Annotated in this window: 53 protein-coding genes (2 of these 53 running past the window's edge); 22 read left to right on the top strand and 31 right to left on the bottom strand. The window is 35.7% G+C overall.

Annotation, left to right across the window (positions count from 1 at the left end; all coding sequences use genetic code 11):
* A protein-coding gene (locus AC57AW_RS13565) for a porin family protein (RefSeq protein WP_496352304.1) crosses the window boundary here: on the top strand, positions 1-427 show its 3' portion. It extends 281 nt beyond the left edge of the window; 427 of the gene's 708 nt are visible here — the last part of the coding sequence; its start codon lies off the left edge, out of view; the stop codon is at positions 425-427.
* A gap of 106 nt (positions 428-533) precedes the next feature.
* Here AC57AW_RS13565 and AC57AW_RS13560 read toward each other — a convergent pair whose 3' ends face one another.
* From AC57AW_RS13560 to AC57AW_RS13535, 6 genes are all read right to left on the bottom strand, one after another.
* Positions 534-1,481 (bottom strand): glycerophosphodiester phosphodiesterase family protein, encoded by a 948-nt coding sequence (locus tag AC57AW_RS13560; RefSeq protein WP_496352303.1) that lies wholly within the window; start codon positions 1,479-1,481, stop codon positions 534-536.
* A 141-nt stretch (positions 1,482-1,622) separates the two neighbouring features.
* Positions 1,623-3,122: an amidophosphoribosyltransferase gene (gene purF / locus AC57AW_RS13555; protein ID WP_318845899.1), complete on the bottom strand. Its 1,500-nt coding sequence runs from the start codon at positions 3,120-3,122 to the stop codon at positions 1,623-1,625.
* A 141-nt stretch (positions 3,123-3,263) separates the two neighbouring features.
* Positions 3,264-3,986, bottom strand: a complete 723-nt coding sequence (gene purC / locus AC57AW_RS13550; protein WP_027372243.1) for a phosphoribosylaminoimidazolesuccinocarboxamide synthase — start codon at positions 3,984-3,986, stop codon at positions 3,264-3,266.
* 36 nt (positions 3,987-4,022) lie between these two features.
* On the bottom strand, positions 4,023-4,718 hold the full coding sequence (locus AC57AW_RS13545) for a DUF3307 domain-containing protein (RefSeq protein WP_496352302.1): 696 nt from the start codon (positions 4,716-4,718) through the stop codon (positions 4,023-4,025).
* Between the two features lie 2 nt (positions 4,719-4,720).
* On the bottom strand, positions 4,721-5,326 hold the full coding sequence (locus tag AC57AW_RS13540) for a SatD family protein (protein ID WP_318845901.1): 606 nt from the start codon (positions 5,324-5,326) through the stop codon (positions 4,721-4,723).
* 434 nt (positions 5,327-5,760) lie between these two features.
* Positions 5,761-7,674 carry an endonuclease gene (locus tag AC57AW_RS13535; protein WP_496352301.1) on the bottom strand — a complete coding sequence of 638 codons (1,914 nt, stop codon included), beginning with the start codon at positions 7,672-7,674 and terminating at the stop codon, positions 5,761-5,763.
* Between the two features lie 191 nt (positions 7,675-7,865).
* Between AC57AW_RS13535 and AC57AW_RS13530 the strand changes: the two genes are divergently transcribed.
* The 9 genes from AC57AW_RS13530 (at position 7,866) to AC57AW_RS13490 (ending at position 16,597) form a co-directional block, all read left to right on the top strand.
* Positions 7,866-9,005: an acyl-CoA dehydrogenase family protein gene (locus AC57AW_RS13530; RefSeq protein ID WP_318845903.1), complete on the top strand. Its 1,140-nt coding sequence runs from the start codon at positions 7,866-7,868 to the stop codon at positions 9,003-9,005.
* Positions 9,006-9,025: 20 nt separating this feature from the next.
* Positions 9,026-9,523 carry a DinB family protein gene (locus tag AC57AW_RS13525; protein WP_318845904.1) on the top strand — a complete coding sequence of 166 codons (498 nt, stop codon included), beginning with the start codon at positions 9,026-9,028 and terminating at the stop codon, positions 9,521-9,523.
* A 369-nt stretch (positions 9,524-9,892) separates the two neighbouring features.
* Complete coding sequence (locus AC57AW_RS13520; protein ID WP_496352300.1) at positions 9,893-12,823, top strand: reprolysin-like metallopeptidase; 2,931 nt, start codon at positions 9,893-9,895, stop codon at positions 12,821-12,823.
* A 475-nt stretch (positions 12,824-13,298) separates the two neighbouring features.
* Positions 13,299-14,015, top strand: a complete 717-nt coding sequence (locus AC57AW_RS13515) for a hypothetical protein (RefSeq protein ID WP_496352299.1) — start codon at positions 13,299-13,301, stop codon at positions 14,013-14,015.
* Positions 14,016-14,025: 10 nt separating this feature from the next.
* Positions 14,026-14,445 (top strand): hypothetical protein, encoded by a 420-nt coding sequence (locus AC57AW_RS13510; RefSeq protein WP_496352298.1) that lies wholly within the window; start codon positions 14,026-14,028, stop codon positions 14,443-14,445.
* Between the two features lie 254 nt (positions 14,446-14,699).
* On the top strand, positions 14,700-15,167 hold the full coding sequence (locus AC57AW_RS13505; RefSeq protein WP_496352297.1) for a pyrophosphohydrolase domain-containing protein: 468 nt from the start codon (positions 14,700-14,702) through the stop codon (positions 15,165-15,167).
* A gap of 2 nt (positions 15,168-15,169) precedes the next feature.
* A complete protein-coding gene (locus AC57AW_RS13500; RefSeq protein ID WP_318845909.1) occupies positions 15,170-15,733 on the top strand; it encodes a TlpA family protein disulfide reductase in 564 nt (187 codons plus the stop codon).
* Positions 15,734-15,736: 3 nt separating this feature from the next.
* Positions 15,737-16,342: a DUF4230 domain-containing protein gene (locus AC57AW_RS13495; RefSeq protein WP_047422912.1), complete on the top strand. Its 606-nt coding sequence runs from the start codon at positions 15,737-15,739 to the stop codon at positions 16,340-16,342.
* A 72-nt stretch (positions 16,343-16,414) separates the two neighbouring features.
* A complete protein-coding gene (locus tag AC57AW_RS13490) occupies positions 16,415-16,597 on the top strand; it encodes a hypothetical protein (RefSeq protein ID WP_496352296.1) in 183 nt (60 codons plus the stop codon).
* Between the two features lie 101 nt (positions 16,598-16,698).
* On the opposite strand, the gene leuB is transcribed toward AC57AW_RS13490, so the two are convergent.
* The 4 genes from leuB to AC57AW_RS13470 all read right to left on the bottom strand — a co-directional run bounded on the left by leuB (position 16,699) and on the right by AC57AW_RS13470 (position 21,220).
* Positions 16,699-17,823: a 3-isopropylmalate dehydrogenase gene (leuB, locus tag AC57AW_RS13485; protein ID WP_496352295.1), complete on the bottom strand. Its 1,125-nt coding sequence runs from the start codon at positions 17,821-17,823 to the stop codon at positions 16,699-16,701.
* Entirely contained in the window at positions 17,804-18,412 is a 609-nt protein-coding gene (gene leuD, locus AC57AW_RS13480) for a 3-isopropylmalate dehydratase small subunit (RefSeq protein ID WP_142716870.1), read from the bottom strand. Before leuD ends, leuB begins: the two co-directional genes overlap by 20 nt.
* Before the next feature lie 226 nt (positions 18,413-18,638).
* Positions 18,639-20,027, bottom strand: a complete 1,389-nt coding sequence (gene leuC / locus AC57AW_RS13475) for a 3-isopropylmalate dehydratase large subunit (protein ID WP_496353886.1) — start codon at positions 20,025-20,027, stop codon at positions 18,639-18,641.
* Positions 20,028-20,056: 29 nt separating this feature from the next.
* Positions 20,057-21,220: a 2-isopropylmalate synthase gene (locus tag AC57AW_RS13470; protein ID WP_496352294.1), complete on the bottom strand. Its 1,164-nt coding sequence runs from the start codon at positions 21,218-21,220 to the stop codon at positions 20,057-20,059.
* Between the two features lie 148 nt (positions 21,221-21,368).
* Between AC57AW_RS13470 and AC57AW_RS13465 the strand changes: the two genes are divergently transcribed.
* A complete protein-coding gene (locus AC57AW_RS13465; protein ID WP_496352293.1) occupies positions 21,369-22,913 on the top strand; it encodes a hypothetical protein in 1,545 nt (514 codons plus the stop codon).
* A 299-nt stretch (positions 22,914-23,212) separates the two neighbouring features.
* Here the strand turns inward: AC57AW_RS13465 and AC57AW_RS13460 are convergent, their stop codons facing one another.
* The gene (locus AC57AW_RS13460; protein ID WP_496352292.1) at positions 23,213-24,187 is read right to left on the bottom strand and encodes a dipeptidase; all 975 of its coding nucleotides are present in this window, start codon (positions 24,185-24,187) and stop codon (positions 23,213-23,215) included.
* A gap of 453 nt (positions 24,188-24,640) precedes the next feature.
* Between AC57AW_RS13460 and thrS the strand changes: the two genes are divergently transcribed.
* The 3 genes from thrS to AC57AW_RS13445 all read left to right on the top strand — a co-directional run bounded on the left by thrS (position 24,641) and on the right by AC57AW_RS13445 (position 29,071).
* Positions 24,641-26,560, top strand: coding sequence for a threonine--tRNA ligase (gene thrS / locus AC57AW_RS13455; RefSeq protein ID WP_496352291.1), 1,920 nt, complete (start codon positions 24,641-24,643; stop codon positions 26,558-26,560).
* A 172-nt stretch (positions 26,561-26,732) separates the two neighbouring features.
* Entirely contained in the window at positions 26,733-27,233 is a 501-nt protein-coding gene (gene infC / locus AC57AW_RS13450) for a translation initiation factor IF-3 (protein ID WP_185097810.1), read from the top strand.
* 266 nt (positions 27,234-27,499) lie between these two features.
* Positions 27,500-29,071 carry a T9SS type A sorting domain-containing protein gene (locus AC57AW_RS13445; protein WP_496352290.1) on the top strand — a complete coding sequence of 524 codons (1,572 nt, stop codon included), beginning with the start codon at positions 27,500-27,502 and terminating at the stop codon, positions 29,069-29,071.
* 204 nt (positions 29,072-29,275) lie between these two features.
* Here AC57AW_RS13445 and AC57AW_RS13440 read toward each other — a convergent pair whose 3' ends face one another.
* Entirely contained in the window at positions 29,276-29,839 is a 564-nt protein-coding gene (locus tag AC57AW_RS13440; RefSeq protein ID WP_496352289.1) for a hypothetical protein, read from the bottom strand.
* Between the two features lie 160 nt (positions 29,840-29,999).
* On the opposite strand from AC57AW_RS13440, the gene AC57AW_RS13435 reads away from it, so the two are divergent.
* Both AC57AW_RS13435 and AC57AW_RS13430 read left to right on the top strand, forming a co-directional pair.
* Complete coding sequence (locus tag AC57AW_RS13435; protein ID WP_496352288.1) at positions 30,000-31,073, top strand: resolvase; 1,074 nt, start codon at positions 30,000-30,002, stop codon at positions 31,071-31,073.
* A 96-nt stretch (positions 31,074-31,169) separates the two neighbouring features.
* Positions 31,170-31,736, top strand: a complete 567-nt coding sequence (locus AC57AW_RS13430; RefSeq protein ID WP_496352287.1) for a hypothetical protein — start codon at positions 31,170-31,172, stop codon at positions 31,734-31,736.
* An 82-nt stretch (positions 31,737-31,818) separates the two neighbouring features.
* Here AC57AW_RS13430 and AC57AW_RS13425 read toward each other — a convergent pair whose 3' ends face one another.
* The 6 genes from AC57AW_RS13425 to AC57AW_RS13400 all read right to left on the bottom strand — a co-directional run bounded on the left by AC57AW_RS13425 (position 31,819) and on the right by AC57AW_RS13400 (position 40,542).
* Positions 31,819-32,448: a response regulator gene (locus AC57AW_RS13425; protein WP_496352286.1), complete on the bottom strand. Its 630-nt coding sequence runs from the start codon at positions 32,446-32,448 to the stop codon at positions 31,819-31,821.
* 2 nt (positions 32,449-32,450) lie between these two features.
* The gene (locus AC57AW_RS13420) at positions 32,451-34,658 is read right to left on the bottom strand and encodes an ATP-binding protein (RefSeq protein WP_496352285.1); all 2,208 of its coding nucleotides are present in this window, start codon (positions 34,656-34,658) and stop codon (positions 32,451-32,453) included.
* A 61-nt stretch (positions 34,659-34,719) separates the two neighbouring features.
* Entirely contained in the window at positions 34,720-37,188 is a 2,469-nt protein-coding gene (locus tag AC57AW_RS13415) for a tetratricopeptide repeat protein (protein ID WP_496352284.1), read from the bottom strand.
* A 91-nt stretch (positions 37,189-37,279) separates the two neighbouring features.
* A complete protein-coding gene (locus tag AC57AW_RS13410) occupies positions 37,280-38,044 on the bottom strand; it encodes a hypothetical protein (RefSeq protein WP_496352283.1) in 765 nt (254 codons plus the stop codon).
* 2 nt (positions 38,045-38,046) lie between these two features.
* Positions 38,047-38,532, bottom strand: coding sequence for a hypothetical protein (locus AC57AW_RS13405; protein WP_496352282.1), 486 nt, complete (start codon positions 38,530-38,532; stop codon positions 38,047-38,049).
* Between the two features lie 525 nt (positions 38,533-39,057).
* Positions 39,058-40,542, bottom strand: a complete 1,485-nt coding sequence (locus AC57AW_RS13400) for a hypothetical protein (protein ID WP_496352281.1) — start codon at positions 40,540-40,542, stop codon at positions 39,058-39,060.
* Between the two features lie 404 nt (positions 40,543-40,946).
* Between AC57AW_RS13400 and AC57AW_RS13395 the strand changes: the two genes are divergently transcribed.
* The 6 genes from AC57AW_RS13395 (at position 40,947) to AC57AW_RS13370 (ending at position 46,537) form a co-directional block, all read left to right on the top strand.
* Positions 40,947-41,507 (top strand): hypothetical protein, encoded by a 561-nt coding sequence (locus AC57AW_RS13395; protein ID WP_496352280.1) that lies wholly within the window; start codon positions 40,947-40,949, stop codon positions 41,505-41,507.
* Between the two features lie 181 nt (positions 41,508-41,688).
* Entirely contained in the window at positions 41,689-41,886 is a 198-nt protein-coding gene (rpmI, locus tag AC57AW_RS13390; protein WP_002979658.1) for a 50S ribosomal protein L35, read from the top strand.
* Between the two features lie 119 nt (positions 41,887-42,005).
* Positions 42,006-42,350 (top strand): 50S ribosomal protein L20, encoded by a 345-nt coding sequence (gene rplT / locus AC57AW_RS13385; RefSeq protein WP_034694451.1) that lies wholly within the window; start codon positions 42,006-42,008, stop codon positions 42,348-42,350.
* A gap of 381 nt (positions 42,351-42,731) precedes the next feature.
* A complete protein-coding gene (locus AC57AW_RS13380) occupies positions 42,732-43,913 on the top strand; it encodes a M28 family peptidase (protein ID WP_496352279.1) in 1,182 nt (393 codons plus the stop codon).
* A 63-nt stretch (positions 43,914-43,976) separates the two neighbouring features.
* Positions 43,977-45,152 carry a M28 family peptidase gene (locus tag AC57AW_RS13375; protein ID WP_496352278.1) on the top strand — a complete coding sequence of 392 codons (1,176 nt, stop codon included), beginning with the start codon at positions 43,977-43,979 and terminating at the stop codon, positions 45,150-45,152.
* Positions 45,153-45,367: 215 nt separating this feature from the next.
* Entirely contained in the window at positions 45,368-46,537 is a 1,170-nt protein-coding gene (locus AC57AW_RS13370; RefSeq protein ID WP_496352277.1) for a M28 family peptidase, read from the top strand.
* A 73-nt stretch (positions 46,538-46,610) separates the two neighbouring features.
* Here the strand turns inward: AC57AW_RS13370 and AC57AW_RS13365 are convergent, their stop codons facing one another.
* The 13 genes from AC57AW_RS13365 to AC57AW_RS13305 form a co-directional block, all read right to left on the bottom strand.
* Positions 46,611-47,033 (bottom strand): hypothetical protein, encoded by a 423-nt coding sequence (locus AC57AW_RS13365; protein WP_496352276.1) that lies wholly within the window; start codon positions 47,031-47,033, stop codon positions 46,611-46,613.
* Between the two features lie 54 nt (positions 47,034-47,087).
* Positions 47,088-47,675 (bottom strand): bifunctional phosphoribosyl-AMP cyclohydrolase/phosphoribosyl-ATP diphosphatase HisIE, encoded by a 588-nt coding sequence (hisIE, locus tag AC57AW_RS13360; RefSeq protein ID WP_496352275.1) that lies wholly within the window; start codon positions 47,673-47,675, stop codon positions 47,088-47,090.
* Complete coding sequence (gene hisF / locus AC57AW_RS13355) at positions 47,672-48,424, bottom strand: imidazole glycerol phosphate synthase subunit HisF (RefSeq protein WP_496352274.1); 753 nt, start codon at positions 48,422-48,424, stop codon at positions 47,672-47,674. The genes hisIE and hisF overlap by 4 nt, the downstream gene beginning before the upstream one ends.
* Positions 48,417-49,139, bottom strand: coding sequence for a 1-(5-phosphoribosyl)-5-[(5-phosphoribosylamino)methylideneamino]imidazole-4-carboxamide isomerase (hisA, locus tag AC57AW_RS13350; RefSeq protein WP_496352273.1), 723 nt, complete (start codon positions 49,137-49,139; stop codon positions 48,417-48,419). The genes hisF and hisA overlap by 8 nt, the downstream gene beginning before the upstream one ends.
* Positions 49,140-49,141: 2 nt before the next feature.
* Positions 49,142-49,720, bottom strand: a complete 579-nt coding sequence (gene hisH / locus AC57AW_RS13345; protein ID WP_496352272.1) for an imidazole glycerol phosphate synthase subunit HisH — start codon at positions 49,718-49,720, stop codon at positions 49,142-49,144.
* Between the two features lie 2 nt (positions 49,721-49,722).
* Complete coding sequence (gene hisB / locus AC57AW_RS13340; RefSeq protein ID WP_496352270.1) at positions 49,723-50,817, bottom strand: bifunctional histidinol-phosphatase/imidazoleglycerol-phosphate dehydratase HisB; 1,095 nt, start codon at positions 50,815-50,817, stop codon at positions 49,723-49,725.
* A gap of 2 nt (positions 50,818-50,819) precedes the next feature.
* Positions 50,820-51,860: a histidinol-phosphate transaminase gene (hisC, locus tag AC57AW_RS13335; RefSeq protein WP_496352269.1), complete on the bottom strand. Its 1,041-nt coding sequence runs from the start codon at positions 51,858-51,860 to the stop codon at positions 50,820-50,822.
* A 353-nt stretch (positions 51,861-52,213) separates the two neighbouring features.
* Positions 52,214-53,488: a histidinol dehydrogenase gene (gene hisD, locus AC57AW_RS13330; RefSeq protein ID WP_496352268.1), complete on the bottom strand. Its 1,275-nt coding sequence runs from the start codon at positions 53,486-53,488 to the stop codon at positions 52,214-52,216.
* A gap of 244 nt (positions 53,489-53,732) precedes the next feature.
* Positions 53,733-54,590 (bottom strand): ATP phosphoribosyltransferase, encoded by an 858-nt coding sequence (gene hisG, locus AC57AW_RS13325; protein ID WP_496352267.1) that lies wholly within the window; start codon positions 54,588-54,590, stop codon positions 53,733-53,735.
* Between the two features lie 248 nt (positions 54,591-54,838).
* Positions 54,839-55,936 carry a glycosyltransferase family 4 protein gene (locus AC57AW_RS13320; protein ID WP_496352266.1) on the bottom strand — a complete coding sequence of 366 codons (1,098 nt, stop codon included), beginning with the start codon at positions 55,934-55,936 and terminating at the stop codon, positions 54,839-54,841.
* The gene (locus AC57AW_RS13315) at positions 55,933-56,709 is read right to left on the bottom strand and encodes a polysaccharide deacetylase family protein (RefSeq protein ID WP_496352265.1); all 777 of its coding nucleotides are present in this window, start codon (positions 56,707-56,709) and stop codon (positions 55,933-55,935) included. Before AC57AW_RS13315 ends, AC57AW_RS13320 begins: the two co-directional genes overlap by 4 nt.
* Before the next feature lies 1 nt (position 56,710).
* The gene (locus tag AC57AW_RS13310) at positions 56,711-57,640 is read right to left on the bottom strand and encodes a glycosyltransferase family 2 protein (RefSeq protein WP_496352264.1); all 930 of its coding nucleotides are present in this window, start codon (positions 57,638-57,640) and stop codon (positions 56,711-56,713) included.
* Positions 57,641-57,645: 5 nt separating this feature from the next.
* A protein-coding gene (locus AC57AW_RS13305) for a glycosyltransferase family 87 protein (RefSeq protein ID WP_496352263.1) crosses the window boundary here: on the bottom strand, positions 57,646-57,671 show its final stretch. It continues 1,144 nt past the right edge of the window; 26 of the gene's 1,170 nt are visible here — the last part of the coding sequence; its start codon lies off the right edge, out of view; its stop codon occupies positions 57,646-57,648.

Below are 57,671 nucleotides of genomic sequence, written 5' to 3'. Positions count from 1 at the left end.
TGTAATGTATTCTACAGAAACTGACAATGGAGTTACGAATGTGAAAACTAAAGTACAGAGCAGAGTACAAATGAACTACATTTCAGTTCCATTAATGGTTCAAATGAGACCTATTGACAAGTTTTATATTGAAGCAGGACCTGAATTCAGTTATTTCCTTAATGGGAAAAACAAAGCAGAATCTTCTGTAGCAAGTACTACGGGAGGGGTTACTACCACTACTGCAAGTTCAAACTCTCAGGATATCGATAAAGATATGATCAACAAATTCAATTTCGGATTGGGTCTTGGTTTAGGATATGATATCACTTCCAACATTGGTGTAAGTGCAAGATATGTAAACAGTTTGACCAAAATCGATAAGAGCAGACCTGCCGCTGAAAACAACAACAGAGTGTTCCAGTTAGGCCTGAACTATAAATTTTAATCAAAAGAACCAATTTTTTAACCATAAGTGCATTAACCTGCACGCATAAATAGCCGGAAGAATTTCTTCCGGCTATTTATATTAATATACTTTACAATATTTAAAATTATTCAAATATCCTCGGATCATCACTGATAACGCCGTCTATTCCCATCTCTTTTAATTCTTTTAATCTTTCTTTTGTGTTCACGGTCCATGGGATCACTTTCATGCCTAATGAATGGCACTCCTGTACCAATTGGGGTGTAACAAGGGTATGATCAGGACTGTAAATAGTAGGAGTAAAACTCAGAAACTTCATATCTCCAGCCACACCGTTCAGATGATCGGGATACATTTTGAATTTCTCTGCAGGAATGTTTTTAAAATAAGCCTGCTGCTGCGCAAGTTTTTTATCATCCACTTTTTCTACCAGCAGAGCCGTCATGATGTTAGGATATTCTTTATGAAGAATCTCCAATGTTCTGGGATCAAAAGATTGGATAATCACTCTGTCCTGAATCTTTTTCTCAACAATAATCTTCATCATCAGATCTACAAATTCTTTAGGTTCGGGATGAAATATATGATCGGAGAAAGGACGGGTTTTGGTTTCTATATTATAAAAAGGCAGTGGTCTTTTCAATTCACGGGCATAAGCTTCACATGCATCTACGACGTCTGAAAAGAGAGGTTTCTGCACCTTCATTTTCTTTTGATCAGGATAGTTATTAAGTTTTTTCAAGCCTACGTCAAATGTTTTAATTTTTGCATAAGGCATTTCATAAATTTTGTAATAAAAACCAGAGTCTCTCGGAATATACGTTCCATCCGGTTTGGTGACCAGCTCCGGCGAGAGGAAAGCATCATGGGAAAGGATTACCTTTTTGTCCTTTGTGATAGCCAGATCCATTTCCAGCGTTGTGATATTCATTTTTAAGGCATTCTTCATTGCCGGGATAGTATTTTCCGGATAAAGAGATTTTCCGCCGCGGTGAGCCTGTTTATCGAAAGACTGTGAAGAGTAAAGCTGGGCAAATACCAGAAAAATACCCGTAAAAAATACGTTTTTCATATCCTGAAATTTTAATCCAACAAAATTAAAACTCTCCTGTGTATTGTATAATACATGAATATTAAGCTTCTGCTACATTTATAAAACAAAAGAGCCAGGTGATAGACCCAGCTCTTTTATTATATAATTTCAGTAAAGAGATTAATTGAATAACTCTAATTCTTCTCCTTTTCCTACAGGATATTCTTCAGTAAAACATCCGAAGCAGTGATTGGCAGATCCTAAAATAGTTTTCAGGTTATCTATGCTTAAAAACTCTAAAGAATCTACTCCTAAATAATTTTTAAGTTCTTCTGTCGTCATATTGGCAGAAATCAGATCATCTTTAGACGGAGTATCAATTCCTAAATAACATGGGGCAATGATTGGTGGAGAAACACTTCTGAAGTGAATTTCCTTTACTCCTGCATCTTTCAGAATTTTAACAAGTCTTTTAGATGTTGTTCCCCGAACGATAGAATCATCAATGATCACTACTCTTTTATCCTTCATCTCAGAGATGATTGGGTTCAGCTTAAGGTTCACTACCCTTTCTCTCATCTCCTGTGTAGGAACAATGAAACTTCTTCCGATATATCTGTTTTTGATCAAAACAGGACGGAAAGGGATTCCTGAAGCTTTAGAGAAACCAATGGCAGCAGGAACTCCGGAATCCGGAACTCCAATAACCAGATCAGCCTCTACAGGAGCCTGTTCCCAGATTTTCTCCCCAGATTTTTCTCTGATCTCGTATACATTGATATTTTCTAAAGTAGAGTCAGGTCTTGCAAAGTAAATATATTCAAAAGAACAGATTCTCTGCTTTCCTTTCGCCTCATCCATCATGTAAGAATGAAGTTTTCCAGGTTCGTTCTCATTGGTATAAATGATCTCACCAGGAAGAATATCACGAACGTATTGAGCTCCTACAGCATCCAATGCCACAGATTCTGAAGCCACTACATAAGATCTTTCATCGATAGCTCCCAAAACCAATGGACGGATTCCGTTGAAGTCTCTGAATGCAAAGAATTTATTTCTTGTCATCCCCACTACGGAATAAGCTCCTTCAATCTTTTCCATTGTTGCCTTAATAGCTCCACGAAGGCCTAAATCAAGGTTTTTCTGGATCAGTCTCAGGATTACTTCAGAATCGGATGTAGCTCTGAAAACTACGCCTTCAGCCTCCAATTCCTCTTTTAATTCTTTCGCATTGGTAAGGTTACCGTTGTGTGCTATAGAAAGTATAATCTGGTCATATTCGTTTTTCGCGAAAAATGGCTGAAAATTATATTTCTTTTTATCTCCTGCAGTGGTATAACGGGTATGTCCAATTGCAGAATTTCCCATAAAAGTTTCAGGTTCCTGAATGTCTTTATAAACATCTAAAACCAGTCCTTCATCTTTCATGTTTGTAATCCTTCCATCTTTTAAAACGGAAATACCACAAGCTTCCTGGCCTCTGTGCTGTAATGCAAAAAGTCCGAACTGCGAAAGAGAGAAAGTATCCAGATCATTATCCGAATACAATCCGAAGATCCCACACTCTTCATTGGGAGCATCCAGTCTTTCCTCTTCCTGAGTTCTGAAAAGATTTCTTCCGTAAGTCTGGGTTTCAAACTGTTTTAAATATTCACTTTTATGAATGTCTAAACTTTTCATTTCTATTTTTTCTAATTGTAGATCTTAGAAGTCAGATTTCAGATCTCAGACTAAAAGCTAACTTCAAATTTTAATTTTGTTTTAACTAACAAAGTATTTTCAGTACCAGCATCTGATATCTGAAATCTGGTATCTGAAGTCTTATTTCTGTAAAAGATTTTTAAGACGGTTGTAGATTTCTACATAAGCCTCAGTAACTTCTCCTAAGTCTCTTCTGAATCTGTCTTTGTCAAGCTTCTTCATAGTATCTTTGTCCCAAAGTCTGCAAGTATCCGGAGAAATCTCATCAGCAAGGATAATTTCACCATCTGAAGTTTTACCTAGTTCGATTTTGAAATCTACAAGGATGATATTGATTTTATCAAACAGGTCGATAAGGATCTCATTGATATCCGAAGTCAATTCATACATCTCGTCAAGCTCTTCGTAAGTAGCAGCTCCTAAGAAAACAGCATGGTGATCATTGATAAGCGGATCTCCCAATTCGTCTTTTTTGTAGCAGATATCGAAGATGGTTACCGGAGATTTGATTCCTTCTTCTACTCCTAATCTTTGTGCCATACTTCCTGCAGAGTAGTTTCTCACTACCATTTCCAAAGGAATGATAGATACTTTTCTTACCAACTGCTCTCTTTCGTCCAATTGTTTGATGAAATGAGTTTTGATTCCTTTTTCATTTAAGTATTCAAAAATAAGGGTTGTGATCGCATTATTCATTTCCCCTTTCAGATCAACCTGACCTTTCTTTTGAGCGTTAAATGCTGTAGCATCGTCTTTGAAACGTACTACTACTTCATCAGGATTATCGGTTGCAAATACTTGTTTTGCTTTCCCCTCGTACAACATTTCTTTCTTTTGACTCATAATTTTACTTTCTAAATTGTAGTTAGATTTATTGATTTATTTTATAATTATTCCTGTTAAGACAGCCAGTCCAAAACTCAGCAGTGTACCAATTAATACATATTCTGTAAGTTTTCTCTGTTTTGCCTGTGCAAGGTCGCTGAACCTGAAAACAGATTTGGCAGCTACCATGAAACCCACGCCTTCCCAGTGATTCACCATGATAAAAGTGAAAACCAGCAGACGTTCTAAAATTCCGATATATTTTCCGGCACTTGATAAAGATTCGGTTTGAATAGTGTTGGGGCCATCCGGAGCAGGTGTCCATGATGACAATAAGATTTTGATAAAAATGGAAGCCGGTGTTGTCAGAAACAACGCAGCCATGATGAGCTTTAAAACTTCCTGATTCTGCAAAAAGCTGAAACTGAATTCCTGAAAATAAAAGGAAACTCCGGCAATCACCAGAATATGCAGTAACTGATCAATGAAAAACCATCTTTTTTTGGTTTTTGCATTTTGAAATGTAAGCTTGGCAGCATCAATAATGAAATGAGTGATCCCTACCAAAACAGCTACCCACCAAAGTTGCAGATCCCAAAGAAAAATAAGACTTAATGCAGTGTGAATCAGAATATGAAAGTATAAAAACTTACTTTTTAGTTTATAGTTCTCCTTATCTGCAACCCATGAATTTGGCTGAAGTATAAAATCTCCGAGTAGATGTGCCAATATGAGTTTGATAAAGATCATGCCTATAGTTCTGAGATTTTCTTTCTGAAATACTGGTTGGTTTCCACGATGAGCTCATAGTTGGCTCGCTTCAGTCTCTGGCTCACCGAAGACTGTGAAATAGCAAATCTCTTAGCAAGATCTTCCTGGGTAATATCCTGATTCATGATCATCTCATGAATGATCTCTGCCGTAGCCATAGTCCAGTTGTCAAAATCTTTGGAAGACCATTTCAACAGAATATTAAGATCCCTGTCTACAGAGTCACTGGATGTTTTGATGGCAACGGTATGTCCGTCATTTTTAAGATCATTAAGTAATCTTCCGGAATGTACATAAGCTGTACCATTGGATTCTGTGATTTTCTCAGAAGAGAAACTTTCTTCACCAATACCGATGGCCATTCTTACATCTAAATTTTCCAGACTTTTAATAAGAGATTTTATGGCTAGAAACCGCCAGAAAACGTCATCAATACTGCATTTGAACTGGAACTCATCTCCTCTGTAGATTTCCCATGTGCCAGGAGCGCTTCCCCATCTTTCGAGAAGATTTTTAAGTCTGGTAATCCAAACTTCAGTGTCCGCATGCTGTGAATTTATAATATCACCGGTAATGACCGCTATCATACTGCAAATATAAGCATAATTACTTATAAATAAAAAATATAAGCAGAAACACTTATAGATATTGATTATTAGTGAATCTGCTTATATCGATTATGTAGTAACCATAAGGTTTTTAAGACTTTAACAAAAATGAAAAATTATGAAAATGCAAAGAATTGATAAAACTTTTGTTATTATGTTTACTTTAACTCCACATTTTTTATGTTATTTTTAGGTAAAAAGCTATTCCTGCTATCCGCTCATACTCCTCGCTCCTTCCTTTTCCTTTCATGCTGTGGGGTAACCGCTACTATCAGGGCTAAACTTGTCATTACGAGCAAAGCAATCTCATCAATTCCCTTTACCTATTATTTAAAAATAAACTTCACCAATTTTAGAAACCTGTGAGGTTTTGCTTGTCACAAAAAATAATATTATTTAAATCCTGAGATTACTTATTTTTTTATAAACTGATGTGTCTTATCATCAAGCTTTAAAAAATAAACTCCTGTCGGAATTCCCTGCACTGAAATACTTTTCTTATTTCTGAACGGCTCCTTCTCTGTGAAAATCACTTTTCCGGAAAGATCTATAATCTGGGCTGTTTTTACTTGTTCCGCTGCTCCGCTTACATAAAGATCATCATAAACCGGATTCGGGTAGATTTTAAATTCATTGGCTGCAGCTATCAGTTCTGAAGCAGACAATGTACCGCCAAGATCCTGACAATAATTGGACGGATAAGAATCCCATTGACTAATATTAAAGGTACTCGCTGGCTGATTCACCGTAGCTTTTCTATATAAAGATACATTCCCATTATTATTGGTAGTATATTTTACGCCGATAGCATCTATGGTAACCGTTTTATTATACGCGAGCTCTACATAGTTTTGTCCTGCAAAAATCATAGGATCAGAAGCTGTTACAAATCTTGCCTGATCATTGGTATAACATGATAAAGTCGCTTTTGGATTCAAAATAACAAAAGTTTCATTGTTTCCTACTTTGCCTTCCAGTTCATAGGTATCTCCGTTATAAATAGCTCCTGACGAATTGTTTTTAAACTGAATATTGATTCTGTAATTATTTAAATTGACTTCATGCCCGGTTTTATTAACGATTTCCAGAGCATTATTCTTAACGGAATCTGTATTGGTTCCCGAGATATACTTTGTAATCATAAGATCCTGAGCATAGGAATCCGAAGCAATTGTTGACGCTGTAACCGTATTACTGAACGGAGATTCCAGATAGGCTTTATCAAAAGCTTTCACTGTAAAAGTATAAGTTGTTGACGGACTCAGGTGGTCTATGCTTATAGAAGTTCCCTTTGTAACAGCTGCAGGTGTTGCTGAACCATTCACATAAACTCTGTATCCTAAAACATCAGTATCAGAAGAAGCCATCCAGCTAAGATTCACAAAATAAGCGTTTTGCTGTGTTGAAACCAGCGATCCGGGAGCTGCCGGAGCAACATTATCCGGAGTTTCAGACCAAATCAGATCAATCCATTCAGGATGATCAATAAATGGATTTCTGTTTTTCTGTATCGTATAAATGGTATTATTTCTGTCGATTTCTCTTTGCGAAACAGGATCTGAGGCACTCCATTGCTTCAGCATAGCAACATATGGAAGGTCAATAGCTCTTTCTTCCGTTCCGTCAAGCGGACACTGATCGGTAGCTGGTGTTAAGTTGGCTGATGTAGTATAGGCTGTATTGAACGACCCCAGTTTTCCTTCATATCTTACCGCAAAATACAACAAAGTCCTTGCAACATCCCCTTTGAACTCATTAATTGGTTCGTAAACTCTTCCGGTATAAGGATAATTGGGAATTGCAGCATTAGACATCCTCGAAGTATTGGTAAAAATATAATGATTGGTATTATTTCCTATTCCATAAGGATAATTATTCCTTCGCTGGTTAATATAGGCATCAACAGGAATAATGAAATTCAGATCAGAATACATAGGATAATCACTGATAGAAGAGCTTGTACTGAATGTACTTTGAGGCATCATATGCTCCCTGTTATAGCCCAGTCCTTCTCCGGCTGCACCAGCTATTAACTGATCTGATTTGTATTCATAAGCATCCGGGCCCGCAGGTATTTCCGAATAGATATCCAGCATATACTGAGTATTGGAAGCATCATGATCATAATATTTATCAAGATCAGTCTGGTTATAGAGCACCTTCAGGTCATCATAATGCCAGTTGATCATTTTATCCGAAATAATATCGTGAATTTTTGATTTCAGAGCATACCCTGTCAGTCCTGCCGTTCCGTCATAATATCCGGCTGGTGCCTGCGCAGAAATATAGGATGAAATTAAAATGATAGGAAGTAAAATTTTTTTCATGCTTTAAAAATTGGGGAACTAAAATAGTGAAATAAAAAACGGAAAAGACTGAATATTTTATTAAGAAAACATTAATTCTAAAAATATAAAAAATTGAAAATTAAAGGCATTACCGCTTAAATATTACGAATGTAATAATTTGTTTTAGCATTCCATCAATTTGGTTATCTTTGGGCACTAACTATTATTATATGAATACAGAGACTATTGACAACATCAAAATGATAGCGGAGACAGCTAGAGAATTTGCAGAAAAGAACATCAGACCGAACATTATGGAGTGGGATGAAAGTCAGACTTTTCCAAAAGACTTATTCCACCAGTTAGGTGAGATGGGTTTTATGGGAATTGTTGTTCCAGAACAATATGGAGGTTCCGGCTTAGGGTATCATGAGTATGTTACTATTCTGGATGAAATTTCTCAGGTTGACCCATCTATCGGTCTTTCTGTAGCAGCACACAACTCGCTTTGCACCAATCATATCTATGAATTTGGAAATGAAGAGCAAAGACACAAATGGCTTCCTCAGTTAGCTTCCGGAAAAGTAATCGGAGCTTGGGGGCTTACAGAGCACAATACAGGTTCAGATTCAGGAGGTATGTCTACTACTGCTGTAAAAGATGGTGACGAATGGATCATCAACGGAGCTAAAAACTTTATCACTCACGCTATTTCAGGAGATATTGCCGTAGTAATGACAAGAACAGGAGAAATAGGTGCTAAGAATAACTCTACAGCTTTTGTTTTAGAAAAAGGAATGCCTGGATTTACTTCAGGTAAAAAAGAAAATAAATTAGGAATGCGTGCTTCCGAAACAGCAGAATTAATCTTTGATAATGTACGTATACCAGATTCTCACCGTTTAGGAGAAGTAGGAGAAGGTTTCAAGCAGGCTATGAAAGTGTTGGATGGCGGTAGAATTTCTATTGCTGCACTAAGTTTAGGTACTGCAAGAGGAGCTTACAAGGCTGCTTTGAAATATGCAAAAGAAAGACATCAGTTCGGAAAGCCAATTTCAGATTTCCAGGCTATCAACTTCATGTTAGCAGATATGGCTACAGAAATTGATGCTGCTGAGCTTCTTATCCAGAGAGCTTCTACCCTGAAAAACGCAAAACAGAAAATGACAAAAGAAGGAGCTATGGCTAAATTGTATGCTTCTGAAGCTTGTGTAAGAATTTCTAATAATGCAGTTCAGATTTTCGGAGGATACGGTTATACAAAAGACTTCCCTGCTGAAAAATTCTATAGAGACTCAAAACTTTGTACAATTGGTGAAGGTACTTCTGAGATCCAGAGACTGGTAATTGGAAGAGATATTACAAAATAAATCTTTAAATCCCAATACAAATGATTAAACAGGCACTTTTAGGTGAATTTCTGCACGAAGCCGAAAACACCAGAAAAATTTTGCAGGCAATTCCTGACAGCGCACTAGACTGGAAACCGTCCGAAAAAAACTGGACTACCGGTCAGCTTGCTTCTCACATTGCTGAAGTATACAATTGGTACGAATCCACTTTCAATGAAGATACTTTTGATATGGGTGCGTACAAGTATGACAAGGGAGACATTTCCAAAGCGGAAAATATCCTAGCAAAATTTGAAGAAAATGTTGCCAATGCACAGAAAGTTCTGGAAAACTCGGATGAAAGCACTTATTTTAATGAGTGGAAAATGGAAATGAACGGAAATGTACTTTTCCCGCCATCTCCCAGAATTCAGGTCGTAAGAGGCTTTCTTTATAACCATCTGTACCATCACAGAGGTGAACTGGTTGTTTACTTAAGATCAACCGGGAACAAAGTCCCTGGACTTTACGGCCCTACTGCTGATGATAAAATGTAATTAAGGATTATATAAATATACTAAGCTGTTTCATTTTGAAACAGCTTTTTTTGTATAGAAACGTAGAGCATGTAGTATTATTTACCAAAATTCAATTCATCAAAATTATTTATATATAATTAAATAATTAGTAAATTTTATTGTCTCATTTTAGTAAATTAATAAAGAAAATAACTTATCCCATTTTTTTCAAAATTGAAATTCATTTCATCACTTTCACTTTTCTTTTATTAATAAGCTTTTTCAATTATATTCAATGTATCGCATAGTATTTTAATTCTATGTTCTAAATTTCTCTTAAAAAATTTTGTTTTTGATAATATATTTTTCATTAGCTTTGATATTCCACAATCAAATTTAATATTTAATATGAAAAAACAATTAACGCTGATTGGAATGCTCCTTATCTCGGGTGTTTCTTTCGCACAGACTGACCGTCTTTGGTCTGAAGGTTCCAGAAAAGCTTCATCAGAGGTTTTTGAAAACAAAACCGGTATCAGCAATCCTAAGGTTTACAACCTAAACATCGACGGATTGAAAAATGCTTTAGCAAAAGCTCCCAAAAGACTGGCTGTAGGCGAAAAATCAGAACTCATCATCTCTTTTCCAAATTCTGAAGGTAGAATGGAAAATTTTAAAGTGAGGGAAAATTCCAACTTTGCCCCTGAACTGGCAGCAAAATATCCGGATATCAAATCCTATGTAGGACAAGGTCTGGATGATCCTAATTCCACAGTCTACTTCAGTGTTTCTCCACTAGGACTGTCTTCCATGGAAATTTATGGTGATAAATCGGCTGTTTTCATTGAGCCTTACACCAAAGATCTTTCTTCTTATGTAGTATACAGAAAATCTGACAAAAAAGATGATCTTAACAAGTTTGAATGTACTGTAGTAGACGCTGCCCAGAAAGGAGTTTCCAACTCCGCTCTTGCAGCAAGACCTAATGCTGATGATGCCAAACTAAGAACCTTCAGACTCGCTCTATCTTGTACCGGAGAATACACCACGTATTTCGGGGGTACAAAAGCTCAGGCTTTAGCTGCAATGAACACTACGATGACCCGTGTAAACGGTGTTTTTGAAAAAGATTTCGCAGCAAGAATGATTCTGATCGCTAACAATGACGCTGTAATCTATACCAATGCTTCTACAGACCCTTATTCAGCAGCTTCCGGAATGAGCAGCTGGAATTCTCAGTTACAAAGCACCTTAACTTCTGTAATTGGTGAAGCCAACTATGATATCGGACACTTGTTCGGAGCATCAGGAGGCGGAGGAAATGCAGGCTGTATCGGCTGTATCTGTACAAACGGATCAAAAGGAAGCGGATATACTTCCCCGGCAGATGCTATTCCTTCAGGAGATAATTTTGACATCGACTATGTAGCCCACGAAATGGGGCACCAGTTCGGAGGAAACCATACATTCTCTATGAACAATGAAGGAACAGGCGCTAATATGGAACCAGGATCAGGATCAACGATTATGGGGTACGCGGGAATTACCAGCCAGGATATCCAGCCGCATTCTGATGCATTTTTCCATGCGATCAGCATTCAGCAGATTACTAATAATATTAAAGCCAAAACTTGTTCTGTCAACACCAATACAGGAAATTCAATTCCAACAGCCAGCGCAGGTTTAGACTATACAATTCCAAAGGGAACTCCATTCGTGCTGACAGGTACAGGAACGGATGCTGACGGAGATTCTCTAACTTACATCTGGGAACAAATGGACAATGCTTCTTCTTCTCAAACAGGAGCAAGTTCAGCAGCCAGTGCAACAAAAGCTTCAGGGCCTAACTTCAGATCATGGGTTCCAACAACCTCGCCTGCAAGATATTTCCCAAGAATGGCTTCTGTATTAACAGGTGCAACAACTACAGCAGGTTCTGAAATCACAGTAGAAGCTCTTTCTTCAGTGGCAAGAACATTAAATTTCAGATTTACGGTTCGTGATAACAAAGCAGGAGGTTCAGGAAATAATTCTGATGATGCTCTTATCACAGTTAATGCAACTGCAGGTCCGTTTGCTATAACTTCTCAGAATTCAGCAACAACCTACGCAGGAGGAAGTTCTCAAACAATCACATGGAGCGTTGCAGGAACTACAGCAAATGGTGTGAATGCAGCGAATGTAGATATTCTTTGGTCAACAGACAATGGAAATACATGGACTACTCTATTGGCTGGAACTCCAAATGACGGTTCACAGGCAGTAACTATTCCTAATTCTACTACAACTACAGGAAGAATTATGGTAAAAGGATCGAATCACATTTTCTTTGATGTAAACAATGCCAACATCTCTGTAAATGCAGGTTCAGGAACTCCTGATACCGTTGCTCCTACAGCACCTACCCTTGCAGCTTCAGGAACCACAGCTACAACAACTAACCTTTCATGGTCAGGGGCTACTGATAATGTAGGTGTTACCGGATATGATGTATATCAGGGAGCTTCATTAATAGGTTCTACAGCTTCTGCTACTTATACTGTAACAGGACTTACTCCATCAACAACGTATTCTTTCTCTGTTAAAGCAAAAGATGCGGCAGGAAACGCTTCAGTTTCCAGCAATACCGTAAGTGTTACTACTCTTGCAGGAGGAAGCGTTTCATATTGCTCTTCTTCAGCTTCTAACACTGCTGACGAAAGAATCGGAAATGTAACATTCGGATCTATTAATAATACGTCTACAGGAACAGCAGGTTATGAAAACTTTACTTCAGTTTCTACCAATGTAACCAGAGGAAGTGCTTATACAATCTCTGTGACTCCGTTTTGGACATCAACAAAATATAGCGAAGCATACGCTGTTTATATTGATTACAATGGTGATGGAGACTTTACAGACAGTGGAGAATTAGCTTGGACAAAAGCTGGATCTACAACAACTCCTGTTACCGGATCTATCACAATTCCTGCTACAGCAACTGTTGGGTCAACAAGAATGAGAGTGATGATGAAATACAGCTCAATCCCTACTTCATCTTGTGAAGCTTTCACTTATGGCCAGGTTGAGGATTACACTCTTAATATTGTTTCTTCAGGAAAAGGAGATCTTCAGAATACAAAAGATCTGATCACAGATATTAAGCTTTATCCAAACCCTGTTAGAGATATCCTTTATGTTTCCAATACAACTTCAGAAGACTATAAAATCTTCGATATGGGTGGAAAACTAATTGACTCAGGAAAACTTCAGAGAGGCTCTGTGAACGTAAGCAACCTTATCAAAGGCGCTTATATGATTCAAATTGGAGAATCATCTAAAAGATTTATTAAAAATTAATAACTTTTAAAATTAAACGATGTGAAAAAACTGCCCTTTACGGGGCAGTTTTATTTTTGTAAAATGTAGAATATTACTTCAAAAACATTTATGAATGTAATTAATTTCATAAAAATATTTTATTTAAAATAAAATAACTAGTATTTAAGTTTTTTGATTTAAATTTATCGCACAATAATATTCTTTTATTGTACCGTTTACCCAGTTTGTATTTAAGGGAGCTCCGAAGTCGTTTTTTTAACGTCTGATGCCGTTGCTTCTCTCCACCATATTTTGGCAGAATTGATTTTTCAACCATTCAATGCCAGAAAAGCTGTTATTACTGCAAATTCTGATCAGTACCTTTTATTGACCGGAAAATATTAATAATATCCATATCAGTATTTCACTTAAGATTTTTGTAAAGAAAATGATGTTTCTAAAAGGTAGCCCCCTCTAATACCTCCTGATTTTAAAATAATTTAAAATTTTTTATATGAAACATTTATTTAAGTACATCTTTTTTTTAACGATTACTTCGTTCTCAATTGCCTGTAATTCGGATAGAGATGATGAAGTAGTTGACTCCAACCCGGACGTCACCACCGTATTCTACAAAAGCCCTGATGAACTGGCGGTAACTTATGACCCCAACAATACGGTCAGTTCAACCGTTAGAAACCAAGCCTATGATCTTTACAAACGAGGTAAATGGAGTGAGCTGGAATCACTTTTTAAAGCTAATAATTTAAATGGCGGATGGCCGCCTGCTAACGGAGGTTACAATATCGTTGATGATGTTGCTTTACAGGCCGGGCAGAAATTTGACAGATACAGCGGAGCTGTAGGCAGTTACAACGGAACAGGTGTTCCTACATTGGGAGGAAGCTTTACAAGCCCTATCATCAATGGATATACATACACGTTTACCCAAAGAGCATTAAACCAGGCTGAAGAAAAGTATGATTTCTATTATGAAATTGATGTACTGAACAATTCAATGCAGTTTAAAACTCAGACAGCAGACATTATTCCTTGGTTTAGCCAGGCTGGAAAAGGAAAACAAACCATGTGGAAAATTCCAATTGATATTAACACTGGTTATCAGAAAACATGGAATAAATTAGCAGAAGAAGGTTACATAAAAGTGACTATTAAGAAAAGTCCAAGCGGAAAATACCCTAACTTAGTAGGCACGGTTATTCAGCCATAAAATCATTCAGATGTATTCAATATCAAAAAAAATAAGCATTACTAAAAAAGCTTCCGTTACAAAAAGTACTTTTATGAACGATGAAGCTCTTCCGGCAGCCATTACTACTTTTACCTGCTGTAATTGTGGTCATGAAAATACAGTTGAGATAAAGCCCTACGAATCGGGATTTCCCATCTTCCAATTGTACAATGAAGACAAAGTAATATCCAAAAACGAATTATTAAAGCATGGAATTGTCAATGGAACTTCCCAAAGAATGCTTCATTTCGGAGAACTGACAGTCAATGATCAGCCCACTTTATACTTTGGCACCGATTGTTCCTCATGCTATTCAAAATACGTAGGTGTATTTAGCTATGGTGAAAAACAGCCGGGATTGACGATATTGAGTATTTCAGGCATCTGGAAATATGAAGAATTAAAATAATTGAATATAATCAACTGATTTCAAAACAAAAACCACAATTTTTAAAGTTGTGGTTTTTTGCTTTTATAGATTCAGTTTTTCCTACAGATAATATATATTTTCACAGATGTTTATATTTAAATACGATTGTAAATTCAACTTTATTTTGAAAATTAAAAGTTATAATCTTCCCTTCCTCTTTATTCATACATTTTCCCATGGACATTTCCCATTTTAAAAATCCTTTTCTATCTTTGTGGGAAATAAAAAAATTCATGGATAAAATTGATAGTCTGAACCAAGTAGCAGAATTCCATACTACTTTCAAAGCCCCTATTTTAGATACCCCGCAAATTCCTTCTCCGGAAAGATGCAACCTTAGAGTAGAGCTTTTACAGGAAGAATTGAACGAACTGAAGCAGGCGATTGCAGACAATGATATTGTAGAAATTGCAGATGCATTATGTGATCTTCAGTATGTTTTGAGTGGTGCAGTGCTTGAATTCGGACTTGGCAGCAAATTTGTAGAGCTATTCAACGAAGTTCAGCATTCCAATATGTCGAAGGCGTGTGATAATGAAGAACAGGCAAAGGAAACCGTTGAATTCTACAAAGAGAAGGAAGTAGAATCTTTTTATGAAAAGTCCGGAGAAAAATTTAACGTTTACAGACAGGCAGATCATAAAGTATTAAAAAACAAATACTACTCTCCTGCTGATTTAAAATCAATTATCGAGAAATAATTATGAAAAAATTTATTACCAATATTGTTGCCTTTTCAAGCTTATTTTTAGCTGCACAACAGCTTAGCGCTCAAAAAGTAGTGGTAAACCGCGAGGTTGAAACTCAGAAAGATGGCAAAATGCTTTTAGGAAACCAACTGAAAGAGCAGTTTTTAAAAGCTCCTTATGCAGATTGGTATGTAAAAGAGCATGATGAATATGCCCTTGACCAAAAAGCAGTCAGTGAATTGAAAAAAGAGAAAATCGGCACGTATGACATTATTGTTTTCATAGGAACATGGTGTGAAGACAGCCACAGAGATTTTCCAAGACTGATGAAAATATTGGAAGCCGTAAACTATCCGGAAAATAAATTAAACATTATTGCCGTAAACCGTAAGAAAGAATCTCCTACCGGGGATGAAAGTCTTTATAATCTTCAGAAAGTCCCTACCATTATCCTTAGAAGATATGGAAAAGAGATTGGAAGAATTGTAGAAATGCCTACTACAGGCTATATTGAAAGAGATTTAGCTGAAATCCTTAAAAAGAATGATTCGTCTGTCATCAAAGAAATTTTTAAATAGATTTTGAGAAATTATAGAACAATCCTGTCCTTTGCAGCCGGTGCTGGCGCTATGGTACTTCTGTTTTTTGGTCTGAAGTCCTGTCTGAACCTTGGAACTAAAACTGAACAGTCGGATTATTATATCCTGACCAATCAGATTTCCAAGATGAATAAGATGGTGGTGATGGAACAGAACACTTCCAGCATGCAGAAAACCAAAATGGGCTATGAAGTATTTGGGAAAGAAGTTTCAAGCAACAGCATTATTACGTATACAAAGACCAATGCACAGGTTTCTTATGATCTTAATAAAATGAAGATCGAAGTAGATTCCATCAACAAAAAGCTGGTCATTACAGAACTTCCTGATGCTGAGATCAGAATTACACCGAGTGTTGAGATTCAATCTTTGGATGACTCTTTTATCAACCGTATTTCAGAAAAAGATATTAAGAATGTTACTGCAAAAGCTAAAGAAACGGCAGAAAAATCAATTGATCAGAATCAGTTGAGAAATGAAGGGCGTAAACAGCTGATGGAAAACCTGAATAATGTTTTTGTGTTGGCAAAAGCTCTGAATTATACTATTGAAGATAAAACCGGAAAAATTGGTATTTTAGGACTTTAGGATAAAATATTTCCGTTTGGCAAACACTTTGAATGATAATATCAATATTCTTGAAATTAAAAATTCAAAGTCATGGATACAAAAGGAAACACCAAAAAGAAAGAATCTGCCAATACCGCAGAAACTAAAAAGCAAAATCAGGATTTCCAGAATATTCCTGCTGCTTCAGAAAAGACCAATCCACCTGATATTGACAAGAAAGATATTCAGAAATCTTCAAAGGCCAAATCAGGAAAAACGGATAATACAAAATAACAAAAGAGCTTTAAAGCTTCTTTACCGTTGAAAAATGAAAAGTTCCGTCTCATACGAGGCGGAACTTTTCTTCTAACTATCTAAATGAACTTTTTTGTTTTCTATACAATGGTTGATTTTCCGATCTTTATATTTTCAAAATTATAATATGATTTTTCCGAATATCTGATATGGTCAGCAATAAAACTTCCCACTTCACTTGTTGAGTAATATTGTTTGGTATTAAGATCAACAGTAACATACTTGTTCTCAATGGCATGTTCTACCGACTGTCTCAATTTGCTTGCCGCAGCCTGTAAATTAAGATGATCCAGCATCATTGCCACACTTAAAATAGAAGCAATAGGATTCGCAATTCCTTTTCCTTTAGCCTGAGGATAAGATCCATGAATAGGCTCAAATAGAGCATTTTCCTCACCTATTGAAGCAGACGGCAGTAGTCCGATAGAGCCTCCAATCACGCTCGCTTCATCTGAAATAATATCACCAAACATATTTTCAGTCAAAATAACATCAAAATGTTTAGGATTAAGGATCAGCTGCATGGCGGCATTGTCTACAAACATATAATCAAGCTGTACATCCGGATATTCCGAAGCAATTTCCTGGCATGTTTTTCTCCACAATCTTGAAGTATCCAAAACATTGGCTTTATCAATAAGGGTAAGCTTTTTATTTCTTTTCTGAGCTTCCTGAAATGCCATATGGGCAATCGGAATAATATCTTCACGACTGTATTTGCAGACATCATAAGCATACTCGCCTTCCGGATCTGTAAATTTTTCACCGAAATAGATTCCACTTACCAACTCTCTGAAAATCTGAATGTCAGCTCCTTCAATAATTTCTCTTTTAAGCGGACTCTTATCAATTAAAGAAGCATACGTTTTCAAAGGGCGGATATTAGCAAACAACCCCAGCTCTTTGCGGAGTTTCAACAGTCCTTGTTCCGGTCTTACTTTCGCTTCAGGATTATTATCGAAAATAGGATCACCAATGGCTCCGAAAAGTACAGCATCAGATTCTTTACAGATTTTTAACGTCTCTTCAGGTAAAGGGTTTCCTGTCTTGAAAATAGCTTCTGCCCCGATTAATCCATAGTCAAAATGGAATTTACATTGAAAAGCTTCAGCAATAACATCTAATATTTTAATGCTTTCACTGATGATTTCCGGGCCAATCCCGTCTCCGGGAAGAACCGCGATTTTAAAATAATTGTTGCTCATTTGTTTTTTGTGTCTTTAGTTCAAAATTTGTGATCGTCTGTTTTCTGCTGATTAAAAAATCAATATCGTCATAGCCGTTCAACAGACATATTTTTTTATAAGAATCAATCTCAAAAGTCTCCGTTGTATCTTTAAAGCTTACTGATTGTAGTTCCACGTCAATCGCGATCTCATTGTCAGGATTTTCATTGATTCCTTCTAAAATTTCTTTTAAAAATTCTTCAGAAACTTTTACAGGAAGAAGTCCGTTATTCAAAGCATTTCCTTTAAAAATATCAGCAAAATAACTGGAAATAATCACTTTGAATCCATAATCTGTCAAAGACCAGGCTGCGTGTTCACGGCTGCTTCCACAACCGAAGTTATTTCCTGCAACAAGAATCTCACCACTGAATTTAGGATTGTTTAAAACAAAATCCGGATTGGGTTCTCCCGTATGAATATTGAATCTCCAATCTCTGAACAGGTTTTCTCCGAAACCTTTTCTATCTATACTTTTAAGGAATCTTGCCGGAATAATCTGGTCTGTATCTATATTTTCTGCCGGCAATGGAACTGCGCGGGATTTTAAAACAACTAATTTTTGCATGTATTCTACATTGTTAGACTTGAACCACAAAAGTCACAAAAGTTTTTTTCACCTCAGTTTACTTAAGGATGGATAAAAGAATCCATATAAGAAGTTCGCAAAAGAATGAAAATCAAAATTTTCATAAAGCTTAAGTGCTCTTTTTATGTAAGCAAATGATAACTTCTTCTTACAAACGACACAACCTTTTGTGCCTTTTGTGGTTAAAATAAATTTAAAATTACTTTTAGTTTAAACTTTCAAGGGCTGAAATTTTACCTTCTATTGCTGCTTTTGCTGCAGTAAGAGGGCTGGCAAGAATCGTTCTTGAACCTTGTCCCTGTCTGCCTTCAAAGTTTCTGTTGGAAGTGGAAACACAATATTCACCTTCAGGAATTTTATCATCATTCATCGCCAGACATGCTGAGCATCCCGGCTGACGGATCTGAAACCCTGCATCATTGAATATTTTATCCAAGCCTTCCTCATAAATCTGTTTAACAACCTGTTGAGATCCGGGAACAATCAGAGCTTGTACCGCTTCCGATTTATTTTTCCCTTTAATATAATGGGCTGCAGAGCGGAAATCCTCTATTCTTGCATTAGTACAGCTACCTATGAAAACATAATTAACCTCGATGCTGTTAACCGTCTGCCCGGCTTCCAGTCCCATATATTGTAAAGCTTTCTCTTCCGATTCATTCTGTGGTGTTGGGATAACTTCACGGATGGAAATGCCCATTCCAGGGTTGGTACCATAAGTAATCATCGGATAAATATCTGACGCATCAAAACTTAGTTCTTTATCAAAAACAGATCCTTCATCCGTTTTCAGGGTTTTCCAGTACTCTACTTTTTCCTCCCATTCATCTCCTTTCGGGGCAAATTTTCTTCCCTGAACATATTCAAAAGTTGTTTCATCAGGAGCAATCATTCCCCCTCTGGCACCCATTTCAATGCTCATATTGCAGATTGTCATTCTTCCTTCCATCGACATTTCTTCAAATACATTGCCCGCATACTCACAGAAATATCCTGTTCCGCCATCGGTTCCTATTTTTGAAATGATATAAAGAATCACATCTTTGGGCTGAACATTTTCATTCAGTGTACCATTGACCGTAATTCTCATTGATTTTGGCTTGTTAAGCAACAGACATTGACTGGCAAATACCTGCGCAACCTGGCTTGTTCCGATTCCAAAAGCAATAGATCCAAATGCACCATGGGTAGATGTGTGGCTGTCACCACAAACAATACTCATTCCCGGCTGGGTAATTCCTAATTCCGGAGCGATGATATGAACGATACCCTGGTATTGATGCCCTAATCCGAAGAGTTCAATATTATTTTTCTTACAGTTTTCCGTAAGCTGCTCTACCTGATTTCTTGAAAGTTCATCCCTGATAGGCTGTTCCTGCTGCAACGTAGGCACATTGTGATCCGCAGTGGCCACAATCTGTTCCGGTCTGAATACTTCCAGATTTCTGGATTCAAGTTCTGCAAAAGCCTGAGGACTGGTTACCTCATGGATAAGATGTTTGTCTATATAAATGATCTGAGGCCCGTCAGGAATGGTTTCTACCACATGAGCGTCCCATACTTTATCAAAAAGTGTCTTTTTACTGTTGTTCATTTTTACTTTATCTTGATTTACAATCAAACCTATCCTATTTTTCTGCTGAAAGAATCCATCATCAGGCTCAGATCATCATTACATATTTCTTTTTTAAGGTCAGCAATTTTCAAAAATTCCTGGTATAAATAATCAAGCTCATTCTTGGTAACCTCATATCCAATATGCTTGAATCTATACGCCAATGCTGAACGGCCGCTTCTTGCTGTAAGAATAATTGAAGAGGCATTCACTCCTACTTCTGCAGGATCAATGATTTCATAAGTTTCTCTGTTTTTGATCACGCCATCCTGATGAATTCCTGAACTGTGAGCAAAAGCGTTGGCTCCTACAATAGCCTTATTGGGCTGCACAGACATTCCCATCAGATCAGATACCATTGTGCTCATTTCATTCAGCATTCTGGAGTTCACATCTGTATGCAGATTCAAATCTCTGTGCTGTTTCAGGATCATCACGACTTCTTCCAAGGCTGTATTACCCGCTCTTTCTCCCAATCCATTGATCGTACATTCAATCTGGCGGGCTCCGTTGATGGCACCGGCAATAGAATTGGCAGTAGCCAGTCCCAAATCATTATGACAATGGCATGACAGTACTGCTTTTTCAATACCTTTTACATTTTCCCGCAGATATTTTATTTTCTGTCCATATTCTTCCGGCAAGCAATAGCCTGTTGTATCGGGAATATTCAAAACAGTAGCTCCGGCTTTGATAACAGCTTCACAAACCTGCGCCAGATACTCATTGTCTGTTCTTCCAGCATCTTCAGCGTAAAATTCTACGTCTTCCACATAAGTTTTAGCGTATCTTACAGCTTCAGCTGCTCTTTCAACAATATCTTCTCTTGTTGAGTTGAATTTATATTTAATGTGAGAATCAGAAGTTCCGATTCCGGTGTGTATTCTTGGTCTCTTTGCAAACTTCAGTGCCTCTGCTGCTACATCAATATCTTTCTTATTCGCCCTTGTCAGTCCACATACTTTAGCTTTTTTCACCAGTTTTGAAATTTCTGAAACAGATTCAAAATCTCCCGGACTGGAAATTGGAAATCCCGCTTCAATGATATCAATCCCTAGCTCATCCAGTCTTTCTGCAATAATCAGTTTTTGTTCCGTGTTCAGTTTACATCCCGGAACCTGCTCCCCATCTCTTAGTGTTGTATCAAAAATTTCAATTTTTTCGGAATCCATAAGTGAAGTTTTTTACTTAATTTTGATTCAAAACTACGGGTTGCAATATTTTTTCATTTTCACTTTTTCTGAAAACTACAATATTCAACCGTTGAAAAAACAATCGTATTCATTTATTAATCAGTATTTTAATTTATAAAAATTTACAATGGCAGAATTGCAGAAAGATTTTTTGTTTGTATTGGTAAAGTCATTGACCACCTCTGAAAAACGTCAGTTTAAGTTATATGTGAACCGTCTCGGAATTAATGTAGATGCTAAATTTCTGCTGCTCTTTTCCGAAATGGATAAGATGAAAGAATATGATGAAAGTGTGATTATTGAGAAAAAAATTTCTACCAAACAACAGCTTTCCAACCTTAAAGCTCATCTTTATAAACAGATCCTCGTGAGTCTTCGTATGAACCCGAGTCATCAGAACTATAGAATTCAGCTTCGTGAGCAGCTGGATTTTGCCAATATTCTGTATCAGAAAGGATTGTACAAACAGGCTTTAAAAATATTAGACAAAACCAAGCAGTCCGCATTGGAACTGGATGAAAAAAGTATTGCTTCTGAAATCATCGATCTTGAAAAAGTAATTGAGTCACAATTCATTACCCGAAGTATTGAAGGCCGTGCCGAAGAGCTTATCAAACAATCTCAGGAAATCAGCAAACAGAACCGTTATACCACAAAATTGTCTAACCTTTCTCTAAAATTATACAGTGAAATGCTTACCCACGGCTATGTAAAAAATGATACAGGCCGGCAGGAAGTGATGGATGTTTTTAATGCCCAGATTAAAAATATAAACCCTGAGAAGCTCAATTTCACGGAAAAACTGTGGTATTACAAAGCCCATGTGTGGAAAAACCAGCTGTTGCAGGACTACAAATACACTTTGAAATATGCTTATCAGTGGGTGGATCTATTTCATAAAAAGCCTGAAATGATCTACAGCCACCCGGTTTGGTACATCAAAGGGAATACTTATCTGCTGAAGATCCTGTTTTTGTATGGAAATATTGATATTCTGGAGGAGCATTTCGCCAATTTTAATAAAATGGTACATGCTGAGAATTTTATTCAGAATGAAAATCTTCAGTCTCTTATTTTTCTTACCCATTACAATACACTGATGAATATTCACTTTGTAAAAGGAGAATTTTTCACAGGAACAAAGCTTATTCCTGAAGTGGAATTAAAAATGGAAAAACTTAGAGAAAGAATAGATGAACACCATTTTATGATTCTCTACCTGAAAATGGCAGCCATGTTCTTCGGCAGTAAAATGTTTGACAAATCTATTGAGTATTCTATGAGGGTCATAGAATCCAAAGGAAATGTACAGGAAGATCTTCTGTTCCATACCAGGATTCTGATCTTAATGGCGAAATATGAATCAGGAAATGATGAAGATTATGATGAATTTATTGCCTCGACATTAAAGTTCGCAAAAAAAATGAAAAAGCCGGAAGACTTCCATTTTGAAAGCATTCAGTTTTTTAAGAATCTTAATAATCAGGTGTTGAATCAAAGACAGAAAGCCTTTGAAAGTTTTGATAAAAAACTGGAAGAATTTTCTAATAACGAATATTACAGACGTTCATTATTTTATATTGACATCCATGGATGGATCAAGTCTAAAGTTCAGAATGTAGATGTAATTGAAATCATCAAACAGAAAGTAAAGTATAAAAGAAAACATTAAATAAAAATACGTAAATAATTATTTTACAAATTGTTATAATATTTTAATTCATGTAAAATCAAACACAAAAACAGTGTTTGATTTTTAATATACTCTCTCACATATTTAGTATTAACAGGTCGCTCCTCTGGAGCTATAATTTTAAAACAAAATACGTTCTATTAAGAGTTAGCTCCTATTGGAGCTAGATTTGACCCCATCAGTATCTACTGTTAATAGAAAAAAAATTAAGTCCAAAAATAAAGCTCCGGAGGAGCGACCTGTTAATTATGCTTTGATTTAATCAGACAAAAATGATTCTATTTATATATATTCTCTATAAAATTCAATGCATTTTTATGACTGATCTTTTCTGCCAGTTCAGATGAAAACCGCTCTTCAATTTCTTTATTGATTGCCGGGTATACAGAAGCATTCGAATGTTCAGGAAAGAAAAAAGGATGACGGGATGTGTCCGGATGATCTTTCCAGTAAAAATAATCTGCACCATAGGCTATGCTGTATTCACCACCAAGATCCAGCCCGTATTGGATATGCTCGTAAAGTCTTTCCGGATTGTCAATATCAACATAATCTTTGATAAAATTCAGGCCAATCAATCCTTTTCTGTTAATCACTTCCTTCGCCAGTTCATCAGGAAGATTCCTGTTGTTTTTGTAAACGGTTCTATAGTTGGAATGGCTTGCCAGAATAGGAATTGAGTAATTTCTTTGATCAATATAAGTGAAAATATCATAAGCCAGCTGATCACTTGTGTGGGCCAAATCGATAGCGATTTTCCGGTCAGAAATATAATCAATCAGTACTTTTCCATCGTCTTTCAAGCCAGCCGTAGCATTATTTCCACCTCCGAAGCGGTTTTCCAGATGATGGGTAATCCCTATATAAAAGACTTTTTCAGTATTTTCAATAATTGTCTCAAGGTTTTTGAATCCTGATTCCAGACTTTGGTTTTCATCACAGAAAGCAGATGCGTTTTCAATAGAAGCAATGACTCCTACCTTGTTTTTATTTTCCGGAACTTCATTGTTATCATTGTTAAAAAGGAAAAAATTCTCGCTTTTAATAAGCTTTGAAAACAATTTGCTTTGTTCCAGTCCGTGAACTGTACTATTGGCTCCTGTTCCTGCATACATCGCCATGATCTGAAGTTTTACATTTCCGTCCTGTAAATAAGGCAGTGAACAGCCGAGTTCTTTATCATCAAGCGCGGAATCTGATCTTAAAAGGTAATAGAGAAGATCACAATGTAAATCGATGTTTATCCTACTCATAGGGATTGTAGTTTTTGAAGTTTAATATTTATTGGATTTTAATTGAATAGGGTCATTGTATTTCAGAGATTTATCAAAAAGAAGAGTAAAACTTTCTGTTCTTTCTATTCTAAACCTTTATTATTGTATCAATATCCTGTATTCATAGGATTAAGATATTACTTTTAATCTTCTAAAACTTATATTTTTATTCTTTTACTAAGATTTAAAATTTCTATTACTTTTTCCTGAGTCTATTAAAAAAGAAGACCGATAAAGTGATGAATTCCAGTCATGCTAAAGGAATAAAAGTGTCAGAATTATTTCCTGAGAACACCTCAATATAAAGTTTATGGCTTCCAAACGGTAAAAATCTTTCTATTTTCGATATTAATTCTCATTCTAAATACAGACGGATGTAGTATTTTATCTAAAAAATGCGTATTTTTGCCTCTTAAAATTTCTTAGTAAACAATGATAAAAATTACACTTCCAGACAATAGTGTCAAAGAATTCGAGGGAGCAGTGACTCCTCTAGATGTGGCAAAATCTATAAGCGAGGGATTGGCTAGAAACACCATTTCCGCAATTGTTAATGACAAACAAGTAGAAATAACCACACCTATAACCACGGATTCTACGGTACAACTATTGACATGGAATGATGATCTTGGAAAGAAGGCTTTCTGGCACTCTTCTGCCCACCTTTTGGCGCAGGCTATCCTTGATTTTTATCCTAATGCTAAGTTGACCATTGGTCCTGCTATTGAAAGCGGGTTCTATTATGATGTAGATTTCGGGGATGAAAGCTTATCTGAAAAAGATTTTGAAAAGATTGAGAAAAAGATCTTAGAAAATGCGAAGAAAGGTTCTACATTCTCTCTTTATCCGGTTTCTAAAGAAGATGCTTTAAAGACTTATGCAGATAATCCTTACAAAGTAGAATTGATCTCTAATCTTAATGATGGAGAAATCACTTTTGTAACGCATGATAATTTCACAGACTTATGTCGTGGTGGTCATATTCCGAATACAGGAATTGTAAAAGCGGTTAAAATTTTAAATGCAGCAGGAGCTTACTGGAGAGGAAGCGAAAAGAATCCTCAGTTGACAAGAGTATATGGTATTTCTTTCCCTAAACAGAAAGATCTTACTGAATACCTTGAAAGATTGGAGGAAGCTAAAAGAAGAGACCACAGAAAATTAGGTAAAGAACTTGGAATTTTTGCATTCTCTGAAAAAGTAGGTGCCGGGTTGCCACTTTGGTTGCCAAAAGGAACTGCTTTAAGAAGAAAATTGGAGAATTTCCTTTCAGAAGCTCAGAAAAAAGGAGGGTATGAGTTTGTAATGTCTCCACACATTGGAGCAAAAGAACTATATGTAACTTCAGGACACTGGGATAAATATGGAGCAGACAGCTTCCAGCCAATCAAAACTCCGAATGAAGGAGAAGAATTCTTATTGAAGCCAATGAACTGTCCTCACCACTGTGAAATTTACAAGACTTCACAATGGAGCTACAGAGATTTGCCTAAGAGATATGCGGAATTCGGTACAGTATACAGATATGAGCAAAGTGGAGAACTTCACGGCTTAACAAGAGTTCGTGGATTTACTCAGGATGATGCCCACCTTTTCTGTACTCCGGATCAACTTTCTGAAGAATTTGAAAAAGTAATTGATTTGACTCTTTATGTTTTCAAATCATTAGGTTTTGAAGATTTTGTAACTCAGGTATCTTTAAGAGATCCTGAAAACAGAGAAAAATATATCGGTTCTGATGAAAATTGGGAGAAAGCAGAAAGCGCTATCATCAATGCAGCTCAGAAGAAAGGGTTAAAAACAGTTGTAGAATACGGAGAAGCGGCATTCTATGGTCCTAAACTAGACTTCATGGTGAAAGATGCTTTAGGAAGAAAATGGCAGCTTGGAACAATCCAGGTTGATTATAACCTTCCGGAAAGATTTGATCTTCATTACATCGGAAATGATAATGAAAAACACAGACCGGTAATGATCCACAGAGCACCATTCGGTTCTATGGAGCGTTTCATTGCTATTTTGCTGGAAAATACAGCAGGTGATTTCCCATTATGGCTGAGCCCGGAACAGTTTATTATTCTACCGATCAGTGAAAAATATGTAGATTATTCAAAAAAAGTTTCACAATTTTTAGAAAATCACGATATTAGCGGTCAGATTGATGACAGAAACGAGAAGACAGGTAAAAAGATCCGTGATGCTGAATTGAATAAGATTCCTTTCATGCTTGTAGTAGGAGAAAATGAAGAAAAAGAAGGCACAATTTCTGTAAGAAGACGTGGAGAAGGAGATCTTGGAGTGATGACACTGGAGGATTTCGTTGCTTACTTTAAAAAAGAAGCAGCCATATAATTTAAAATTAAAAGATTGAAGGATTCAAAGTTTTATATAGTAACGGAATCTTTCAATTTTTAAATATTTGAATCAATTAAATTAAGTAATTAACCAATAAAATTATAATACAATAGCACAAAGATTTAACAACAGGGGCCCACAAAGACGTCCTGTACAGGAGGACTTACACTTGATCAACGATAAAATTCGTGTGAGAGAGCTTCGTTTGGTGGGCGATAACGTAGAGCCAGGAATTTATCCAATTGACAAAGCAAGACAGATTGCTGCGGATCAGGAATTGGATTTAGTAGTAATTTCTGATAAGGCCGAACCTTTTATTGCAAGAATATTAGAATACAAGAAATTCTTATATGAGCAAAAGAAAAAACAGAAGGAACTGAAAGCTAAGCAAGTAAAAGTGGTTGTAAAAGAGATCCGTTTCGGACCTCAGACAGATGACCATGATTATGAATTCAAAAAGAAGCATGCTGAAAAATTCCTTGAAGAAGGTTCTAAGCTAAAAACCTACGTATTTTTTAAAGGACGTTCGATTATCTTTAAGGATCAGGGAGAAATTTTGCTTTTAAAACTTGCTCAGGAATTAGAGCATGTAGGTAAAGTAGACCAGCTTCCTAAACTTGAAGGAAAAAGGATGATTATGATGATGAGTCCTAAAAAACCAGCAAAATAATTAAGTCATTATTTTACATATAAAACCTCAAAGTAATTTGAGGTTTTTTTATGTATTGATTTCACAATGTTTGACATCTTATTTCCTGAGCTTATGCTAATGCGGATTAAAAGTATACTTCACTTCAAAAAGTAACTTTATTTTCTCTATGAAATATTGTTTTTGGCTTTTTTGAAAATACTTGCTTTAATGTCAGTATTCTACTCAAAAAAAATCATATTTTTGTGCCCAACTAATAACCCGAAAACTAAAATTATATAATATTCATGAGACATTTCCTATTTCTAGTATTTTTTTCTGCAGGCTCATTCTATGGACAAAATGGGCAGGTAGATCAAACCTTTGGCAATAACGGAGTCCGTTATGATGCACCGAGTGGTGCCCCGAATATCCAAGTTACAAATGATGGCAAAGTTTTTTTGATGGTTAGTAACCAAATAAAAAAACTAACGAGTACCGGTACGTTAGATCCTACTTTTGGCACCATGGGTGTTTTTTCAAACCCCAACCCCTATAACAGTATATATCTCTACTCTAATGGAAAGTTATTAACGCAGGAAGCCAACAGCTTATATACTACCAGAGTAAAAAGATTAAATTCAGACGGCAGTGTAGATACTGCTTTTGGTACATCAACGAATAACAGTGTTGACTTTAATAATTCAGGATGCTCTCCTTGTATAGAGAACCCACGTATTCACCTTTCTAACAGCAATAACACTAATTCTTTTTTTATTCTGGCAAGTGATGGTTATTATATGGGAGGTCGTGGTGTAGTGGTTTTAAAAAATGAAACGGGTACTTCAGGATTTTCCATTTCACCGGTCTATATCCCTGCAATAACAGGTAGTACAGGAATTCATATGGGTACAGGTGCCGCAAAAATTCTTAAAGCATCTGATGGAAGTTACTTTGTCGGTGGTGGCTTATATAAAATTAATAATAATTCAGGTGTTAGCCATAGACAGGGCTCAAAGGCATTTGTCGCCAAGTATTCTTCTCAGGGCTCTCAGGATAACAATTTTAATTTTTATGCTTCTCAGGGTTCAGATAGTGGCAGCAATGCTGGTGTAGATTATCAGCTGGATACACAGGATAATGTTTATTTAATGGCTATGGATAATACCTATAACAGTGGTGCGTCATTGTACTACTACCGAATCTATAAAACAGATAAGTATGGAAATCTAGACTACTCTTTCGGCAATACTAATTTTACGGGGCATTTGGATGTTTCTGCCGCTTTTTCATCTATAACCACCTATAAAACTAATTTCCGAAAAATGTTCATACAGCCGGATGGCAAAATCTTATTGGTCGGGAACACAACCTATATAGTAAATTCAACAACCACTCAGGATAAGGAAATACTACTAGCACGTTTTAATACCGATGGAACATTAGATAGTACATTTGGAACCAATGGCTATGTTGTACATGATATTGACCCTACAGCTTTTGAAACTTTTGTAGATGCAGGAACTAATTCTGATATGACAGAAATCTATGTAAGTGCAAATCTTAAAAACTCAGCAACGAATTCATTTATTAAAACGGCTATCGTGAAGTTTAAAAATAATTCTAACAATTTATCTACTAAAGAAAGTAATCCTACTCAAAAGGATTTATCATTCTTTCCTAACCCTGTAAAGGATATTCTAAAATTCAATACCGAAGGAAAAGTAATGATCTATGATACGAACGGGAAACTAGTACTATCAAAAGATAATGTAGATGGGAAAAAAGGCATTGATGTTTCTGAGTTGATACACGGAAACTATCTTATCCAGATAAACAACACAAAAGAAACGTATAGTTCCAAGTTTATTAAAAACTAATAATTTAAAATTAAGGAGATTAATATCTTTGATTTTCTCAAGATAAAATTAAAACGAAAAAGTTCTCTAAATTTTAGAGGACTTTTTCGTTTTGGAAATCAACCTTAATGTTCTGCCTTTCGGAAAGCATTTTATTGTAAATACCGCGATTTTGTTAAGCATTTTAAAAGACATCCTATTTTTATCAAAATCGTTGTAAAAAAATCATCCTTCAAAATCACCACAATCATGCTCTGTGAAAAGAGGTAAAGCTTTTTTGGTAGTAAAATATTTGGATATTCTTTTGTTTTTTAACTCCAGTTTTTTACCTTCTATCACAAGTTCGTAAACGGGTGCTTTATCTATTTGGGTTAAAATATAGGTTCTTTCCGGTGTTTTAAAAAGAGTCTTGTTTCCTTCGTTAGAGTATGAAAAATCATCAATTTCAAAAGTATCTTTTTCATCACAGACATTCGTCCATGTGATTTGTTTCTTTGTTATAGACAGGCTTGTCAGATCGCATGAATAACAGTTCCCGGAGAACTCTATACCATATTTATCATGTACATTGGTACTTTTACTATTCAATAAATCAATAGGAACTAATGTTGAAAAATCACCTGGTATTTCTAATGTTGCCGGATCAATCTTCACTGGTTCTGGTTTAGATGCTGCAATTTCTTTTTTGGTGTCCGGAGAAGTATTTTTTTCCACTTTTTTGTCTGTAGCGGGTGAACAGGACGCTAATAAAGCAGTCACCACTGAAAGGCTGATTATTAAGTTTTTCATGTTGATAAAAGTAAATTACAATATTGGGTTTATCGTTTTGTAAAATTGTCCAAATTCTGCCACTTCATATATCCCTGTTTTCAGCCATTTATTGCCCATATTCAGGCGTTTTGTTGGCTGCTGGTCCGAATACAGATACATTTGCTCAAAAATATAATAAATGAAAGTCATCAATCAAATCTTTATATCATCAGTGATAGTCCTTGCAGGATGCAATCAACAGAATAAAACAACAGAAACAAACAAAGTAGAAACTGAAGTTAAGCAAAAAACAATAACACTCGCTGATTTCAAAAAAATAAAAGGGGTAGATAATGTGCATGATGTGCCCTTTGAGTTATTTACCAAGCTTGATTCTATACAATTTTTTGTGACTCCGAGTAAAGAGGCTGCTCATTTGAAAATAGCTTACAATAAATTCGATAATTATTACGGATTTGAAGAATTTGATGACTTCTACTCTATTCATTACAGCATTAATAATAACATTTCGAACAGTATTGAAGCATTTGTCCTGAAATCAGAATTCACTCCGGCATTTGAACTTACTTTAAAAGGTGCGGATCTTTATGAGATCAGAAGCAGCGCATTTAAAGAATCTAGTGATTTTAAGAATAAATCTTTTAAAAAATTTGGCACCATTGCTGAGATCTCAGAACAGGAATTTCAAGCAAACTCAAAAAATAAAATAGGTGAAGCATTGGTAAAAAATCCGAATATAAAATTGCAGGATGGTAACTGGATATACATCGAAAATGATAGAAAAGAAGTCATTACACAGCATGAAAATATCTCTACAGAAACCGGACCGCTTGGTAATGAATATGTAGGACGGTCACCTTATTTAAACCTTGAGGTTTTCAAAGAAAGCTCTGATGAAGTCGTAGATTCTTTCTATTCTTTTTACAGTATAAAGAATGCGGTGATGTTTGAACTGGGTACAGAAGGCTATCCACAAATTCTTCCTACTAAAGGCTGGGTTACTTCTGTATCATCTAATAATGATGTGGGGAGTAATTTTGTTATTGCTAAATATTTTCCACAAACGAAAAAACAGGACAATCTTTTGTATGTGAATTTTACGAGCTTCAAAATAGCTGATAATAAAAAGGCATTCTGGACGGATAACGATACATTTTATGCCGAAGTCTATCCGCTTAATTCAGCTTCAGCTAATGGTAAAAAGCAAAAAACAGCTTACATAAAGATTCAATTGAAAGCTGATTTGTTTTAGACTATTTATTGTAGCTGATATAAAAACCCCTGAAACCAGCCAGTGCATATGGCTTTAAAGTCTAATATCTTTGCTGTAATAATTTAAAAAGATACAATGAAAAAATTAAGCTTGACAATTCTTTTTTGTTTACTAAGTTTTATAACTTTTGCACAATCGCTGAAAGTGGTTATTAAACAGGATGGAAAGGTAATTGAGCCTGTAAATGATGTTTATGACCTGAAAAAATCGACTTTCCAATTTGAAATTACGTCTTCAAATCTTGAAGGGTTCTTAGTGGGAGCCACTACAAATAAAGATATTTATGCCGGCGCTCTGGGCGTTTTGAACACCGAAGTTGCGTGGTTTCAGAATACGGGTATGGCGGAGGAATTGTACAATAAAGACAAAGAAATGTTTCTTATGGATTCAGCGCCTTCATATTGGTATTATACTGATGCGAAAGATCACAGATTTGATAAAAATCCTAAAGGTAATGCTAAACAATGGACGGCTACCCGTACTATTACCAGGTTTTATGATATCATGGTAGATCAGCCCATTGATTTAAAGGATTTTAACGGCAGAGTTTTCATATTAATGTATGAACCTGTATATAATGATGAATATGATTTAGTAGGAAAGAAAAACCTGTTCCAGGCTGCTTTGAGGTTCAAAGATTAATACATACACACCCAATTATTTGATTATATAAAAAAAGGTCTGCTTTTACGATGTAAGCAGGCCTTTTTGTTGGATGAATATTTTATTCGATAATTAAACCGTATTCTATTGCCAGTTTAATGGCGGAACTAAGATTAGAGGTCTGAAATTTCTCAATAAGGTTTTTTCTGTGACTTTCTACGGTGTGCGGACTGATAAAGAGCTTTTCTGCCATTTGATTGGTTGTAAGCCCTTTTGCTGCTTCTGCTAAAATTTCCTTTTCTCTTCGGGTCAGTTTCGGAACCTGATGCAATCCATTTACGGTTTTTTTATCAAGAACAGACTTGGTTTGCGAGCATAAAAATGGGTTACCGGCATATACAGTGGTGATTCCTTCAATAATTTCAGAAACGGAAGCATTTTTTTGAATGTATCCCAAAGCGCCTTCAGCCAGAGTACTGTTAATGACAGGCAGTTCATTGTGAACACTAAGTATAATAATCTGCAGATTCCCATACTTTTTCTTTAAAGGCTTTATCAGTTCTATGCTGTTGATATCTACCAGATTGATGTCCAGCAGTAAAATATCGACCACTTGTTTTGCCAGGCCTGCATTCATTTCAGAAACGTTTCTGAAACAATCTACAACATCTATCGTATCACTGTTTCCTAAAATATTTTTCAGTCCTTCCAAGAGAAGCGGATGATCGTCTGTTATGGCTACTTTTATCATGTTTAATGAATAGGGATTTGAAGTTCTATACTGGTACCAATATTCAATTCGGAGGTGATATTCATTGTTCCTTTTAAAAACTGGACTCTTAATTCTATGTTGTGGAAACCTGCTGTTTTTCTTACGTCTAAACCTGTAGGGTCAAAACCTTTTCCGTTGTCTTCTACCGTTAGATTCAATAGATTGTCTTCTTCGCTTATCTGAACAATAATTTCTGAAGTATCAGCATGTTTTATAGCATTGTTAACCAGCTCCTGAATGATCCTGTAGATAATCAGTTGCTTTTCCTTTGATATTGAATTACTGTAATTGATAAATTCGGTATGGATCTCTAATGCGTTATTGGATATACGGGAAGCAAACTCCTGAATGGCTATTTCCAATCCGTATTTCGTTAATAAATCAGGCATTAAATTATGTGCTACCCTTCTTAGTTCTTCCACAGCACCATCAATCTGATCAATCGATTTTGAAATTCCTTCTTCTATATTTTCAGATTGATGTGGATTTAAATAAGACAACTGATGTTTCGTTCCTGAAAGCAATCCTCCCAATCCGTCATGAAGATCACGGGCAAGACGGCCCCGCTCCTGCTCCTGCCCTTCAAGCAATGCGGTAAGTGTGGAAATTTTTGAGTTTTGTTTCTCTTTTTCCATGGCCAGGGCATGCAGTTCGTCTCTTTGTTTCATAGACTTAGCACGCTGTTTATAAGCATAAAGCAATAAGAGAATCAGAACAATGAAAAAGGCTATAAAAAAAATGTAGTAGGTATTGATCTTTTCTTTGAATGCCAACAGCTTTTTAAAGTTGTTAATATCATTATTCTTCTGCTGGGTTTCCAGTTTTGCCAAACGAAGCTGCTGTTCTTTTTTCTCCGATTCAAGTTCTGAAAATTTCAAGCGTTCACGCTGATTTTCTTCTACCAGTTTTAAATTATTGTAAACCTGTTCACGTTGTGCACGAAGTATATTTATCAACCTGATTTCCTGCGCTTTTTTATCACTTTCCAGCTGGAGTTTTATGTATTTCTGCTCCTGACGTTCTTTATCAAACTGAGATTCTAATCTTTTGGTAATATCCAGCTTTTCCTGGTCGTAAACGCTTTTGTATTTATCAACATAGCTTTTATAATAAGTCAGTGCTTCTTTGTAATTTCCCTGCTCTTCGCTGATTCTGGATAGAGATTCAAGGATAGACAATTCTATCATATGATTTCTTACCGGGCTTTTCCCAATTTCCATAGAAGCTTTCAGAAAATAAGACTTAGCTAAATCATAATTTTTATCCTGTAATGCCAATTCTGCTAAAATCCCAAATGAAGAAGCAATGTGAATAGCATCACCAACTTCAAGGCTCACCTTATTAGCGAGCTGGGCATATTGCATTGCCTTATTACTGTCAAACCCAGTATATAAATTCGCTAAATTGATGGCAGCATATGAAAGGCTATTTCCGCTAAGCATAACATCTTTGTTTTTATTGAAAGTAGCAATAGCCTGTAAATAATACTGTTCTGTTTTAGTTCGAAACATTGTATTGGATGGATCCTGTGTATATTTTTGTTCATATACGTACCCCATCCGCATGTAAGCATCAAAGATAAGATTGGGATCATTTTGTTTGGAAGCTAACAATAGAAATTGCTTGCTGTATTTTTCTTCCAGCTGATATTCATTAAGGTCAGAATAAATGGCAGATAATTCCTTGGCTACATTACCCAATCTTCCATATAGTGTGGAAGTGGTTGGTGAGTTTTCATAATATTTGATCGCTTTCAGGTAAGCGGCAACCGCATCGGTCGTTTTATTATTACGGGTCAGAATCCAGCCTTTTGCATATTCTACATAGCCTTTTGCTTCATTGCTATTTGTTTTTAAGCTATATGCCTTTGCCAGGTCAAGACTTTTTGAAGACTCCACTGTTTTGTTATCCAGCCGATAATTCATAGCTTGTACAGCATACAAAATAGTGGCATATTTCCCATCCGCCTGTTTTGCAGCAATGGAAATATTGGTTTCTAAAATCTGGTAAGATTTAGGTTTAAGGTTATGAAAAAATAAGGCAGTCGCGTATTTGGGAGCCAGATTGAGCTGTTCTACCCTATTGTTTGATGCATGGCTGTATTCTTTTTCTAATCTGCTTAAAACATCCTGTGCCTGAACAAAAAACGGACAAATAAGTAAAGTAAATATAAATAATAACCTGTACATCAAACCCTTATCTTTATTAAATTGCATTCCATTAAGGAACGTAAATATAGGTAAATCCCTGCTAATCTATTTCGAAACCGTGCTTTTCGGCGAAAGATCTCCATTTCTGAAATTTCTTTTCATTTTTAAAGGCAGGATCTTCACCATAGTAATATATCAAACGTTGAGTTGCATATTCGTAGGCACTGTAAGCATTGGCTTGTTCAAAATACTTAACGGCTTTCTTCAGATCTGTTTTTACCTCCATGCCGAGTTCGTACATAATACCATAATAAATCCCTGAATATGACTGATCATAGTCTTTCTTTAAGTATACCAAAAGGTTTTTATAATCTCTTAACTGATAATAGATTTCTGAGATTTTATCATAGTTATAGTAGTATTTTTTCTCGGCTTTCTGATAAAAATCCAAGGCTTTAGTGTAATCCTGCAGCACATGTTCTCCAAAATAATACAGATCACCAAGATTCGCAAGCGCTAATCCGTCACCAAGTTCAGCACTTTTTCCATACGCCTGAATTGCTTTTTTGATATTAAAAGAATATCCTATTCCGTTGTGGTACAAAGCCCCGATATTGTTCCAGGCTACAGGATGGTTTCGTTTTACCGCTTTTTCATAGTAGATGATTCCTTTTTGTGGATCAAACAGTGATTCTATTTCAGGATCGGTAAGCAGTATTCCTATTTCTACCAGGCTATCTATGTCACCCTTTTGAGCAGATAATTCAAACAAGCGAAGTGCCTCGTGGTAATTTTGATTTTCTTTTGCATCAAAAGCCATTTTTGTAATGGTTCCAACGTCCATGAATTGTTCGGCGTTTTTGCCTGCCTGACTTTTCCAACGGTTATAAAAGGAAGTAAAGTATTCTAAATCTTTTCCCCGGAATGAATACCGATCCAAATAAATCGCATCATATTCAGAAACCTCTACCCGATGAATGCTTTTATCTTCATTCATTCTAAACATATCTTCATCCTGATACAGAAATAACAGACCTTCTTCCGTTCTGTAATTCAAAGGATTGGAAATACAATCGTACCATTGAGCTGACAGGCCATTCTCAAAATCGAACAACTGATACCTTTCATTTTTTTGGACCGATAAAAATCCATTGTCCAAATAATGAATCTGCTTAATTTCTGATTGGGGAGCAATTAACCAACTTCCATTGTCCGCATCAAAAAGTCCTGATCCTGTTTGGGTTTCCAGGATAAAGACATTGTTTTTATATCCGGCATTTGATTGTGCCTTTACTTTAATAACAGATTCATTTTCTAACAGAAACTGATGCTTTAAAGTGTGATAAATTTTCCAGTTCTTATCTTTACGAATAGCCAGCGTTTCAAAATTATCAATTAAAATCAGCTGATCTGCTTCGTCAATGATAAAACGGCCTGTTTCATCTATTAATTTTCCTTTTTTATCAAATTTGTTTGGTTTGATCCAGAAACAGGTACTTGTTTTTACAATACTTCCTTCTAAAAAATAACCCAGATAGTTTCCTTCTTTGGTATAATATCTGCGCTTGCCGGTTCCTTTTTGCTTGGTGAAAAATAGCTCGGGAAAATAATCGTATTCATAAGGACTTTCGCTTTCAATAGGAATAATCAATCCGTTTTCATCATTGTAGACGCCAAATCTCCCGTCTTTTTCTACGCCTAAGAACCCGTAAGCTATTCTTTCAATGGAATCATAATCGGGAGGAACCATCCAGGTGTTTGAATAGATTTTTAAAATCCCTGATTTTCCATTCATTTTTACTTCGCCTAAAGGTTCCTGCGCAAAATCAAATACATCAAAAGCTTCTTCATACACTGGAGAAACCCATTCTTTTCCATCACTTTGCAGGTAACCAAACAAAGCTCCTTTTTGAACCACCGATATACTGTAGTTATAATCTGCTTCAAAAATTTCATCATAAACAGCTGGAGCTAAAATAGCCCCTTTTGCATCCTTCAGACCAAATTTCCCATCCTCTTCAAATATTGAAGATGCTGCCTTTTTATAGGCAAGTTCCTCAAAATATCCCAATCCGTAATCAATCCAGTCGGTTTCTAAAATTTCGAGAAATGAGGAATATCCGGTGTGCGAGAACAAAGAATCTAACAGCGAAAGATTCTGAGCTTCCACAGCCTTTTTATAGAGTTTACTTTTCTGCTGAATTTCTACCAGCCATTCCTTTGCCTGTACTTTATGTTTTTCTTCGTTCATGTTGAAAACATCCGTTGCATTCAATACAAAAGAGTCGTAAGGCAGAGCTTCCAGGAACTCAAACATTTTATTAACATGTTCGTAATACGCTTTCTTATAATGCAGCTGATAGGTATCTGCCAACAGATTGAAAAAGTAACGCAACTGAACAATTCCCTGGTTTTTATCCGAGAAAAACTCAACGCCTTCTACTTTAATATCTTCCGCCAGTAAAGGATACAGCAATAACGGAATTTCGTAGTTCCACTCGCCCAGATAAGTATCAAATGTCTGATTCGATTTCTGATCGTAATTGTATAAATAAATCCGGTGTGCCATTCGCTACATTTTACCTGTCGGAAAGCATTAAAAACACTCCCGATTACAGTGATTTTATTGAAATTAAATACTCGTATTTTGTGAAGCTGTATTAAGTATATTCAAAACAGATAACTGCTTTTTTCAGCTCTTTGTCATGAAACAAATACAATTGGTCTGCTGCTGTCTTTTGAAAATCATATCCTTCCAGACACGCAATATAATCCATCAAGGTATTATCACTTTTGAAAGGTTTTTCCAAAAGGTTACATCCTGAGTAGTTACATAATTCAAAAGGAAGTTGACTGGTATTGATTTCATCAAAGATTCCCTCTGTTTTTGATTGAATTCTTTCTAGTAAATATTCATTGGGATCATCATTTTCCAGATCCTGCACCGTCAGTTTACGCAACCGTTCTAATCTTCTTATATCATCTACCTCTAATCCAGGCCGATTAAAATCCCTGTCATATAGCTTTCCATTTTTCTTAAAGTATCCTTTTAATAATGAATACATGGCGCTATTCATATTATATTCAATTTCATCATCTGAATACTGATGACCATAATTTTCCGGATCAATTTCTTTGGAAAAGGTAAAATAATTCCAGTCTGCATCAAATTTATATTTACCATCAATGATATCAAAGCCAATCATATCAGCTTTTGTAAACCGGCTATAATATTGGGAAGTAGAAGATCCAATTTGCCCGTCAAAAAGTTCTTTCACCGATACAATGTGCAGCCACGTATCATCCTGAGGATCTATCAATTTTAGATTTATTGAACAAACCGGCAGAAAATATTTTTTATGATTTTCGATATCATCATAAAATACATCTTCATATTCCGGGAAAATTTTTATTAAATCTGTCATTTCTATTTTCTTATAAATTGTAACTGCTTTCCTTTTTCTACAATATCAAAAGTAATCTCTTTTGCTGGCCTGAAAACTTGTGTGGGAGCCTCGCAGGTTCCTGATTTACGAATACTGTCAACTTCCATTTCTATTTGATTGGCCTGTACAAAATAATATCTGCCATATATTTTTGTAAAACAGTCATTTCCACATTGCCAGCTGTCAAAACTTTCAAATCTTTCTTCATCTGCAAAGTTGACTGCATGAAAATTGAGAATTAATGTAGAATCCACCCTCTTTGACAGCTCATAGGTTGTATCACCATCCGGAGCAATAAGTCCGCCACTATCAATAATCCAATGGGTATTTTTCAATTCATTCGGAAAATTCGTTTTTTTTCTCCCTGGATTCTTGCAGCTGGTGAATAGTATCAAAATGATGCTCAGCAATATTACTTTTACAGCTTCTTCTTCACTCAATTTTATTTGGCTAGTGTTTTTACCCATACTTTTTTAGTGTTTGTTCGAAATAAGAATTTATCTTTTAATTGGGTGTGAAAAAGAAAGCTATAAAAGTTATAAAAATATTTATATAAGTAAATGCGAAAATGGCTTTAAAATCACGAGGTTTTTCACCAAATTATTTTAATATTTTCCCGGATTAAAGGTAACAAAAGGGGTTGCATGAAAATATCCCTGATAATAGGGGTTTTTCGTTTATCTATTTTTTAGAATCTATTCCATCACATCTTTTAAGGCCTATAGATTTCAGCCTGTTCAAATAATATCATATAACAATAGAATGCGGTTAAAACGACTCCAATAAGTCCTGAAATAAGAAATCCGAAAATATAATAACGTCCTGTTTTATTTTTCTTTCGTATAGAATTTATAATAAAAATGATGAGCGTGCATAAAAATCCTGTTCCGAAAAATAGAATCAAAACAGCAAGAAATAACATTCTTTCCAGGTGTAAATCTGCAGATAAAAGCATAGTATAATTAGTTTAGAATGAGTCTCAGAAGATTAAATTATTGTTCTTTGTATTCTTTTCCGGAGTAAATATCAATATAGTAATAGGTGTTTTCTCCGGAACTACGTTTAATACTTACCAGACCGTCAGAATTAATGGAATTATACGTTTTTGATCCAATATCCCTTTTATTCTCATTGTCATAAAGTGTATATAAGCCGTCTTTTTCTTTTTGAAGCGCATAGATCTGTTTATCCGTGTCCAAAACCAAAATATCATTGTATTCAGGTTTGATTTCCCAGATATTTTTGCTTCTGTTCCACAGACCTTTTGTCCTCAGTTGTTTTTCATCTTCAATGGGAATAAGATATAAATTGTTCATGCTGTGATAAGAATTTATTTTCCCGAATTTCCAGGTTTTATCAATGAACTGATCGGGTAAAATCATTTTTCTATCCGGCCATACAAGGTTTCCAACCTGATCCAGCACTTTAAAATTATAGGTACCAATAGAATCTGTGACGTTTCCTTTGGTATCAATATAAAGCCAATCGTATGCCCAGATATCATGATCATAATTAAAAACACCCAGCAGAAAATAAGGCGAATTGGTAATAGAATACACTAAAGATGTTTTCTTTATGAAATCAATCTCCGAAGCGGTTGCTTTTGTAATTTCTTTCGGAAAGACCTTTTCATACTGTGGAAAAGGATAAATATCCTGGGTTTTGCTGTCTGCTAAAAGCTTGGGAACTTCCGGATCATACCGTTCTTTATTAACCTCTTTCAGCATTATCATTTCCTTCCCAAACTGAATTGAAAGTGTTTCTGTACCTTTTAATTCTTTGTGAAGTGCCTTTTTTTGATCCAATCCATATATCGAAAAACTTGCATTGGAACCTTTGATAAAGCGTTTATTTTCCAATAATTCAGTAATTCCATTTTCAATTTTATTTAAATGACCTTTTTTGATTTCGTAAATGTTTCCATTCCAAAAGAGATGTTTTTCATCTATAGAAACAAAATTCAGATAATAATTTTCTTCCAGGTAAGGAATGTCTTCATTGAGTAAGATTTGTTGGGTTTCTACAACGCCAATCTCAATTTTATGGTAAGTCTGTTCTTTTTTAATACCACTTCCCATGATATTCCAATCCCATTTCCAGACAGGCATTTTCTTCTCGTATTCAATGTCTTTTTTATAAAATGTAAGTCCGCCGACAACATTTAAACCTATTGCGCTGGCTGAAAAATCTAAAACGATCTTTCCCTTTTCATCAATGACAGCATATTCATTTTTTTCATTTTCAACAACCGCAAAACCTGTAGGAGTAAATAGAGATGCGTTTCTGAATTTTTGTTTGCTGACAGGTTGTAAACTTATCTTATTTACATAAATAAAATCATTCTGCTTCGTTAAAAACGGAACACTACTGATGCTTTTTGTTTTTGATGGAACCAACGGGAAATTATCTTTTTTTTCCTGGGTACATGCCGTAACTGAAGTCAGCATAAAAAGGATACTGCATACTATTGTTTTCATACATCGAAATTTTATTCATCGTATTCATCAATATTAGAGAGAATAAAAAAACACTGCAATCCCGATTATCAGCTATATTTAAAACAGATAGAACCTTGCAAAGGCTAATCAATACTTATTTATCAGCAAATTTCAACACCGCTAAAATTTATATACCTCTGTACTTTAAAGTATTAATTAAATATTATTATCTGTTCCCATTTTTTCAATCATAATTACATACCCCTATTATATTGTAAAAGCACCATTTATTTTGTTGTGAGTATTTTACACATAAACACTAAATAGTGTGTTAAAAAAAACAGAAAATACCTACTAATAAACATTTTAATAAAATAATAAATTCTTTACAATGTGAATTATATTAATAAATTATTATATTTGCCTTGTTAAAAAAATAACCAATGAAATTAAAATTAATGACTTTTTTAAGTCTTTCGATGCTATTGGCATCTTGTGCTCAGGATGAGACTCGCGATGATACAACGCCAACTGAAAAGCAAGCTGCTGTAAACGGAAACAATACTTCACGCCTTGGGCTTACACAAGTTACTCTTGTAAAGGAAGTATACCATTCTTCGATATTAAATGCGGGAGAAGCAATCACATTAGAGAGTAATGGCAGTACATATCAGCTAATCATGCAGTATGATCATAATCTTGTTTTATATAGAACAGTAGCTGGTCATACATCTTTTCTATGGAAATCAGATAGCTACAGAAACAATCTGAGTACCCCTTCTGCGCTTGTTGCACAAAACGATGGAAATATGGTCATTTATAACAATGGAATTCCTCTTTGGAATACGAACAAAACCGTTAATTTTTATGTAAATGATCCCCATATGAAGCTTCAGCTTTTTTCAAGAACCGGAGCAGCTATTCCTTCAGGATTTAGAATGAAGTTTGTTCTGGGAGGAAATAATCAAAATCTTAATGATGTCTTTCAGGTAGATTTTAACTAGAAAATTAGATTTATCATATTACCGTCTCTTTTCAGAGGTGGTTTTTTACATCAATACGATAAAATCATAGATTATAAAAGGTCGAATTGATTTTTTTTGTATCTTTGCACACTATTATTCCTAATGTCTTTAGGAGTAACCAAAACAGATATTGATAACAAAACAATAAAAAAGCAGAACAATGCCAAAATTAAAAACGAAATCAGGTGCTAAGAAACGTTTTGCTCTTACCGGATCTGGTAAGATCAAAAGAAAAAACGCTTACAAAAGTCACATCTTAACTAAGAAAGAAACTAAGCAGAAGAGAAATCTTACTACTACTTCTTACGTAGCTAAAGTGGACGAGAAAAGTGTTCAACGTCAATTAGCAATTAAGTAGTTTTTATAAATCTATATTCGGTTTATAAGAATTCAAAACAAATTCAACATTTTAACCCTGAAACGGTGCAAATAAGAGTAACATCAGTTGCCGCCCTTTTCAAAAAAACAATTTAAATTATGCCAAGATCAGTAAATGCCGTAGCTTCAAGAGCTCGCAGAAAGAAAATTTTTAAGCAAGCTAAAGGTTTTTTCGGTAGAAGAAAGAACGTTTGGACTGTAGCTAAAAACGCGGTAGAAAAAGCAATGCAATATGCTTACCGTGGTAGAAAAGAGAAAAAGAGAAACTTCAGAGCACTTTGGATCACTCGTATCAACGCGGGAACTAGAGAGCACGGAATGTCTTACTCTCAATTTATGGGAGCTCTTAAAAAGAACAACATCGAACTTAACAGAAAAGTTTTAGCTGATTTAGCAATGAATCACCCTGAAGCTTTCAAAGCTGTTGTAGATCAAGTAAAATAATGTAGAATAGATTTTGTTATCAATATAAGTCCCGGGTTTTCCCGGGATTTTTTTTGTTTTATACTTTTTAATCTCGTGTGTTTTCAATTCAAAATTCAGTTTCAGCCCCTACTAATTTTAGTTTCATTTGATATATCCTTAGTGACTTCTGCGGGGGTAGATCATTAAACACTAAATATTTAACATAAAATAATGAAAATAATAGAAAAATATAAACAAATACAATCTATTAAATGAACACCAGCCTAGTATAATAATAAAGCGCATAAAAAGATATATTATTATTGAAAAAACAAACAATTTGATTAAAACAGACCTAATTATTAACAATAAATAATGATTTATTGCTATATTTACAATCTATAAAAAGAAAGTATCAAAATGAAAAAAGCTGCAGTTTTTTTGCTGACTTCCATTGCACTCCAAAATATAGGTGCACAGAGTTTTATTCAGGCTTATAAAAACCGGGCTGATATGGTCACGCAAGCCAATATCAGTACCAATCTTCAGGAATTTGCCGGGTTTGGAATAAAAAAAACAGGGACAACAGCTAATAATAATGCACTGGACTGGCTTAAAAACAAATATCTGTCTTATGGATATACTGCCAGTGACTTTTCTGAAGATGCTTTCACCTACGGAGGTAATTCGTCAAAAAACCTGATCATCACCAAAACCGGAACTTTATATCCCAACAAATATGTTATTATCTGCGGGCATTACGATACTATTGTAGGGCCTGGGGTGAGTGATAATGGCAGCGGAACTTCAATCATACTTGAAGCAGCAAGAATTCTGAAAGATATTCCTACAGAATATTCTATCAAGTTTATTCATTTCTCCGGAGAAGAACAAGGCTTGGTAGGAAGTAACCATTATGTAAACAATGTAGCTTACCAGGGAGGTACAAAGGTTCTGGATATAAAACTTATTTTAAATATTGACCAGGTAGGTGGACTTATAGGAAATAATAACAACACCATTACCTGCGAAAGGGATACAGGCGGAATGTCAGCAAATAATACAGCCTCCAATACTATGACCCAGGAACTGATGACCTGTACCAGCCTCTACTCTCCTCTTCAGACCAATCTTTCTTATGCTTACAGCTCAGATTATATGCCTTTTGAAGCTAAAGGATATACGATTACAGGATTCTATGAATATCTGAGAAGTGAAAACGAGCATACAGTAAGTGATACTTTTGCCAATCTGGATCCTGTATATGTTTTCAATGTAGGAAAAGCGGCTGTAGGAGCGCTGCAGCATTTTGCCGTTGCCACTACATCGAATAATCTTTTGAGTACCCACGAGAACACAGCACAGAAGTCAGCAGAAGAAATAAGAATTTATCCTAATCCTGCTAAAGATCTTATTACAGTGGAATTTCAACAAAAAGTAACACAATTCAAAGTTGAGATTAATGACATGGTAGGAAATATAGTTTTAAATGTTGAAAACGAAGAAAAAATAAACACATCTGGTCTTAAAAACGGAGTTTATATGGTTACCATTAAGACCGATAAGGGAAATACCACAAAGAAAATAATCATTAATAAATAATGTCAGGGTTGAATACTGATAAGGGTCAACTGTTATCAGTATTTCATGCATTACCATCATAAAATGAAGAAAATCACTACTTTTTTACTGGCTTCCATTGCCATGCAAAGTCTTGGAGCTCAAAGTTTCATTCAGGCTTATCAGGACAGAGCGAATATGGTAACTCAGACCAATATTACCACTTACCTTCAGGAGTTTGCTAATTTAGGAGTAAAAAAAACAGGGACAGCAGCAAACAACAATGCTCTTGAGTGGCTTAAAACCAAATATCTTTCCTATGGATATACTGTCAGTCAGATGGCAGAAGATCCTTTTACTTCAGGAAGTTATAATTCTAAAAATCTGGTTATTACAAAGACTGGAACAGTGTATCCTAATAAATATGTCATCATCTGCGGACATTTCGACAGCATTACCGGCTTGGGAATCAATGATAACGGAAGCGGAACTTCTATTATTCTTGAAGCAGCCAGAATTCTGAAAGATGTACCAACGGAATATTCTATAAAATTTATTCATTTTTCCGGAGAAGAACAAGGACTTCTGGGAAGCACTCATTATGCCAATACAGTAGCATATCAGGGAAGCAACCGTGTTTTGGATATAAAACTGGTCTTTAACCTGGATCAGGTGGGCGGTGTGATGGGAAATAATAACAATACGGTTTACTGTGACCAGGATCTTGGAGGACTTACCTCCAATAATGCAGCTTCTGCAACGGTAACCCAGGAACTGAGAAATTGCACAGCGCTTTATTCTCCTCTTCTGACAGCTGTAGATCCTGCTGAAGACACAGATTACATTCCTTTTGAGCAGAAAGGCGAAGTGATCACAGGTTTTTTTGAAAGAATCAGAAGTACATACCCGCATACGGTAAATGACACTTTTGCCAATACGGATCCCGTTTACATTTATAATATAGGAAAAGCATCCGTGGGGGCACTTCAGCATTTTGCTGTTGCTACAGGAACACTGGGAACCCATGAAGCTGTCACAAAAAATACATTAGAAACTGTAAAAATCTATCCAAATCCAGTAAAGGATGTTATCAATATTGAACTTCCTCATTCGGGAATTAAGAATTTTACTTTTGAAATTACTGATTTCCAGGGAAGATCTATTTTCAAAAGAACCAATGAAACAAAAATCAATGCTTCGGGATTGGAAAATGGTGCTTATCTTGGAATTTTAAAAGTCGGAGATCAGACTGTAGTAAGAAAAGTGATGATTGAAAGATAGTTCGCATTACATATCATTAAATTATAAAACCTTTGAAGCTGTTCAAAGGTTTTTACTTTTCTTGCAACAACCCATATTAAAACATTTGCAACATATTCACGCCTTTCTGTGCGAAATCTATTGATAACATAGTAAAATTTTAATTTTATTTTAAAACATTAAACACTTTGTTGTGATTTATTTACTACATTCGTGTTACCAAAATAATATCATATATGAAAAAATTTACAACAGTTTTATGCACTGCATTAATGATGCAGAGTATAGGGGCTCAAAGTTTTATCCAGGCTTATAAAGACAGAGCGGATATGGTTACCCAGGCAAATATCACAGCCAATCTTCAGGATTTCGGCAATCTGGGAGTTAAAACTACGGGCTCACAGGCTAATGTCAATACGATGAACTGGATAAAAAACAAATATCTTGCTTACGGCTATACTGCCAGCCAGATTGAAGAAAGTCCTTTTACTTTCGGGAGCACCAGTTCAAAAAATTTAATTATCACCAAAACAGGAACACTTTACCCCAACAAATATGTTATTATTTGCGGGCATTTTGACACTATTTATGGCCCTGGAGTGAATGATAACGGAAGCGGAACGTCTATTATTCTTGAAGCCGCAAGGATTCTGAAAAATGTTCCCACTGAGTATTCTATAAAGTTCATTCACTTCTCTGGGGAAGAACAGGGATTGAAAGGAAGCAGTCACTATGTAAATAATGTTGTGTATCAAGGTGGTGTTCGCAAATTAGATATAAAGCTGGTCTTTAACCTTGATCAGGTAGGCGGTGTTAAGGGGAACAACAATAATACGGTGTACTGTGACGAAGATCAGGGAGGTCTTTCCAGCAATAATGCAGCTTCTGCAGCAGTAACTCAACAGCTGAGAAATTGTACAGCACTCTATTCTCCTCTTCAAACTGCTGTAGATCCGGCTGAAGATACCGATTATATTCCTTTTGAGCAGAAAGGTGAAGTGATTACGGGCTTTTTTGAAAGAATCAGAAGCAGTTATCCTCACAGCTCTAAGGACACTTTTACCAATATGGACCCTGTCTATGTATATAAGATTGGAAAGGCTACTGTAGGTGCCTTACAGCACTTTGCAACCGCTTCTACCACTATGAGCAAACCAGCACCTAAAAACGCTTTAGAAACAGCAAAAATCTATCCTAACCCTGCCAGTAATATTCTCAACATTGAATTACCGGATGCTAAAGAAAGTAATTTTAGTTTTGAACTCAGCAATGCTATGGGAAGATCAATGCTGAAAGTAAACAATGAAAGAAAAGTTGATGTGTCAGCCCTTCAAAACGGAGTGTATATTGGAGTTTTAAAAGTAGGAGATCAAACTCTTGTTAAGAATATCATGATTGAAAGATAAATATCTTCAGATCCAGAATAAAAAACAGCAGGAGGAATCTCCTGCTGTTTTTGCATTTCCCAGGTACCTCATTTTACTTTAAACAGTCATTTTGTAATGCTAATTCTTTAATTTTGGAAATTATATCTTTATCATTAATATATCCATCTTTGATATCTGTCAATAATTCTTCCAGTGTTACTTTATAAAGATCCGCTTCATTATTGGATAAAAAATCTATTATCTCATCAAAGGCATTATCATAATCTTTTAATTTACAATAAGATAAATATTTCATCTGAGAAGCCATTTCATTTTTAGGATCTTTCTGCAATAATTTATCAGCAATTTCAATTGCCCAATCATATTCCTCTAAATTAAACCAACAATTTGACATGAATAGCAACCTGTAGTTTTCAGACTTTGAGGATAAGCCATTTAATGTCTCTAAAATAGTAAGTGATGGAATGTATTGCCCACTATCCATCAAATCTTTAGCTTTTTGTAGTGGAGTCATGAGTTAAAAGATTAGCCTATTTTTTAAATTAAAAAACATTTATTTTCAAAGACTTCATTTATTCCTGTCCTGAAGAATCTTCTCTATCTCTTCCAATGAAAAACCTTTTGCTTTCAATAAAATCAGGAAGTGATACAGAAGATCTGCAGCTTCATTTTTAAAAAGTTCTTCGTTATTGTCTTTTGCTTCTATTACAAGTTCTACAGCTTCCTCTCCTACTTTTTGAGCCATTTTATTGATTCCTCTCTGATAGAGTGAGTACGTATAAGAGTCTTCAGCTTTAGCATCTATTCTCTGAGATACTTTCTCTTCCAGCTCATATAGGAATCCTTTAGTATTTTTTTCTCCGAAACAGCTGAAACTTCCTGTGTGGCAAACCACGTTCTTAGGAACAGCTTTAATTAATATGGTATCCTGATCACAATCGATATCAATACTTTTTACGGTCAAAAAATTACCTGATTCTTCTCCTTTTGTCCAAAGTCTGTTTTTAGAACGGCTGAAAAAAGTAACAATCCCTTCCGTTTTTGTTTTTTCAAAAGCTTCTTCATTCATGTAGCCCAGCATCAGCACCTGCAGTGTTCTGTTGTCCTGAATTATTACAGGAACAAGGCCGTTATCTTTATTAAAATCTATTTTCATCGCACTTCAATTTTTTGAGTTTTTAATTGTTGTTTCAAATCCTGAATTCCTATTTCATCAAAATGGAAAATACTGGCTGCCAAAGCTCCTGTAGCTTTCGTTTCATTGAATACTTGAACAAAGTCATTTACAGTACCAGCGCCGCCTGAAGCAATCACCGGAATACTGATCGTTTCTGAAACAAGCTTTGTGATTCTGAGATCAAAACCATTTTTAGTCCCATCACCATCCATAGAAGTTAACAGAATTTCTCCTGCTCCCAAGCGTGCTGCTTCCTGTGCCCATTCCACAGTATTAAGCTCTGTTGCTTCTCTTCCTCCTTTGATATGAACGAGATCAATATCTCCAACCTGTCTTGTATCAATTGCAACTACGACACACTGGCTCCCAAACTCTTTAGCCAAATCAGAAATAAGCTTAGGATTTCTTACCGCTGAAGAATTGATACTGATCTTATCAGCACCCGCTTCCAAAAGCTTCCTAACATCTTCTACAGATGAAATGCCTCCTCCTACCGTAAAGGGAATACTAAGTTCTTTCGCAATATCTTTTACCAGTTCTACAAATGTTTTTCTATCCTCAATGGTAGCGGTAATATCCAGGAAAACAAGTTCATCAGCGCCTTCCTGCTCATATTTTTTAGCGAGTTCTACCGGATCTCCTGCATTTTTAAGGTCTTCAAAATTGACGCCTTTCACTGTAGATCCATCTTTTATATCCAGACATGGAATAATTCTTTTCTTAAGCATTTTCAATAAAGTTTTGAAGTTGTTGCAGGCTTATTTTGCCCTCATAAATTGCTTTTCCGATAATTGTCCCGGCACAACCAATATCTTTCATTTTATACACATCAGCAATGCCTGAAATGCCGCCGCTTGCTACGAGCTGAACAGAAGTTTTATATAAAATCTCAATATACAGCCCTGTAGATGGTCCTTCCAGCATTCCGTCTTTTGAAATATCGGTACATATCGTGGTCTGCATACCTTTTTCCTGATATTGAAGAATAAAATCAACAATGTCATGATTACTTTCTTCCAGCCAGCCAGATGTTTTAATCTTCCGGTTTTCACAGTCTGCCCCTAAAATGATTTTCTCAGGACCGTATTTTTGCAACATTCCGAAACAGAATTCAGGATCCTGAACAGCAATACTGCCTAAAGTGATCTGCTTTGCTCCGGAATTAAAGGCCGTTTCAATATCCTCCTGAGTTTTTAATCCTCCTCCAAAATCAATATGTAATGAAGTTGAACCAGCGATATTTTCCAACACCTTTTGATTAACAATATGTTTTGATTTTGCCCCGTCAAGATCCACTAAATGAAGATATTGAATCCCAAAGCTTTCAAACTCTTTCGCCACTTCTACAGGGTCTTCGTTGTATATTTTTTTTGTGCTGTAATCTCCTTTTGATAAACGGACACATTTCCCGTCGATAATATCAATAGCCGGAATTATTTTCATGATTATAAATTTATAAAGTTGCTAACGATCTGACTCCCCACCATTCCTGATTTTTCAGGGTGAAACTGCACGGCATAGAAATTATCTTTCTGCAAAGAAGCACTGAATGGCAGGATATAATCACAAACAGACGTTGTAAAATCTGACAGTTCACAATAATAGCTGTGAACGAAATAAACATCACTATTCACATTCATTCCTGAAAACAATGGAGAAGTCTGCCCTGACAGCGTATTCCAGCCCATATGCGGAACAATATCTATGGGTGGAAATTTTCTGACATTGATATCAAAAATTCCCATTCCTTTAGTATTTCCTTCTTCATTCCCTTTACACATCAGCTGCATTCCTAAACATATTCCTAAAACAGGCTGCGTAAGGCTAGGAATCAGAATATCAAGCTCCTTTTCCTTCAATAATTTCATGGTTGATGAAGCTTCTCCAACACCGGGAAAGATCACTTTATCAGCTTTTAAAATCTGTTCAGGATCATCGGTAATCACAGAATCAACATTCAGTCTGTTGAGGGCATTCTGAACAGAATTGACATTTCCTCCGTTGTATTTTATTATGGCAATCATATTTATAAACTTCCTTTTGTAGAAGGTAAACTGTAATTGGCATCCGATTGGTTGACAGCCATTTTAACGGCTTTTGCGAATGCTTTAAAGATGGATTCTATTTTGTGGTGCTCGTTATCTCCTTCCGCTTTGATGTTCAGATTGGATTTTGAGGCATCTGTAAATGACTTGAAGAAGTGAAAGAACATCTCCGTAGGTACATCCCCTATTTTTTCTCTTTTAAATTCAGCATCCCAAACCAGCCAGGGTCTCCCTCCGAAATCAATAGCCACCTGAGAAAGGCAGTCATCCATAGGAAGCAGGAACCCATATCTCTCAATCCCTTTTTTCTTTCCTAAAGCTTTTACAATAGCTTCTCCCAGAACAATTCCCGTATCTTCTATCGTGTGGTGCTCATCTACAGCAAGATCTCCTTTTACTTTGATTGTAAGATCCATATTCCCGTGTCTGGCAATCTGGTCAAGCATGTGATCAAAAAAGTGAAGCCCGGTTGAAATTTCTGACTTTCCATTTCCATCAATATTAACTTCAATTTCTATGTCTGTCTCATTGGTTTTTCGGGATACTTTCGCCTTTCTCATTCCTGATTTTAAGAACTGATAGATCTCCGCCCATCCTGTTGCAGACAGCTCAGATTCACCATTAAAGTCTTTATTAAGATAAATTGCTTTAGTTCCCATATTTTTAGCAAGTTGCACATCCGTACTTCGATCACCAATTACATAGGAATTTTCAAGATCATAGTTGCCATAAATATATTTGCTCAACATCCCAATCCCTGGTTTTCTGGTAGGAAGATTCTCATGCTCAAAACTTTTATCTATTAAAATATCACTAAAAATGATGCCTTCATTTTCGAACGCCTGTACCATTTTTTCCTGTGGTTTTATAAAATTTTCTTCAGGAAAACTTTCAGTTCCCAATCCGTCCTGATTGGTTACCATCACCAATTCATAATCCAGTTCATTGGCGATTTTTGATAGGTTCTGGATGACTCCGGGATAAAACTCAAGCTTCTCCAGAGAATCTACCTGAAAATCTGTAGGAGGCTCAATGATGAGTGTTCCGTCACGGTCTATAAAGAGTACTTTTTTCATTTTCAGATACTTTTTAAAAGATTAATTAATTTTTCATTCTCTTCACGGTTTCCTACATTGATTCTGATACATCCGGGAATTGCAGGATCTCTTCTGCTGGTTAAAATCTCTTCTTCAAGCATTTTTCCATATACATTGTCTACGTTTTCCATTCTGATCAGAAAGAAGTTGGCATCTGTAGAAAATACTTTTGAAATACATTCGATTTCTTTAAACTGCTCCTGCAGCCATGTTCTTTCTTCCAGAATATTTCTTACATTGTCCTGAAGCCTGTTTTCATCATCCAACGTCTTCAAAATCAGTTCCTGACTTAATACATTTACGTTATAAGGTGCTTTTACTGTATTGATCAGTCTGATAATTTCTTCGGATGCATAAGCCATTCCTACCCTTGCACCAGCAATTCCCCATGCTTTAGAAAAGGTTTGAAGTACAATTAAGTTGGAATACTGATCTAAAAACTCAATACTTGATTTTTTCCCAGAGAATTCGATATAAGCTTCATCTACCACCACAATTCCGTTGAAATTCTGAAGGTAAAATTCAATATCATCAACACTGTTTCCTGTAGGATTATTAGGAGAGCATAAAAAGAAAATTTTAAGTGATGGATCTTCTGATGCTTTTAAAAAATTATCTTTTATGATCTCAAAGTTTTCATCCAGGTCGACTTTCAAAACTTTATTCTCATTGATTGTCGCATAGAAAGCATACATCGCAAAGGACGGATTCATCATCAGAATGGCATCTTTTTTAGGCTCACAGAAGATTTTAATGATAAGGTCTATCAGCTCGTCACTTCCGTTTCCTATGGCAATCTGTGAAGGTGAAATATTTTTAAGACCTGAAAGCCTTTTTTTAAGCTTTTTCTGGGTAGAATCAGGGTAACGGTTGCATTCCCCAAAAGGGCTTTCATTAGCATCCAGCATAACGGGTGCATTAAATTCATTATGATCCCTGAAACTGATGTAGGGCTGTAATTGTAATATATTTTCCCGTACTAAAGTATTGATACTGTTATTTTTCATTGTATTACTTTTCATTTTAAAATTATTTTAAACCATTAAGATGAATTAAATTGTTAAGAATAGTGAAGAAAATATCACGTAATATTTAATAAGCTGTGAGCTGAATTCCAATCTATTGGAATCTTAACTTTACTTAAAGGCTTCTTTTTCTTAATGGTTCAATTCTTTTTTTGGATAAACGCAAAGACGCAAAGTTTTTTAATTCTTTAATTTTTTTAAGGCGCAAGAAAATCGAGGATTTTCAGCAAGAGCTGAATTTTATTTATGTTTTTATATACATTATTCAATTTTATCGGAGATAAAATCTTTGCGTCTTAAAACATGCTCCAATTATATCCTTCTTGCGTCTTTGCGTTTTCCAACAATTATTATTTTAATCTTATGGATACTGCATTTTTGTGGGCAAACAGGCCTTCTGCTTCTGCCATGAGTTCTATTGTTTTTCCTAAATTCTGAAGCCCTTCTTTTGAAAGTTGCTGGAAGGTGATTTTCTTTACAAAACTATCCAGTGAGACTCCGCTGTAATTCTTTGCATAGGCGTTGGTGGGAAGCGTGTGATTGGTTCCGCTGGCATAGTCTCCGGCGCTTTCACAGGAGTAATTTCCAAGGAAAACAGAACCTGCATTTTGAATCTCGGGAATATATTTTTCGAATTCGGCAATGGCCAGAATAAGGTGTTCAGGAGCATAAAGATTACTGAACTCAAGAGCTTCTTCCAAAGTATTCACCAAAATAAAAGAGCTATTTTCCAAAGCCTGACCTGCAAACTCATTTCTAGGCAACTCTTTGATCTGTTGTTCAACAGCACTGATTGTTTCATTAAAAACTTTAAGATCAGTCGTCATAAAAACAACCTGACTGTCACTACCGTGTTCTGCCTGTGAAAGAAGATCTGCAGCACAGAATTCAGGAATAGCCTGTTCATCTGCTATGACAAGAACTTCACTCGGCCCGGCAGGCATATCGATGGCGACTCCATAACGTTGGGCATATTCTTTAGCAGCAACCACAAACTGATTTCCCGGACCGAAAATTTTATAAACTGCAGGAATACTTTCTGTTCCTAAAGTCATAGCTGCTACAGCTTGTGCTCCTCCTGTTTTAAATATTTTTGAAACTCCGCAAAGCTTTGCAGCATATAGAATTGCAGGATTAATATTTCCGTTTTTATCCGGTGGTGTACACAGAAGAATTTCTTTACAACCTGCCAGGTTAGCAGGAACAGCAAGCATCAGCACCGTAGAAAATAATGGCGCAGTTCCTCCGGGAATATAGATTCCCACTCTTTCTACAGCACGATTCTCGCGCCAGCAAACAACTCCCTGTGTAGTTTCAATTTTTTGAACTTCCTGTTTTTGGGAAGCGTGAAACGTTGAAATATTCTCTTTTGCCTGTTGAATTGCCTGTTTCAGTTCATCTTTTATCTGCATTTCTGCCTCCAGAATTTCAACATCGGAAACTTTTATACTTTGGGTTTCTGCTTTATCAAACTTTCTGTTGAACTCTATTAAAGCTTTGTCTCCATTTTTTTCAACCTCTGTGAATATTTCTGTAATCAGACCTGAAATCTCTTTCTGCTCCAAAACAGGACGCTTTACCAGGTCTTTCCAGTTGTCTTTTGTGGGAAATCTGTATATATTCATTGTATCATTTTTAATTTTAGCAAGCTATTAAATTGTTGATTTTTAATTGTTTTTTTACGCAAAGGCGCAAAGTCTGTTTAATCCTAAGTGTATTTTAAGGCGTAAGAAAATCTAAGATTTTCAGCAAGTATGTGAATATGGCTTTGCGACTTACAACAGCATTCAATTTTATCGCAGATAAAATCTTTGCGCCTTACAACAGTCTTAATTTTTATTCTTTTACGTCTTTGCGTTGACCAACATTTTAAATAACCATTTTATCAATGGGAATAATTAAAATATCCTGCGCTCCGTTGTCTTTCAATTCATCAATCACTTCCCAGAAACGCTCTTCATCAATAACAGAATGAATACTGCTCCAGCCTTCTTCTGCCAGCGGAATAACGGTAGGACTTTTCAAAACCGGAAGAACTTCCGATACTTTCTGAATTTTTTCATTGGGAACATTCATCAGAATATATTTTGAATTTTTTGCTTTTAAAACAGATTTGATCCTGAATACAAATTTTTCCAGAATTGCTTCTTTCTCAGGTGACAACTGTGGTGTTTGGGCTAAAACAGCCTCTGACTTCAACAAAGTAACCGTTTCTCTTAATCCGTTTTTGAATAAGGTACTTCCGGAGCTTACAATATCACATATCCCATCTGCCAGACCAATATTAGGCGCTATTTCTACAGAACCTGAAATGACGTGAATATCTGAAGTGATTCCTTTTTTTTCTAAAAAGTTTTTGAGGGTATTAGGATAGGAAGTGGCAATTTTTTTACCTTGGAAATAAGAGAGTTCATCAGTTTCCACCTCTTTGGGAACAGCCAATGAAACACGGCATTTTGAAAACCCAAGTTTCTGGATCGTTCTGATATTTTTACCTTTTTCAATCAGGAGATTTTCACCCAGAATAGCAACATCTACCACTCCATCTTCCAGGTATTGTGGGATGTCTGAATTCCGAAGGTACATGATTTCCATTGGAAAGTTATCTACTGAAACTTTGAGTTGGTCTTTCCCGTTGTTGACGAAAATTCCGCAGTCTTTGAGAAGCTGTAGAGATTCTTCGTAAAGCCGGCCGCTTTTTTGGATTGCAATTTTTAATTTACTCATTTTGCCTTTTTTGAGGTCCGAGCAAATAAAAACTGATCTGTTGAGATTTCTGAAGAGAATTCAGGAAACAAAAAAACCGTCTATTTACTCAGACGGTTTTTAATTATTTTTGATTTCAGCATATACTTATATCAATCAATTCCGCCTAACAGAGATGATGATAATAATGATGTAATGCTAAAAAAACTGGTTTCATTGTATGAATTATGATGCAAATGTAAGATTTATTTTTAAAACGCAAAGTTTTTTCAGATCAATTTTTGATAAAAATTCATCAGCTGTTCTGCAATGGGTTCGTCATTAAACTTCTGAACAAACTCAAAACCCTTTTCCTCACGGCGTTTTCTCTCAGATTCATTTTCCCAGAGAAATTGTATTTTGGCGCGGATATCAAGATCGTTATCCGGATTGATATATACGGAGTCTTTCCCTCCTGCTTCAGGCAGACAGCTTGTATTGCTTGTAATCACAACGGTTTTAGAAAAAAGGGCTTCTATCACAGGAATTCCGAAGCCTTCGAAGAAACTCGGATAGATAAAAATATCTGCGAGTTTATAGATTGCTGCCAGTTCATCCATAGAAACTCCCTCCAGAAACAGCACCTGCTTTTCCATCTTATTTTTTTTAAGAAAGTTTTCTATTTTCTGGTAATATTTGGTTTTTCTTCCCACTACAACCAGTGGAATTTCCGTACTCTTGATTGCTTTTACAACATTCAAAAGGTTTTTACGGTCTTCAATGGTTCCTACATTGAGAATAAATCTTTCAGGAAGGTTATATTTTTCTTTTGCAGCCTGCATCACTTCCGGAGACTGCTGTTCTTTAAAAGCGTGGTGGCATCCCTGATAAATGACTTCAATTTTATATTCAGGAACTTTTAAATACTGGATAATATCTCTTTTGGTCTGTTCTGAAATCGCGATAATCTTATCGGCCATATCAGCTGCTTTTTTAAATTTCCAGAAGTGAATTCTCCTGTCAAAAAAAGAGTAATACTGAGGATATCTTACAAAGATCAGATCATGAATGGTAACCACTTTTTTAATAGATTTTGGATCCCATTTTAAAGGAAGTTCACCGGATAATCCATGGAAAATGTCTGCATCTTGTTTCTGGGCATCTTTACCCATTTTCAGCTGGCGTGAAAAGTTTCCTTTTGAAGTTTCAATAAACTGAACATTCGGTCGCTCCAGAATCTCTTTTCCTCTCTCCGACTTGTTTTTGTTGAGTAACAGGTATTCATTATCCGGCTCATACTCAGAAAGTATTCTTACCAGATCTCTTGAGTAATTTCCCAGTCCGGATGTATTGTGGAAAAAACGTTTTGCATCAAAAGCAATCTTCATCGTTGTATCTGTTTTTGAAATTCCTGAAATGTTCCGAATGTATGCCCTTTCTGTTTTAGCCAGCCTACAAACGAATCAAATCTTTCCACCATCTCTTTTCCTGAGTTTTTTACCGTAAATCCAGGAAGTTTAAATGCTTCATCTTTGATCTCTGCAAATTCCCATGGATGGAAATAAACATTAAGATACTTATCCTTTTTCAAGGTATCTGAAGCTAGTTTCCTGTACAAAAACAAAGGAAAGTTGTGGAAGCTTAACCAAAATAAAGGAATTCTGAAGTTAGGTGAAACAGAAGCCGGAACCTGAGTTACATTTCCTTCTTTAAAGTAAGTTCTGGATACTTTTAAATTATTATATCTTCCCGGTAAAAACGTAGGATTGATGGATGAATTGTATGAATACCCTGCCCTTTCCACTTCTTTTTCGTCTACAGGCATCATTCTCGGCATTCTTAATCCGGTTACTTTGGTAGAAAATAATTCTTCCAGTTTTTCTCTTGATTCTTTCAGATGTTTGTCTTCAAATTCTGAATGAAACCATGTGTGAGAAGCCAATTCGTGGCCTTCACTCAACAGTCTTTCAATAAGATGTCTGCTGTTTTCTGCAAAAACTACTGTAGAAAAGAAAGTAGCTTTAGCATTATGTTTTTTAAGGATGTCAAGTATTCTCTCTAATCCTGTCTGTGAAATTGAAATCTGCTTTTCAAAGGGAATTTCACCCTTATATTCTAATGGCATATCAAATTCTTCAATATCAAAACTCAATAAAACCATTCTAAAATTTTTTGTTTTTAATAATATAATTAGGTCTGTCTTTCACCTGTTTAAATATTTTACCTAAATAAATCCCCATGATTCCGAGGATAATCAACTGAAGTCCTCCAAAGAAAACAATGGTCATAATCAGTGATGCCCAACCAGAAATTTCTGTTTTTGCAATAAACGAATGAATCACATATGTTCCATACCCAATCACCGAAACGGCAGAGAACAGAAACCCCAAATACGCAGCAATATACAGTGGTTTTACACTGAAAGCCGTGATTCCTGTAAAAGCAAAAGTGAACATTTTTTTAAGGTTGTAGCTGCTTTTTCCTGAAAGTCTTTCTGCAGCAGTAAAGTCAATTCCTATCTGTTTAAAGCCCATCCAGCTCGTCAGTCCTCTGAGGAATAAGTCATCTTCATTAAAGTTTCTCATGACATCAACTGCCCTCGCATCCAGTAATCTGAAATCTGAGCCACCTCCTTTCGTCAAATTAACGTCTGAAAGACTGGATAAAAGCTTGTAAAATAAATCTGATGTTTTTCTTTTAAAGAAGGATATCTCCTTAGGATAAGTCCTGAAAGTAAAAACTACATCATAGCCTTCTTCCCATTTCTGAATCATTTCCGGAATAAGCTCCGGAGGATGCTGAAGGTCTCCGTCCATCGAAATAACTGCATTTCCCTGAGCATTGTCCATTCCTGCTTTCACTGCAGGCTGATGTCCAAAATTTCTTGAAAACTCAATGAATTTCACTTCGTCATATTGACTGGAAAGTTCTTCTAATTTTTGCTGGGTATTGTCTCTGCTGCCATCATTTACAAATATGATTTCAAAGTCGTAATTGTGTAAGCCATCAAAAACTTCTTTAATTTTCTGATGGATCATCGCGACATTTCCTTCTTCGTTATAGGCTGGAATTACAATTGAAATTTTCTTCATATTTATTAATTCAGGCTGTAATTTTTCTCAA

It is taken from the genome of Chryseobacterium sp. BGA-UO-ETr-SB22, from assembly GCF_059567885.1.
This window is presented reverse-complemented; position numbering and strand designations above follow the sequence as displayed.

Excerpts from the sequence above, each read along its gene's own strand:
- AC57AW_RS13380 (WP_496352279.1), top strand. The coding sequence starts at position 42,732 with ATGAAAAAAGCTGCAGTTTTTTTGCTGACTTCCATTGCACTCCAAAAT.
- hisC (WP_496352269.1), bottom strand. The coding sequence starts at position 51,860 with ATGAAAAGTAATACAATGAAAAATAACAGTATCAATACTTTAGTACGG.
- AC57AW_RS13310 (WP_496352264.1), bottom strand. The coding sequence starts at position 57,640 with ATGAAGAAAATTTCAATTGTAATTCCAGCCTATAACGAAGAAGGAAAT.
- leuD (WP_142716870.1), bottom strand. The coding sequence starts at position 18,412 with ATGCAAAAATTAGTTGTTTTAAAATCCCGCGCAGTTCCATTGCCGGCA.
- AC57AW_RS13400 (WP_496352281.1), bottom strand. The coding sequence starts at position 40,542 with ATGAAAACAATAGTATGCAGTATCCTTTTTATGCTGACTTCAGTTACG.
- hisA (WP_496352273.1), bottom strand. The coding sequence starts at position 49,139 with ATGAAAATAATTCCGGCTATTGATATTATCGACGGGAAATGTGTCCGT.
- hisF (WP_496352274.1), bottom strand. The coding sequence starts at position 48,424 with ATGCTTAAGAAAAGAATTATTCCATGTCTGGATATAAAAGATGGATCT.
- AC57AW_RS13500 (WP_318845909.1), top strand. The coding sequence starts at position 15,170 with ATGAAAAAATTTATTACCAATATTGTTGCCTTTTCAAGCTTATTTTTA.
- AC57AW_RS13545 (WP_496352302.1), bottom strand. The coding sequence starts at position 4,718 with ATGATCTTTATCAAACTCATATTGGCACATCTACTCGGAGATTTTATA.
- AC57AW_RS13365 (WP_496352276.1), bottom strand. The coding sequence starts at position 47,033 with ATGACTCCACTACAAAAAGCTAAAGATTTGATGGATAGTGGGCAATAC.
- AC57AW_RS13520 (WP_496352300.1), top strand. The coding sequence starts at position 9,893 with ATGAAAAAACAATTAACGCTGATTGGAATGCTCCTTATCTCGGGTGTT.
- leuC (WP_496353886.1), bottom strand. The coding sequence starts at position 20,027 with ATGAACAACAGTAAAAAGACACTTTTTGATAAAGTATGGGACGCTCAT.
- AC57AW_RS13415 (WP_496352284.1), bottom strand. The coding sequence starts at position 37,188 with ATGGCACACCGGATTTATTTATACAATTACGATCAGAAATCGAATCAG.
- hisG (WP_496352267.1), bottom strand. The coding sequence starts at position 54,590 with ATGAGTAAATTAAAAATTGCAATCCAAAAAAGCGGCCGGCTTTACGAA.
- AC57AW_RS13320 (WP_496352266.1), bottom strand. The coding sequence starts at position 55,936 with ATGAAGATTGCTTTTGATGCAAAACGTTTTTTCCACAATACATCCGGA.
- AC57AW_RS13420 (WP_496352285.1), bottom strand. The coding sequence starts at position 34,658 with ATGTACAGGTTATTATTTATATTTACTTTACTTATTTGTCCGTTTTTT.
- leuB (WP_496352295.1), bottom strand. The coding sequence starts at position 17,823 with ATGAGCAACAATTATTTTAAAATCGCGGTTCTTCCCGGAGACGGGATT.
- AC57AW_RS13460 (WP_496352292.1), bottom strand. The coding sequence starts at position 24,187 with ATGAGTAGGATAAACATCGATTTACATTGTGATCTTCTCTATTACCTT.
- AC57AW_RS13465 (WP_496352293.1), top strand. The coding sequence starts at position 21,369 with ATGGCAGAATTGCAGAAAGATTTTTTGTTTGTATTGGTAAAGTCATTG.
- rplT (WP_034694451.1), top strand. The coding sequence starts at position 42,006 with ATGCCAAGATCAGTAAATGCCGTAGCTTCAAGAGCTCGCAGAAAGAAA.
- AC57AW_RS13535 (WP_496352301.1), bottom strand. The coding sequence starts at position 7,674 with ATGAAAAAAATTTTACTTCCTATCATTTTAATTTCATCCTATATTTCT.
- AC57AW_RS13430 (WP_496352287.1), top strand. The coding sequence starts at position 31,170 with ATGAAAAAATTAAGCTTGACAATTCTTTTTTGTTTACTAAGTTTTATA.
- AC57AW_RS13315 (WP_496352265.1), bottom strand. The coding sequence starts at position 56,709 with ATGGTTTTATTGAGTTTTGATATTGAAGAATTTGATATGCCATTAGAA.
- AC57AW_RS13510 (WP_496352298.1), top strand. The coding sequence starts at position 14,026 with ATGTATTCAATATCAAAAAAAATAAGCATTACTAAAAAAGCTTCCGTT.
- AC57AW_RS13540 (WP_318845901.1), bottom strand. The coding sequence starts at position 5,326 with ATGATAGCGGTCATTACCGGTGATATTATAAATTCACAGCATGCGGAC.
- AC57AW_RS13515 (WP_496352299.1), top strand. The coding sequence starts at position 13,299 with ATGAAACATTTATTTAAGTACATCTTTTTTTTAACGATTACTTCGTTC.
- AC57AW_RS13440 (WP_496352289.1), bottom strand. The coding sequence starts at position 29,839 with ATGAAAAACTTAATAATCAGCCTTTCAGTGGTGACTGCTTTATTAGCG.
- AC57AW_RS13435 (WP_496352288.1), top strand. The coding sequence starts at position 30,000 with ATGAAAGTCATCAATCAAATCTTTATATCATCAGTGATAGTCCTTGCA.
- AC57AW_RS13370 (WP_496352277.1), top strand. The coding sequence starts at position 45,368 with ATGAAAAAATTTACAACAGTTTTATGCACTGCATTAATGATGCAGAGT.
- AC57AW_RS13445 (WP_496352290.1), top strand. The coding sequence starts at position 27,500 with ATGAGACATTTCCTATTTCTAGTATTTTTTTCTGCAGGCTCATTCTAT.
- AC57AW_RS13560 (WP_496352303.1), bottom strand. The coding sequence starts at position 1,481 with ATGAAAAACGTATTTTTTACGGGTATTTTTCTGGTATTTGCCCAGCTT.
- AC57AW_RS13375 (WP_496352278.1), top strand. The coding sequence starts at position 43,977 with ATGAAGAAAATCACTACTTTTTTACTGGCTTCCATTGCCATGCAAAGT.
- hisH (WP_496352272.1), bottom strand. The coding sequence starts at position 49,720 with ATGATTGCCATAATAAAATACAACGGAGGAAATGTCAATTCTGTTCAG.
- AC57AW_RS13470 (WP_496352294.1), bottom strand. The coding sequence starts at position 21,220 with ATGGATTCCGAAAAAATTGAAATTTTTGATACAACACTAAGAGATGGG.
- purF (WP_318845899.1), bottom strand. The coding sequence starts at position 3,122 with ATGAAAAGTTTAGACATTCATAAAAGTGAATATTTAAAACAGTTTGAA.
- AC57AW_RS13425 (WP_496352286.1), bottom strand. The coding sequence starts at position 32,448 with ATGATAAAAGTAGCCATAACAGACGATCATCCGCTTCTCTTGGAAGGA.
- thrS (WP_496352291.1), top strand. The coding sequence starts at position 24,641 with ATGATAAAAATTACACTTCCAGACAATAGTGTCAAAGAATTCGAGGGA.
- AC57AW_RS13490 (WP_496352296.1), top strand. The coding sequence starts at position 16,415 with ATGGATACAAAAGGAAACACCAAAAAGAAAGAATCTGCCAATACCGCA.
- AC57AW_RS13525 (WP_318845904.1), top strand. The coding sequence starts at position 9,026 with ATGATTAAACAGGCACTTTTAGGTGAATTTCTGCACGAAGCCGAAAAC.
- AC57AW_RS13530 (WP_318845903.1), top strand. The coding sequence starts at position 7,866 with ATGAATACAGAGACTATTGACAACATCAAAATGATAGCGGAGACAGCT.
- AC57AW_RS13410 (WP_496352283.1), bottom strand. The coding sequence starts at position 38,044 with ATGACAGATTTAATAAAAATTTTCCCGGAATATGAAGATGTATTTTAT.
- hisB (WP_496352270.1), bottom strand. The coding sequence starts at position 50,817 with ATGAAAAAAGTACTCTTTATAGACCGTGACGGAACACTCATCATTGAG.
- AC57AW_RS13395 (WP_496352280.1), top strand. The coding sequence starts at position 40,947 with ATGAAATTAAAATTAATGACTTTTTTAAGTCTTTCGATGCTATTGGCA.
- hisIE (WP_496352275.1), bottom strand. The coding sequence starts at position 47,675 with ATGAAAATAGATTTTAATAAAGATAACGGCCTTGTTCCTGTAATAATT.
- purC (WP_027372243.1), bottom strand. The coding sequence starts at position 3,986 with ATGAGTCAAAAGAAAGAAATGTTGTACGAGGGGAAAGCAAAACAAGTA.
- AC57AW_RS13405 (WP_496352282.1), bottom strand. The coding sequence starts at position 38,532 with ATGGGTAAAAACACTAGCCAAATAAAATTGAGTGAAGAAGAAGCTGTA.
- rpmI (WP_002979658.1), top strand. The coding sequence starts at position 41,689 with ATGCCAAAATTAAAAACGAAATCAGGTGCTAAGAAACGTTTTGCTCTT.
- hisD (WP_496352268.1), bottom strand. The coding sequence starts at position 53,488 with ATGAATATATACAGATTTCCCACAAAAGACAACTGGAAAGACCTGGTA.
- AC57AW_RS13505 (WP_496352297.1), top strand. The coding sequence starts at position 14,700 with ATGGATAAAATTGATAGTCTGAACCAAGTAGCAGAATTCCATACTACT.